Below are 57671 nucleotides of genomic sequence, written 5' to 3'. Positions count from 1 at the left end.
TAAAATGCTTTTATCAACAGGCATATTGGTTTATTGAATAATGTATATATAGAAATATAATGTTTGAGTTAATTTTTTTCATTCCTATGCGGTATGATTTTTTAATTTTCTATACTTTTTCCAGCTGATGAATATCATTTTTATTGGCGAAAACCCCTGCTATATTTGAATACGGAATAAATACATGTATATGGGGAAAACCAAAACCATTTTAGATAATTCAAAAGATTTCTTTGCTGAAGTTGGTGACATGTCTTATTTCACGGCCCGTTTCTTTCGGGAGGTATTTAAGCCACCATTTGAGTTTAAGGAATTAATGCGTCAATGTTTTAATATGGGTAATAGATCCTTATTACTTGTCGTGGTAACAGGATTTATTTTAGGCTTGGTATTTACTTTACAATCCAGACCTACCCTTATGGAATTTGGAGCAGAATCTTGGATGCCTTCTATGGTGGGGATTTCTATAGTACGTGAAATAGGCCCGGTGATCATTGCTCTTATTTGTGCAGGTAGAATTGGTTCTGGAATTGGAGCAGAATTAGGCTCTATGCGGGTAACAGAACAAATAGATGCTATGGAAGTGTCGGGTACCAATCCATTCAAATATTTGGTGGTTACAAGAATAGCTGCTACCACATTAATGTTGCCTTTACTTATAGTTACTGGAGATACTGTAGCCCTACTGGGATCGGCACTCATAGAGAATTTAAAAGGAGATGTTTCTTATCTTTTATATTTCAATCAGGTTTTTGATGCTATTACATATGCAGATATTGTTCCTGCAACCATAAAATCTTTTTTCTTCGGATTTGCTATTGGCTTGGTCGGTTGCTATAAAGGATATTATTGTTCTAAAGGAACTGTAGGAGTAGGAGAGGCCTCAAATGCAGCTGTGGTTTACACTTCTATGCTATTATTTATTATAGATTTTATCGCAGTATTTATAACCGATATATTTTTTTAAATCTAATGGAATCTAATAATAAAACAGCACCGGTTTTAGAACTCAAAGATTTACAAAAAAGCTTTGGTGAAAACCACGTATTAAATGGTTTTAATTTGAAACTATATAAAGGTGAAAATTTAGTGGTGATGGGGAAATCTGGCTCCGGCAAATCTGTAATGATAAAATGCTTAGTTGGTTTAATTGAAGCAGATAGTGGTAGCATTAGAATTAAAGATCATGATATTACCAAGTTGGGCCAAAATGAATTAGATATTTTAAGAACTGAGATCGGTTTCTTATTCCAAGGAAGTGCATTATATGATTCTATGACCGTTAGAGAAAATTTAGAATTTCCACTAAGGCGCCATAAAAAAATGCTCGAGTTAAAAGGAAATACAGAAAGCTTAGTAGTAGAGGCATTAACAAATGTGGGATTGGCAGATGCCATAGATCTTATGCCAGCTGAACTTTCTGGCGGAATGCAAAGACGTGTGGCTTTAGCCAGAGCACTTATTTTAAAACCTAAAATTATTTTGTATGACGAGCCAACAACGGGCTTGGACCCCATAACGGCCAAGGAAATAATTCAACTTATGAGAACCATCCAAGACACTTATAATACATCTTCATTAATTATAACTCATGATGTAGATTGCGCACGAGTTATATCTAATAGGATGATATTGCTTGTAGATGGGATCAATTATGCAGAAGGCACTTATCAAGAATTAATAGCTTCACAAGATCCAAAAGTTCAAGCATTCTTTAAAAATTAATAAGTATGAACAAGTCAGCTTCACAAAAAATAAAATTAGGAATATTTGTAGTGGTAGGTTCACTTCTTCTAATATTCGCACTCTATTTTATAGGAAATAGACAACATTTATTCAGTAAAAATATTCAGATTTATGCAGAGTTTACTAATGTTAATGGCTTGCAATTAGGAAATAATGTGCGCTATTCTGGAATTAATGTTGGAACCGTAGGCAAAATTGAAATGCTAGGGGAATCTCAAATTATCATCGAGATGATGATAGAAGAAAAAACAGCGAAATTTATTAGGAAGAATGCTATTGCCACTATTGGTTCTGATGGTTTAGTAGGAAGTATGGTTGTTAATATTATCCCTGGAAAAGGAGAATCTCCATTTGTGAGCTCGAATGATACAATTATTTCCTTCAGTAAAATTGGAACAGATGATATGTTATCTACCTTAAACGTAACCAATGAAAATGCAGCCTTGTTAACAGCAGATCTTTTAAAGATCACCAATAAGATTTTAGAAGGTAAAGGAACCCTTGGAGTTCTAATTGCAGACACTACAATGGCCGGGAATATCAAAGAAACCATAGATAAGCTTAAAGCAACTTCAATAAGCACCTCTAACACCATGTATAAATTAAATAAAGTGATCGCCAGAATAGATATGGAGGAAAGTGTGGCTGGTGTCTTATTTAATGATTCCCTTGCTGGACAACAATTAAAATCGGTGATCAATAATTTAGAGAGATCGAGTGAGGATATTAGTAGTATCACTAAAAACTTGGAAGAGATTATCACAGAGATAAAAAATGGAGATGGGGCTCTAAATCATTTAACCACAGATGAGAATTTGGTGAAAGATATAGACTCTACAATGCTTTATATAAAGGAATCTACTTTTAAATTGAATCAAAATATGGAAGCTTTAAAGCATAATTTTTTCTTTAGAGGATATTTTAGAAAGTTGGAAAGACAGAAAAAAAGAGAAATTAAAAACAATTAACTCAATGATCATGAAAATAGAACATTTAGAAGAACGTATTATAGACTATATAGAATCTATTAAAACTGTAGTAGATAAAAAAGTGCACTGGAACGATCTAACAAAACCACTTTTACATAAAACTTTAAAAGGGATCACAACTCAGTATGAGATGGGGTGGAGAGTACAGGAACTCAATTGGATCCATAATAATGAAGCAATAAATATCTCTTTTGATTCTTTTCCAAAGGACCTTATAGATTGTACAAACCAGATACCTGCATTTCAATTTATTCCTGGAGGTGCTTTGGTATTTTCACAGACCTATAGTGGCGATGTATTTATTTTCATTCTTTTTCCTGAAATTGATTCCTTGCCTTTAGAAAATAATATTACAGAGATTGGACTATTTAATCCAACAGACATAAATGAAAAATTCATCATAGAAAAAGTAGATGAATTCTTGAAGGAGATGATAAAATGGGAACTTCCAAATAAACCTAAAAAATTAGGCTTTCAGCAAACAACTGTAAAACAGGAATTATAACAAATGTTCTTGTATTTCTAATTCTTTAATAGCTTCACGATAACCAATTTCAAAAATAGCATCTAAGGTTTTCAAATCGAAGATCCCAAACTTAGTGAGTCCCGCAGGAGATATAACAAAATCACAGTGTTTAAATTTATAAAGGGATTGGTTTCCTAAACTTATTTGTAGAGATCTATTTAGAATTTGATAAGAATGGTTTAGATCTTCAATTTGTATGGTCTCTAAAGGATTTACGAAGACTCCAATTATTTTATTACATATTGGAATTAGAGGTTCAATAGGAAAATTATTCAGGACCCCGCCATCTATATAAACTCCTTTTTCAATTGAAATTGGGGTAAATACTCCCGGGAAAGAAGCCGAAGCTAGGACGGGTTTTATCAATTCTCCAGAACTAAAGATCTTAATTTTTCCATCTATTAAATTTGTAGCGGTAACAAACAGTTTTTTTTCCAAAGATGCAAAATCATCTTTTTTAAAGAAACCCTCAAGGTCTTTATAAAATTTTAAAGTGTCTATAAATCCCGGTTTGTTTATCGCATAGCGCCTATAATTGAAAATAGGAATTTCCTTAAAGAATTTAAAAATATCCTGCCAGGGATTTCCTGCAGCGTACATGGCTCCCACGATTGCTCCGGCACTAGTGCCAGAAATGTGGGTAATTTGCACTCCTCGCTCTTCAAAAGCCTTAAGAGCTCCTATATGTGCCACTCCTCGTGCGCCTCCACCCGATAGAACCAAACCAATTCCCATATTTCAATAAATTATATATTCATTTCTAAACTCCCTTCAAATTATAAGCAATTTGACAGCTTATTTATTTTTTATCACTTTTTCTCCAAGCCACCACTTTCTTCTTATTGGAGTTTTCTTCAACTTATATTTTTTAATTGTTGAGGTATCTAATTTAGTAACTATATCATCTACGGAATCTGTCACGAAAATATATTGGAGATCTTTTTCAGAGATAGTCCCATTTAACTTCATGATCTCCAAATGTTCCAATAACTCTGAATGATATTCTTTTCCGAAGAGTACTATTGTGAATTCATCTATTTTTTGGGTTTGTATAAGAGTAAGGGATTCAAAAAGTTCATCCATAGTTCCAAATCCACCAGGCATAACAATGAAGGCATAAGAATATTTTACCAACATAACCTTGCGCACAAAAAAGTAGGGAATATTAATCCATTTATGCAAATAGGGATTTGGGCTTTGTTCTATAGGTAATACAATATTACAGCCAACAGAGAAACCACCCGCTTCAAAAGCTCCTTTATTGGCAGCTTCCATTATTCCAGGTCCTCCTCCAGTCATTACTGTAAATCCCATTTTTGCCAAAGCTCTGCCTAATTCTTCGGTTTGCTTATAAAAAGGGCTGTTTGGGCCTATCCTTGCAGATCCAAATACGGTAACACAAGGTCCTAAAAAGTGCATTTTTCGGAAAGATTGTATGAAATACCATGCAACTTTTGCCGTAAAATACAATTCAGATAGCCTAGATCTTGGACCTTGAAGAAACGAACGTTCCTCGGTTAAAACAGGTAATTTATTATTGGTTTTTCTCATGATCTTGAATAATAAATTTTTTCTGATCTAAACCTTGGGATCGGGATTGGTAGTTCATCCAAAAGTGATAGATCTCCACCTGGCTAGTTTTTAGGTATAAGTTAAATGTATCGTTAGAATCCAAGATATTCGAAGATAAAGCCATGCGTGGATATTTAGATTTTGTCTCTAAATTAATTATATAGGAAACTTATTGGAATGATAATTATCACCTTATGCTGAACTTCTGGTTTAGCTAATAATGCTTCCATCCCCCATTTCTATAATACGATCTGTTTTATCGGCAAAATCTTTATCATGAGTAACTACAAGAAGGGATAAACCTTGCTCTTCACTTAACTGCTTGAAAATGTTGAATACATTTTCTGAATTATAGCTATCTAAATTCCCGGTAGGTTCATCTCCCATTATTATAGATGGATTATTTATTAATGCTCTGGCTATTGCCACGCGCTGTTTCTCACCTCCAGAAATTCTCGAAGCTTTTTTATTTGCTAGATTCTCTATTCCTAGAATTCGAAGTTTTTCTACAGCATCATGTTTGATCTCTGTATTGGATTTTTCTGCTAATTTTTTAGCTGGAAGCATCACGTTTTCTAGTACCGAAAATTCTGCCAATAGATAGTGGAACTGAAAAACAAAACCAATATGTTTATTTCGAATATAGGAAAGCTCATCCCGAGGTTGCCCAGTAATCAATTTATCATTTAAATACAATTCTCCCTTGTAGCCCGTATCCATTGTAGATAATATATATAATAAAGTAGATTTTCCGCAACCAGATTTCCCCATGATAGATACAAATTCACTCTGTTGCACTTTAAAATTGATATCTTTAAGTACATGAAATAGCACAGGCTTTTCAAAGTATTTATTAAGGTTTCTAGCTTCAAGTACTGTTTTCATCTTAACTTTTTATTGCCCTCTTATAATATTTACAGGATCTATTTTTCTTGCTTTTAAGGATGGTAAATAACCGGCTAGAAAAGTTGAGATCATTGCAAAACTTATCCCTATTACATAAAACCATGGATTGTAATTTATGGGATATGTAGCAATGGTTGGCAGTGCTTCTGTCTGGAAAGGAATTTGATCTATTACAGAAGATAAAATATATCCAATAATTAAACCTAAGATCCCTCCAACCAATCCAATAATTATAGCTTGTGTCATAAAGATCATCTGTACATCTTTTCCAGAAAAACCTGTTGCTTTTAAGATCGCTATATCATTCATTTTTTCATAAATAAGCATATTTAAAATATTATAAATACCAAAACCCGCAACAATTAGTAAGGTTAGGGAAACAGCATAGGTAATAAGGTTTCTAATCGTTGTGCCTGTTTCAAATTGTGCATTTGCTGTATTAATATCTATTGCGGTTAGATTGAATTGTTGCTCAATCTTTTTGGCCAGAGGAAGCGCATTTTCTATATCGTATAATTTCACATTTATATCTGTGATGTAATTTTCCGGCTCCCCTAAAATGCGTTGTACAGTTTTTAAATTCGCAAAACTTTGAATATTATCTAGATCTGCAATTCCGCTTTGATAAATGCCTACTATTTTAAGCGGAAAAATATCTCCTGTAATGGTACTTATTTGTACTCTGTCTCCAAGTTTTAAAGACATTTTTTCTGCAATTCCAGCTCCTAATAAAATTCCGTTATCACTAATATGTAAACTCTCTGCAGTACCTTGAGTGATATAATCCTCAAAATTAAATAAGGAGGCTTCTTTAAGAACTTCTATCCCAGTAAGATTTCCTCCTAATTCTATAGATCCTGCTATATAAAAAATTTGAGTTTTAATTTGTGGTAACGCCCCTCGTACCAGTTTATCCTTATTTAAATGCTGAATTATAGGAAGCGCATTATGAATTTTTCTCTGAGTTTGTTTCGGCTTTACAGAATGAACTATATTAAAAGCATTTTCAAATTCCTTATAAATAGCTACTGGCTGTTTTTCTGAAGGTTCTATTTCATTAAAAATATGAACATGAGGAGTCTGATTAAGGATTAGATCGTCCAACATTCCATTAAGACCAGTCATAAAACCCACTAAAGTGATATAAGATCCAATTCCAAATGTTACTCCCAAAGCAGCAATAGAGGTTTGCTTAATCTTAGTGATCAAGTGTGTTTTCGCAATACTTAATATAAGCTTCCAATTTATCATTTTTCGGGTTTGTAGATCCATGTGTCTTCTGTGATCCCAGAAAGGATTTCCACAACATCCATACTTTGAAGTCCAAGTACTATTTCTTTAATTCCATCTTCAGTTCTAACTTTAGTGCCTTCAATTAAATATTCCTTAGGAATTGTAAGTGTGTTTTTCTTGATAGCAATTATGATATTTGCTTCTCCAGATAGTCCTGGATATAGTATTTCAGGAGCTTTAACAAAATTTGCTTCCACTAGAAAAGTCTGATTTCGTTCATTCTTTTCAGGATAAATTTTGCTTACTAAAGCCTTAAAAGTTTTATCTGGGTAAGCATCCAAAATAATGATCACTTCCTGTCCTTTCTTAATTTTCACAATGTCTACTTCATCTACCAGCATTTCAATTATAAAGGTATTTGCGCTACCAATAGAGGCTAGAGGCTGTGTTGTATTAATGATCTCGCCAGGATTTTTATTTAAAGCATAAACTTTTCCATTGATTTTGCTGGTTACCTTAAAATCTTCTGTAGTAGTAACAGAGTTTTTGTAATTATTCTCTGCCTGTTTTAATTGAATTTGAAGTTCATTCTTTGTCCTTCCAAATTCACTTTTTAAGAGATTTAATGAATTTTTAGAAAGTTGATAGCTAAGTTCTTTAGTATCATATTCGGCCTTGGAACCAATGTATTGATCCCATAAATTTTTTTGTCTAAAATAATTTATAGAATCATTTATAAGCTTGAGCTTTTGTGCTTTAATCTTCTCTTCTAAACTTTTTAAAATTGCATTGCTGCCGGAATAATTTTTTTGAGCCAGATTATAGGAGAGCAGGGCATTTTCAGCATTTAACTTTGGGTTGGTGTTAATTATTTGGGCAAGAGCAGCTCCTTTACTTACCAAATCACCTTCTTCTACCAGATTTCTTTCCAAGATGCCATTAACTATAGCGTATACTTGATATAAACTGTCTGGTTGTATAATTACTGAAGAATAAACAGATTCTGTTATGGTTGTTAAATTTGGCTGTATTTTTTCATCCTTTTTTGAACAGAACGTCAATAGTATAAGAAGCATGCTGTATACAACTGATTTAAACATTTTAATAATTTTAACCAAATTTCACTGAAATCCAGTTATTTATGAATGATAAATATCATATTTAGAACTCTTCAATGCATTTAAATTAGAGCATATAATTATTCTAATATTACTATTATGGATGTCTCTCTTTTTCTGGCCAAATTTTGGGGTTGGTACTTATTGATATTTTTCTTCATTTTAAGTTATAATCCCAGAAGGATCAAACAAATATTTGAAGATCTACGTGATCAAAAGTTCGCGATTTTGGCAGCTTTTTTAGCTGTAATTATCGGACTCTTAAATATACTTTTTCATAATATATGGGAGGCAGATTGGAGATTTATTATTACAGCTCTAGGTTGGTTAGCATTGCTTTTAGGATTATCATTATTCACATTTCCAAATCTGTTCATTAAAGCAATGGCTGTACTTAATGTTAAACTTGTGCAGGTGGTATATATATTATTATTCCTAGTTGGCTTATACTTATTAAATGTAGCGTATCAGTTAGTGCCTTATTGATCTTATTGTAGTTGTATAATTTATAAAACATAAAATTTATACACTTAAACTATATAGCCCCTCATTTTAATTATTAAATAAAAGGAGATGAAAAAATTAATAGTAACTTTTAGTGAATTAGGCTTAAAGGATTTGTCGATAGTAGGCGGGAAGAATGCCTCTTTAGGAGAAATGTATAACCAATTAAGTGACCAAGGAATTCTAATTCCTAATGGTTTTGCAACTACTTCTTCGGCTTTCTGGCAATTTTTGCATGAAAATAATATTGAAGATAAACTGCAAGTTCTTCTGAAAGGCCTAAATAGAGAAACCTTTGCTAATCTTCATGAAATAGGGGAGAAGGCACGAAAATTTATATTAGACAGTAAGTTCTCCGAAGCATTTTCAGAAGAAATTTTTAAAGCATATCAAAACTTAACAAATAATGAACTTTCTGAAGTTGCAGTGAGAAGTAGTGCCACGGCAGAAGATCTTCCTCAAGCCAGTTTTGCAGGCCAACATGAAACCTATTTGAATATTAAAGGGAAAGATGCATTGCTGGTTGCAGTTAAAAATTGTTGTGCATCGCTATACACAGATAGAGCTATAAAATATAGAGAAGATAATGGCTTTTTGCATAGTGATGTGGCATTATCTGTTGGAGTTCAAAAAATGGTGAGATCAGATAAAGCTTGTTCTGGAGTAGGTTTTACTCTAGAGCCGGAGTCTGGTTTCCAACAAATCATCCATCTTTCGGGGGTTTGGGGATTGGGTGAGAATATTGTTCAAGGCACGGTAAATCCAGATGAATTTTATGTTTTTAAACCCACTTTGGAGCTGGGAAAAAATGCAATTATACAAAAGAAATTAGGAGACAAAATGGAGACTTTGATCTATGCAGAGTCTAATGGACATTCTTCTACTGTAAACATTCCTACGGAAATAGAAAAACAACAAGAATTTGTACTCACAGATCTAGAAGTGCTAAAATTAGCAAACTGGGCCTTGACTATTGAAAAGCATTATAATAAAGCTATGGATATAGAATGGGCGAAAGATGGTATTACCAATGAGTTATTTATTACTCAAGCACGGCCAGAAACAGTACATCATTCTAATGTCCAAACAGGTTATAAAATTTATAATCTAACAAAAAGGGGTGAGATTCTAGCAACTGGAAATGCCATAGGTACTAAAATTAGTGTAGGTACGGCTCGGCTGTTACAATCCCCAAGGGATTCTCATAAACTTAAAGAAGGGGATATAATTGTTACCAATACCACAAGTCCAGATTGGGATCCTCTTTTAAAGAAAGCTGGTGGAATAGTTACGAACACAGGTGGAAGAACAAGTCATGCTGCTATTGTAGCGAGAGAATTAGGCGTCCCAGCTGTAGTAGGATCAAAAAATGCTACCGAGGTCATACAAGATGGCGAAATAATCACAGTTTCTTGTGCAGAGGGAAAAACGGGATTTATTTATAAAGGTAAATTAGATTTTGAAGAGCATCTTATTGATCTAAAGAATATAAAACTACCCGAAACGGAGGCGAAACTTATTTTATCTGATCCAGAAAAGGCTTTTCAACTTTCCTTATATCCAAATTCTGGGGTAGGATTATTAAGAATGGAATTTATAATTACTCATAAAATTCAAATTCATCCTATGGCATTGGTGAAATTTAATGAGATCCAAGACGAATTAGTAAAAGGTGAGATTGCAAAATTAACCGCTGGATATCCTAGTAAAACAGCATACTTTATAGATCGGTTAAGTCAAGGTATAGCTACTATTGCTGCAGCTTTTTATCCTAAGGAAGTAATAGTGAGAATGAGTGATTTTAAGACAAATGAGTATGCGAATTTAATAGGAGGAAAACAATTTGAACCAAAAGAGGAAAACCCGATGTTGGGCTTTAGAGGTGCGTCCCGATATTATCATGAGCTTTATAAAGACGGATTTAGTTTAGAATGTGAAGCCATAAAAAAGGTGAGAGATGAAATGGGCCTCACTAATGTAATAGTAATGATCCCATTTTGCAGAACCCTAGAAGAAGGTAGGAAAGTAATTAATGTAATGGCTGAAAATGGCTTAATACAGGGAGAGAATAATTTGGAGATATATATGATGGTAGAAATACCCAGCAATGTGATCTTAGCGACAGAATTCGCGGAAATATTTGACGGATTTTCCATTGGCTCCAATGATCTTACACAACTCACATTAGGAGTAGACAGGGATTCTGAAATAATGTCCACGATTTTTAATGAGAATGATCTGGCTACAAAGAAAATGATTGAAATTGCTATTAAAAAAGCAAATAAGTCGGGTATAAAAATAGGTTTATGTGGACAAGCTCCGAGTGATTTCCCAGAATATGCTTCTTTTCTAGTAAATACAGGGATAGATAGTATTTCCTTTAATCCAGATGCGCTTTTAAAAGGCATAGAAAACATGAATAACGCTGAAGTAAAAAGGCATTCTCAATTAACTTCAGATTAAAAATTCAAAGTATTTATAAAACATGATAAATGTCATGTTTTAAATTGTAAAGCTCTTGTATCTTAGTGTTCTAGTTAAAAGTAAAAGTTCTTTGATACTTATAAAAGCATTGATTCTTATTGCAGAAATGCAGTAAAAATCATTAGAAGTCAAGTTTGTTCTTGTAGAAGTGATGAAACATTTTCGAAAAGGAATGTTTAACATACTCTCTGTATATAGAACATTTTTAGTCTTCTATAAATCGGGGAGGTCTTTAGGGGTTTCCCCGATTTAAAATTTTGTCTTAAATTTTATATTGTTAAAAGATCTTGAAGTGTCTGTATTGATTTAAATTGCTTGTTTTCTAGATTAATTTGTAGACTTTGCCAAGATATTTAATCAATTGCAGTACATTTTCAAAGAAACAGGGATCTTAGTTGAGATCCCTGTTTTTTATTTAACAAGTATAGAATTTTTTATTTAATTTTAAGTTCCTTTCTAGCTAAATAGAAATCTACCTTCTCACAAGTATCATCTTTAATTCTCTTTTCCATTTCCTTTAAAGTTTTAGGTGGTGGAACAATTACCTTATCACCTTTCTTCCAATTCAATGGCAAAGCCACACTATATTCATCGGAGACTTGTAGAGCCAATAAGGCTCTTAGTATTTCATCCATATTTCGTCCAACGTTCAAAGGATAATACATGATCAATCTGATCTTAAAATAAGGATCAATAAAAAAGACAGCTCTTACTGCAGCTGTTTCACTTTCATTAGGTTGCAGCATTCCATATAACTTTGCTACTTTCATATCTATATCTGCAATAATTGGAAAGTCCAGATACACTCCGGTTTTTTCTTTTACATTGTTAACCCAGGCTAAATGGGAGTGAATACTATCTATACTTAAACCTATTAATTTGGTGTTAAGGGAATCAAATTCGTTTTTTCTTTCTGCAAAACCACTTAATTCTGTTGTGCATACTGGAGTGAAATCTGCTGGATGTGAAAACAAGATCACCCATTTTCCATCTGCATAATCTGAGAATTGTAATCTTCCTAGTGTTGTTATTGCTTCAAAATCTTCAGCATTATCCCCAATCCTGGGCATGTAATAGATTTTATTTTCTTCAGTTTCCATAATATAATAATTTAACAAGTTGAATAAAATATGTTCTTGGAAAAAAACTGGAAATCCAGTTTTAGGAATGACAAATGTTAGCAGTGAATTTTTTATTAAAGCATGATTTATTTCTAATTGGATTATTTTATAATACCTAAAAAGTTTAAACAATCGTCATTCCGCCATCTACTATCATTTTGGTTCCAGTGATATATTTGCTTTTATCGGAGGCTAAAAACAAAACCATTTCTCCAATTTCTTTGGATTCGGCATACCTTTTAAAAGGAACCGTTTTTTCGAAATTTTCTTGAGCAATTTTAGAGTCTTCTGGAGAGATTTGCTCTTCTATAGAGCGCATCATCCTGTTATTTACTGGACCAGGATGTACAGTATTCACACGTATTTTTCTATCTGCAAATTCTAAAGCAGCTACTCTCATAATTCCTATTACAGCATGTTTAGTTGCAACATAAGCTCCTAAACCTGCAAAGCCCTTTAAGCCTGCAACTGACGAGGTGATAATCACGCTGCCCTCATTTTCCATTTTAGGTATCACTTTTTGACAACCTAACCAGACTCCTTTTAAGTTAACAGCTATTATTTTATCAAATACAGCTTCAGGATAATCTGCAATAGGTTTAAACACGCCCTCTATTCCTGCATTGTTAAAAAAAATATCAATCTTTTGAAACTCTTTTAAGGTTTCGGAAACATATCTACTAACGTCTAATTCTTTAGAAACATCGGCAACACAATACCTAATATTAGGACCACCAATTTTCTTTATCTCAGCTTTTAGTAAATCCTCATCTAGATCTACCAGCATTACTTTTGCCCCTTCTTGTATAAATAATTTTGCTGTCTCTATTCCTATTCCACCAGCACCGCCAGTGATTATAGCTACTTTATTTTTTAAACTTTCCATGATTAGTTATTTAAGTGTTTATCTTTTTAATTCTCATTAAATATAATTTTCATGTATCTCTATTCATATGACTTTTATCATATGTGATTTGTGAGAAAGCAAGTAGTTTTAGGTTTGTATTTACAGGTTAATTAATTAGTTGCTAGTTTCTAAGGAATTAGAAGTGTAGCATTAGTAAATTGATTTTATCTAACAGGCATCACTGTTATTATGGGAGAAATAGCCACATCTAAAAGACAGATCACCTTATTCTACAACCCTAATTCTATTCGGGCAAAAAAGACCATTGCTTTTGCTAAAGCTGAAGGATTTCCAATACAAGAAATAAACCTACTTAAAGTTCCACTTACAGGAACTCAAATTGCAGAATTAGCCGAGAAATTGAATTTAGAGATTAAGGATCTAGTAAACCAAGAGCACCCAGCATATAGTTCGCATTTTAAAGCACATGATCTTTCTGAGAATGATTGGATCAAGATGATTAGGCATCAACCAGAAATTATGAAACAACCAATTGCATTAAGGGGAGACATTGCTATACTTATTGAAACTCCTACAGATATTATAAAAATTTAATTGTAGTTATTATGAAAAAGATCCTAATACTTTTGAATATTTTATTACTTACTTCCTGTTCTTCCACGCAATTTATTGATAGTTGGAAAAATGAGGAAATTATAGGTTTTCAACCGAAAAAAACTCTAATAATAGGAGTTACACAAAATTTAACAGCACGTAAGATCTTTGAAGAAAATTTAAAGAAAGAATTAGAAAAAAGGGGATTGCCAGCTGTAGAGAGTTTATCTGTTTTTGAATCTTCTTTTATTAATTCAGAAAAAACAGAAGAAGAAATAGATAGGATGATAGAAGGACTTTCAGAAGAAGGTTTCGACGCGGTTATAATTACTGCGGTTAAAGGAGTGGATGAAAAGAAAAATTATTATCCCGATAGGTATATTACCAGTTATAGATGGACAAGATTTGGAAGGTATTATTATAGATATCAAAATATATATTATAATCCAACTTACTATAATGAATATAAGGTTTTTCATTTAGAAACTACTATTTATAAACTACAACAGACAGAGGATAAATCTTTAGTTTGGGTTGGGGCATTTAATGTTGTAGACCCTCAAACCATCACTTCTACAGTTAAGGATTATATAAATAGGATCGTAAACAAACTAGAAAAAGATAAGATCCTCCCGATCTCACAATGATGATATGTTTTTTAAATACAATATGGCTTTAGGACTATAGATACTTAAGAAAACACCACTACTAAATTTTAAATGATGAATAAAATTCTTGTACCAATAGATTTTTCTGAACACTCAGAATTTGCATTGCGAGTGGCTGCGGCGATTGCAAAAAAAAATGATAGTGAATTAGTTGCATTACATATGTTAGGGATCTCCGATGAAGGCTTAACTAGAATGGAAACTCAAGAGCTGCAGGAAGCAATTTTAAATTTAAAATTCTCTGATGCTAAGTTTACAGATTTTTTGGACCGTGTGTATTTAAATGGAGTTAAAATTCAGAATGTTGTTCAGCGAAATAAAGATTTTTTTGAAATAGATAGCATTGCAAATAAATATGAAGCTGGCTTAATAGTGATGGGTTCTCATGGAAGCAAAGGACTAAACGAGGTTCTTGTTGGCTCCAATACAGAGAAAGTAGTGCGTACTTCTACTTTACCCGTTTTAGTTATTAAAAGTCCTGTGGTTAATTTCAAGTTTAAAAAAGTTGTTTTTGTTTGCGATTTTAAGGAAGATTATACAGAGCCATTTCGTAATGCCTGGAACTTTTTTAAACCTTTTAAAAGTAAATTTAAAATGCTTTATATAAATCTCCCAGAAAACTTTTTGAATAATCAGGAGATGGAGGAAAAGGCTATGGAATTTATTAAACGAGCTGGGGTAGAAGAATTTAATTTTTATAAAGATATGGTCTTTTATAATGACTATAATTTAGAAAATGGAATCTACCGTTATGCCAATAAATTTAATGCAGATGTTGTTGCAGTTCCAACACGTGGGAGAAGGGGTATAGCCCATTTCTTTTCCTCGAATAAAGGAGAATCTTTGGTAAATCATTCTAACATACCAATAATAACCTTCAAAAAATAAAGCGAATACAAGCAATTTTTTTGCTTTAACTAGTTATAATTAATAGTTATAAAATCAAAGGATTGGAATAATGCTGTTTTAATACAGGTTTCAATAACTCTAAAGGAATACTAACAGAGAAAGTACCGGTATAAGAAGGGCATATAACACAATCGTCAAAGAAATATTCAACACTCAGATTGTTAATTACAAAATTATCTTTACTTCTATAAAAATCTTCTGCTGAAATTGCCCAACAATCATAATAGATCTCTCCAGATCTTATTTTTTTAGTAAGTACTTCATTTAATATTTCTCTTAGTTCTTCTTCAGACCCAGTGTTAAAAAAATCTTCATATTTCATGAATGTAGAACGGGAAAGATCATAATTAAGGCAATAGAAAGAATACGATGGGTGCGGAGTTCCATAATAGTAATTCTCATTGTAAAAGAGCACGCTAATTAATTTATCATCCAAACTAAAAATTTTATAATCTACCTCCCTCTTAGATCTATTCTCTAGAGTTTGTGTAGAATCACAAATCATTTCCCCCTCTTCTAAAATAGCAGTCTCTACTCCTTTTAGATTTAAATAATCCTCCTCCAAATAGCTATTGAAATTTACATAAGAAGCTTTGATCTTTTCATTTAAGCTGGGATACTTAAAGCTTATTATATAACATTCTTCATCTTTTAAAAATGATTTAGATAAAACTAGCTCTTTTAATTCTGCTTGGTCATCTGGTTTTTTAAGAATAGTTTCTCTTTTTATCTTTATAGATTGTTCTTTCTTAAATTCAATCTCATTCTCTTCATTTGTAGTTATGGAATCACCTAAAGTAGTTTCAAATTCTTCTTCAACCATTATGCTGTCATCTTCTAATTGATTATTTGTCTCTTTTTTACAGGACATGAAACTTATAATACATAGTAGTGTTATCAGGATCTTCATAAGAAATGGATTTAATCGGGAAGTGTAATGGAAATGCATTTTGCTATTTTGAATTATAAAGAATTTTAAGTGTATTTACTTATACTAGCAAAACTAAAGACTGTCTCTTTTTAAAAGTATGATTATTATCAAGTTATCTACCTTCTTCTAGTAACAATTTGAGTTTAGAGAGCATCATGAGTTCTGCTTTGTTTTTTTTAGAAAAAGAATTAGCAATTGCATTTGCAGTTTTTAAAATGAGTTGTTTTCGTTGATTAGTAAATAATTCTGGATGAGCTTCATAATAATCTCTAAACCCCTCATAACATTCTTGTGCATTTGCTTGCTCATGGTCCAACCACTCGAAAATTATTTCTATTTTGTGGGCTTCTTTAGTGCCAAATTCATTTTCTGAACTTTCTAAGTTTTTCCAATGAGAAACTACCAGCTTACGTAAGCTTTCATATTCCTCTTCTCTAACAATTTTGTCTGCAGCTGCAATTGCGAAAAAGAGTTCCCCTACTTTTTGATAGAACATTAATTCTGGTTCTTCGTTTTCCTGCATGATTAAGTGTTTTAATATTAAATTTAACAGGTTCATTTACAGCTAACTATGATAAATATCATTATCAGTTATATCGATGCAGTATTATTTTAATTTTGGCTAATTTTAGAATATGGAGGGTTTCAAAAGAGATAGTATTATTTTCAGGATTCTTTCTGAAGCAATATCAGAAGGTATTATTGTAGTTAATAAATCTCAGGAAATTGTTGCTACTAATAATGCTGCCAATACTCTTTTCGGCTATGAAAAAGGAGAACTTATTGGAAGTTCTTTGGATACTTTAATCCCTGTGAAATATCATCACGTACATATGCATCATGTAGAAGCCTTTTTAGAAAATAGTGGTAAAAGGAAAATGGGGCATGGTAGAGATTTGTATGGATTAAGAAAGGATGGTTCCCAATTCCCTGTAGAAGCAGGATTAAATCCTTTTAATATTTATGATAGTACCTACGTAATGGCATTAGTAATAGATATTAGCATCCGTAAGAAGGCAGAGCAAGAAATAATAGATTTAAATGCAGATCTTGAGAAAAAGGTTGAAGAAAGAACCCATCAATTAAAAGAAGCCCTTCGAAAAGAAAAGTATTTAAATGAGTTGAAAACCAAATTTCTCTCCTTGGTATCTCATGAATTTAAAACCCCATTAGGAGGAATTCTCACTTCATCTATTCTTATTGGTAAATATCCTAATACAGAACAACAGGAGAAGCGCGATAAGCATATAAAAACCATTCAGAATAAAGTGAAATTCCTGAATAATATAATTAATGATTTCTTATCTATTGAACGTTTAGAAAGCGGAAATGTGAATTATAAGTTCACGACTTTTCCTTTAAGTAAGATCATAAATGAAGTGGTCTATTATGCCAATATGTTGCTTAAGGATGGACAAAAAATTAATTACCCCGAAAATATTGATAGTATTTTTTTAGAATTTGATGAGAAGATATTACATCTCATTATTACAAATCTTATAAATAATGCCATTAAATATTCATCAGATAATTCTACTATAGATATTGAAGTTTTACTGGATGATAAGGTATTGACCATTCATATAAAAGATGAGGGAATTGGAATTCCAGAGCAGGAGCAAAAGCATATATTTAATAGGTATTTTAGAGCAGAGAATGCTCTTATAAATCAAGGTACAGGGATCGGACTTAATATAGTAAAAAGCCATTTGGAAAATTTAGGAGGTACAATTAACTTTATAAGTGAAGAAAATGTGGGGAGTACTTTTTCTATTAGGGTTCCAATTTCATCAAATTAAGAGCTATGAAAACAATCTTGATAATAGAGGATGATGCAGCTTTAAGAGATAATACAGCAGAGCTTTTGGAATTATATAACTTCCACGTGATTACAGCTGCAAATGGTAAAATTGGAATAGATAAAGCGAATGCTCATATTCCAGATCTTATAATTTGCGATATTATGATGCCAGAATTAGATGGTTATGGCGTTTTAGATAAGGTTTCTAAGGACTCTACAACCTCTCATATTCCTTTTATTTTTCTTTCAGCTAAAACCGAACATAAAGAGGTGCGAAAGGGAATGGATCTTGGCGCAGACGATTATATTACCAAACCTTTTGAAGAAGAAGAATTAATAAGCGCAGTAGAAAGTAGGTTGGCCAAAGCAGAGATCTTAAATCACACTTTAGTAAAAAATAGTTCGCCCACAGGGCAAATTGAAAATAGCTCACTTAGAAATCTAAATGAGCTTAAGAATTTTTTTGATGACAATGGGGTTATATCAAGTTATAACAAAGGGGATCTAATTTATAAGGAAGGAGAGCGCTCTAACAATATTTATCTCATTTTGGAAGGTGTGGTTAAAAGTTATAAAATGAATGGGAATGGTAAAGAATTAATTACTGCGCTTCATAAAGCAGATGATTTTTTAGGCTTCACCTCGTTTGCAGAAAGTATTATATATCAAGAATCTGTAATGGCTGTAGAAAATGTACAGGTAGCAGGTATTTCTAAGAATGAGCTCAAGGAAATTCTAGGGAGCAATAAAGAGGTTTCTGTAGAAATTTTAAACCTTCTAACAGAAAACATATGTGATATCAAGGAGCAACTATTACAGATGGCTTATAGTTCGGTAAGAAAAAAAACTGCTAATACAATTCTGCAGTTTGCTAAAATTCTCGATAAAAAACCTGAAGATGCTATAAAAATTTCTCGATATGATCTAGCAAGTGTTGCAGGTATTGCTACCGAGAGTTTAATACGAACTCTTTCGGGCTTTAAGAAAAAGGGCTTGATAGAAATAGAAGGTAGAAATATTAGAATTTTGGATCTAGAAAAATTAAACTCAATAGAATAGACTTTGCTTAACTGATATTTATCATTCTTTTCAACAGCAAACTAAAATAATTTTGCTTTAGATACTTACTAAAGTGAAGAATATATTAATACCAACAGATTTTTCTGAAAATTCTTGGAATGCCATTTTCTACGCCTTGTCCTTTTTTCAAAAAGAAGAGATCTATTATCATCTCATCCATTTTGTACCTCCAGAAATTAATTCTAGTATACCTGATTTAAATTTAGTTGAAACCTTTCCTAAGAATTATACTTCTAATAAAGAGATAGAGGATTTTGAAAAGTTGAAAAGCAGAATATTTCAAAACTTTCCTGAAAGTCAAAATAAGATCGCCACTCAAATAATGAGATCTAAAATTATAGATGGAATTAGACAATATGTATTAACCCATGATATAGATCTAATAATAATGGGCACCAAAGGGGCTTCTAATTATAATGAGTTACCACTTGGGAGTCTTACTAATGAAGTAATTACCAAGGTGAAATGCCCAATTCTTGTAATTCCCGAAAAAGCTACTTTTAAGGTACCCATAAGTCTAGCATTTCCTACAGACTTTAATATAATTTACAAGAGTAAAATAATTAATTCTCTTATAGATATTGTAAAAATTCATAATGCTTCTTTAAAGATCTTGCGAGTTGCTCAACATCAAAAAGTATTAAATGAGACTCAGGTGGAGAACAGGGAGTATTTAAAGAAAAATCTAACGAATGTCCCCTATAGTTTTCATGTAATAGACAGCCCAAATTTAGAAAATGGACTTCAGTATTTCGTGAATACTATGAAAGTGGACATGATTGCCATGATAGCAAAAAACATTAACTTTTTTCAAAGGATCTTATTTAATCCAAGGGTAGCAAAGTTTAATTATCATAGAGAAATTCCGTTTTTGGTTTTGCATGAGTAAGCACGCACCTTACTAGCTTAACACAATTAATTGTTAGTAATATGCAATTAACTTCAGCTTTTGTTCATCTAATTATAGATTTTAATAAATTGAATAGCTGATTCTTGTCATTTTTTTAAAGATATCTCTAGCGTAGTTTTAAGTATTATTTTAAAACCACACTCATGCGAAAGATATTAATTCCAACAGATTTTTCTCAAAATGCTTTAAACGCTATAAAGTATGGATTAGAATTATTTAAATATGATCGTTGTGAAATATATGTACTGCATGCTTATTCAGATGAAGTATATAATACCAAGGGACTTTTAGTTCGCGCAGAGTTTGATGCATTAAAGCAGCAAGTTTTTTTAAATTCTGAAGCCAACTTAAAAAAGCTAAAAAAGGAAATCCTTACATTTTCTCCAAATCCGAAACATGAGATAATTATCAGGTCTGAATTTGAAACCCTAGTAGATTCTGTAAACGATCTTGCCGATAAGGAGAATATAGATGTAATTATTATGGGTACTAGAGGTAAAACTAACGATAAGAAGTTAAGTTTTGGAAGCAATACTCTAAACGTAGTTAAATATGTTAAATGCCCTGTTTTAGCAGTTCCTAATTCTTTTAAGAAGGGTACACCTTCTAAAATTCTATTTCCAACAGATTATTTACTTCCCTTTAAAAGAAGAGAAATAAAGTTATTAAGTACCATGGCAGCAAATTTTGTTGCTGGAATCACATTTCTTCATATTTCTAAATTCGACCAATTATCCTATAGACAGTTGGATAATAAAGCATTCTTAAAGAGTAATATTGAAAATAACAAGGCAGATTTTGTAACTATTATGGGAGAAGGGCTTACTTCTACTATTAATAATTACATAAAATCTAACGGGATAGATATGTTGGTTATGGTAAATGCAAGGCATTCTTATTTAGAGAATATTTTATACACTTCTACTATAGATAAGATTGGCCTTAGCTTAGAACTCCCTTTTTTGATACTCCAAAACTTACAACGTTATTAATACACTAAATATGAAACGTATCTTACTACCAACAGATTTTTCAGATAATGCCTTCAACGCATTGTGTTATGCAGTTCAACTTTTCGAGAAAGAGAAGTGTGAGTTTACATTATTACATACCTATACGCCTGTAACCTATAATGTAGGTACACCTGCAGATAGTTACTCTACTTTCGAATTATTGGAAATTTTAAAGGTTACAGTAGCCCAAAATCTTGATAAAACTGAAAAATTATTGAAAGAGAAATTTAAAAATCCAAATCACATTTTTGAAAAAGTAAGTTCCTTTAATATCCTCATTAATGAAATGCAAGATCAAATAAAAGAGAAGAATATAGATCTTATTGTAATGGGTACTTCTGGCGCAACTGGAGCCAAAGAAATATTTCTAGGCACTAATACCATGTACACTATAAAAAAGATTAAATGTGCGGTAATTGCAGTGCCTGCAAACTTTGTTTATGAACAACCAAAAGAGATCTTGTTTCCTACAGATTTTAATTTTTCATATAAAAATAGGTATTTATCATTTGTTAGAGATTTATGTAAAATAAATAACTCTAAGCTTCATATTTTCAATGTTATTCATGAAGAAGATAAAGCAACTGATCATGAAATGATGATGGATTTTCTGGATAAATATTTCGAACATAATTCTCATAGATTTCATATCGCCGAGCATAAAGACATTCAAGAAGCGATCGTAGAATTCGAATTAAAAAACAAGATCAATTTATTAATTATGATTCATACCAAGCATTCTTTTTTTGAAAATATATTGTTTAAGCCTGTTATAAATAAAATAGTATTTCATACTAAGGTTCCTTTCTTGGTAATTCCTTCAGAAGAAAGAATGTTGAATTAAAAAGCTTATAAAAATGAAACAAATCCTTGTACCCACAGATTTCTCGAAGAACGCATATAGTGCTTTGCATTATGCTACTCAATTATTTAAAAATGAAAAGGTCACATTTCATTTGGTAAATTCTTTTGAAGCAGATGTAATTGCCCAAACTAAAGGAATTTTAACCAGAAAAAATGAAGAGATCATAGAGAGATTAACTAATGAATCTCATGATAAGTGCAAACAGCTAATGCACAAAATAATTCTGGATACAGAAAACAAACTTCATAAGTTTGAAACCATTGCGACTTTTTTAGATCTGCAAAAGATTATAAATACGCTTATTAAGTCTAAGGTAATAGATTATGTGGTAATGGGTACCAAAGGTATATCTGGTGCTAAAGATGTGTTATTTGGGAGCAATACAGTTAGAGTCATCAAAAAACTAAAAGGAGCACCACTTTTAATGATACCTGGTGAAATGGAATTTGTAGAGATTAAGAGAATTGGATTTGCTACAGATTTTACAAGAAAAATAAGACCAAAAGAAATAGCGCCTCTTATACAATTTGCAAAAAGTTATAATGCAGTATTAAGAATACTATTTCTTGGTAAGCAGGAGATAATTACAGAAGTACAAAGAGAAAATATTCATGAGCTAAAGGAGATGTTGTATGAGATAGATTATAAGCTTTTTGAAGAGGAGATCCTATCTAATAAAACCGATAGCCTATTACAATATGTGATGTTTTATGACTTTAATATATTGGCGATGATTCACTATAAACATAGCTTTTTAGAAGATCTTCTAAGAGAATCATTGGTTAAAAAAATGGGCTTGTATTCCAATCGTCCCTATTTAGTGATTCCTGAAGTTAAATCATAACAATAAGGTGAAAACCGCCAATTGTCCCGTATATTTATCGTTAAAATAATAAAGATAAAGCAATGAAAAAGAAAATTTTATTACCAACAGATTTTTCCCAAAATTCTTGGAACACAATAATGTACGCTAGTGAATTATATAAAAATGATGAATGTGATTTTTATTTGTTAAACGCATTTACCTATGAGGTAGTAAACTTAGGGATCAATACTCCAGCCAACGCAGGGGAACGAATTTTTAATAAAGCCAAATCTAAATCTGAAGCTCAGCTAGAAAAAGTCTTGCAAATGATCGCTTTAAGAAACCTAGATTATAAGCATACCTATTCTACATATGCAGTTAATAATAAACCTTTAGATGCAATAAAAGAATTTGTTGAAACAAAAGATATAGAACTTATAGTAATTGGAAATAAGGGAGACACAGATGCTCGAAATATTATTTATGGTAGTAATGCTATTTCTATAATGGAAAAAATTAGAAATTGCCCAGTCCTTGTAGTGCCAAATAACCTTGTTTATAAAGATCCTAAAGAGATCGTTTTTCCTACTAGTTTTAAAACTCATTTTAAAAGAAGAGAATTAAAATTCATTTTCCAAATTTCTAAATTAACCAATTCTCCGGTTAGAGTTTTACATGTAAATAAATCTAATGTTCTAGATGAAGAACAAAAAGAGAAAAAAGCCTTATTAGAAGAGTGTTTAGACGGTTTAGTTTATACATTTCACTGGTTAGAATATGATAATGTACAAACAGGTTTACATTTATTTGTGCAAAGTAGGGGTAGTGAAATGATCGTTTTTATAAACAAGAAGCATGCTTTTTTTGATGTGCTTTTCTCTAAGCCTATGGTAAAAGAACTTGGCCAACATGCAAAAGTCCCAGTTTTGGTATTACACGATTTACGTAACTAAAATCATGAATTATGAAAAAAGCAGGTATTTGGATAGATCGAAAAAAGGCAGTTATTATTAGGTTAGATATAGAAGACACTCAAGTAGAAACTCATATCTCTAAAATTGAAAATACAGACAGTGATTTTAGTGGATCGAAAGATTTTGAAAGAAGCGGGGCACAAGAAATTGTGAAAGATCGAAGAGTTTTGGAGATTAAAAAACATTCAATTAAAAATTACTTTAAGCAGGTAAGCTCTAATTTAGAAGATCTGGATAGTATTGTTATTTATGGCCCGGCAGATATCCCTTTAATCTTTAATAAGGAATTAGAATCAAATTATCCCAATCTACATAAAAAGGTTGTAGATGTCTTGAAGGCAGATAGTATGACCGATAATCAAATTAAAGCAATGGTTAGTAATTATTATAAAGTATAAAAATATATAGGTAAGTAAAAGGAACTAAATGAGTACTGAGGAAGTTTTTATAGAAAAATCGTCAGGAGAAGGCGAGAAATTTTCAATTTCAAAGCTGCATAATTCATTAAAGAGAAGTGGGGCAGATAAGGCCACAATTAATAAAATTATAGATGTGGTTAGGGATGAGTTGTATCAAGGAATCTCTACAAAAGAAATTTATAACCGCGCCTTCGCATTACTTAAAAAGAACCAACCTATATATGCTTCAAAATACAAACTAAAAAAGGCAATCTATGAGTTTGGTCCAACCGGCTTTCCATTTGAAAAATTTATAGGGGCTTTACTTGAGTTCTCTGGATATTCTATAAAGACGGGTGCTTTTTTACAGGGAAAATGTGTTACTCATGAGGTAGATGTAATTGCTAAAAAGAACGATGAATATATTGTTGCAGAATGCAAATTTCATAGCGATCGTAGTAAAAAGTGTGATGTAAAGATCCCTCTCTATATACATTCCAGATACCAGGATATTTTATTGAATTATAAAGATTCTAAAAACTGTCCTAATGAAGGCTGGGTTGTAACTAATACTCAATTCACTAAGGACGCTTTAATCTATGGGAAATGTAGTGGCTTACATTTATTAAGTTGGGATTTCCCGGTAGATAATGGCTTAAAAGATAGAATAGATAGGCTAAGATTATACCCTGTAACTGTTTCTACACTTCTAACCAATAGGGAAAAACAATTCTTAATTAGCAGAGATGTGGTTTTGTTGAGACAGCTTTTAAAGGATAAATTTTATTTAGACCATTTAGGGATCTCTGAAAAAAGAAAGGAGAAGATTTTTAAGGAAATAAATATGCTTTGTAATTACGTAAGAATAAAATCATGAAAACTGTAAAAATTCATTTTTTAGGAGCGTCTTGTACTGTTACAGGCTCTAAATTTTTATTAGAATTAGAAGAGGCTACAATCTTAATTGACTGTGGTATGTTTCAAGGTCTTAAAGAATTGCGAGAAAAGAATTGGGAGCCATTCCCTGTAGATGCCTCTACTATAGATTATGTAATTCTTACCCATGGTCATTTAGATCATACTGGTTATTTACCAAGATTAGTAAAGCAAGGTTTTCGTGGTAAAATAATAGGGACAGAGCCTACCTTAGCCATTACCGAAATAATCTTAAGAGATAGTGCCAAAATTCATGAAGAGGATGCAGAAAGAGCAAATAATGAAGGTTTTACCAAACACCAACCAGCAAAACCTTTCTATACCGTTAAAGAAGCAGAGACTACCCTTAATTTTTTTCAATCTGAAAAAAAAGATCAATGGATACTTTTAACAGAAAACATTAAATATAGGTTTCAATATAATGGGCACATTATAGGAGCCACATTTATCGAGTTGGATATTTTTGGAAAGATATTTGTTTTTTCTGGAGATATTGGCAGGGAAGAGGATTTACTGTTGTTCGCTCCTAAAAAACCAGAGTGGGCAGATTATCTTTTTATTGAAAGTACTTATGGTAATAAATTACATCCTGTAGAGAGTGTATCAGAAAAACTTATCGATTTAATTAATGAAACCATACATAATAGAGGTACACTTATAATTCCATCTTTTGCGGTAGAAAGACTGCAAACCTTAATGTTTATTTTATGGAAACTCTACAATGAAAATCGGATACCTAATATTCCAATTTTTATAGATAGTCCAATGGGAAATAATGTACTATCTGTATTCCAAAGTTTTCCAGCATGGCATAAGCTTCCTTCAAAAGAATTTGTCGCCATGCAAAAGCGAATGAATATTATTACTTCCTATAAAGAGACTTGGGAGACAATAGATAATCCAAGGCCTAAAATCGTTATTGCGGGAAGTGGGATGGTTACCGGCGGCCGTGTGTTAACTTATTTGCAACAGTTAATAGATAGAACAAGCACCTCTGTACTACTTGTTGGTTATCAGGCAGAAGGAACCCGTGGAAGACAATTATTTGAAGGTGCTCATGAAATTAAATTCTTCGGAAAATATTATCCTGTAAAGGCCAAAATCCATCATATAGAAAGTTTATCTGCGCATGCAGATCAGCAAGGACTATTAGATTGGATGACTGAGATCAAGAACATCCCAGAAGAGGTCTTTCTAATTCATGGAGAACCAACAGCTTTAGATGCTTTTAGAGTGAAAATTAAAGACACTTATAATTGGAAGGCAACTATTCCAAAACTTAATGAAATAAGAGAATTCAAGATTTAATTTTAAAAATAGCTAAAGATACTAACTGACAATTGTCATTTCATTTAGCTTTTTTGAGGTGTACTTTTAATTAAAATTAATTATTAACCTTAAATATTTTAATTATGTCTTTAGTAAAATTTAAAAACAATGGTTTCCCTTGGTTGGACAGTGATATTTTTTTTGACAACGATTTTTTCTCTTCATCCAGAAACCTTCCAGCAATGAATGTGAAAGATCATTCTAAAAGCATTGAAATTGAAATGGCCGTTCCAGGATTTTCTAAAAAGGAAATGCACGTATCTTTAGAGAATGGTATTCTTCATGTTTCTGCAGAAAAGAATAAAGAAGAAAAGATAGAAGATGAAGATTTTACTCGAAAAGAATTCGAGTATAGCTCCTTCGACAGGAAACTACAAATCCCACCTACCGTAGATCAAAATAAGGAGGTTATAGCTAGTTATAAAGATGGAATTTTAAAACTTAAACTAACTAAAAAGAATTCGGCTATAGAGAATCCAAAAAAGGTCATTAAAATCGCATAATTCTATCTGGAAAACGCAGTGCGAATATTTATATCCCCCCATTTTAAAATAATCAAAATGGAAAATAATATATAAAAAATGAAATATAAAGAATGGCGTAATCCGAGTAGCCTACACAATGAAACACTAAGATGTATCTCGGATCTTGAATTTGTTAGAGATGAAATCCAATTTCTAAGCGATCTTATTAAAGAGTTTACTCTAGAACTTATTTCCAGCAAACACTTAGAAGAGAGCAAAAGCATTGTAAGTGATCTAAGCACTTATGAAAAAACTTTGGAGTCTCTCTTAAAGGATACTGAAAATCATAAAAATAATCTTCAAACTTTACTGGACGATATAGATATTCCGGATGAAGAGGATGAATACCAAGTTGAACACAATAAAATTATGTCTGAAGCTATTGCTTTCAATCTTAAGGTTAGAAAGTTAAAAGCCAAGATTTTTGATCTTATTAAGGAGATCATGAAAGTTGGTAAGCAAAAAAGGTTATTGAAATAATGGAGTCTTGTATATATGAAAACAAGCTTAATTTTTAAGAATATAAGATACATATATTGCTTTCTTTTGCTAGGTTGCTCTTCGAGTAATTTGGTTGAGGAATACACTAATCCCGTTGCACAAAACTTAGAAATAAAGAAAGTACTAATAATTGGAATGACGCCTAATAACGATATTCGGCGAATTTTTGAAACAAAGGTAGCAGATGAATTTTCTAAACGAAATGTAATCGCAGTAGAAAGTATAGACTTTTTTGAAAGTTCATTTACAGAAAAGCAAAAAACGGAGGAACAACTTAATAAAATTCGAGAACAATTATTGGATGCCAATTTTGATGCGGTTTTATTGGCTAAAGTTACAGGTCAAGAAGAAAAAGTTACGGTTGGAAAAGCCTACCAGAATTTCTCTAGGAATCTGGATTCATTTACAGATTATTATTATCACAATCAAGAAATTTATGGAAGTACAGAATCGGAAAGTTATGTGCTTTACCATACAGAAACCTCGCTTTATTGTTTATGTCCTCCAACCGAAAGGCGAATACTTTGGAAAGCTTCAATAGATCTGGTGGATACAGAACGAATAAATAAGAATATTAATAATTATTTAAAAGTTGTTTTTAGAAGTTTAAAGGATAACCAAGTCATCTTAAAATAATTTTTTAACATGGATACTGGATTCAATAATTATATTAAATAAGACTTTTTAATAATTCTATAGGTGCTATTTATGGAGGATTAAAAGTGGAACACTAGTGGCATAACTCATTTTCGTTCTTTCTGAACCAAAGATAAATCGTTCCAAGAAATTTTCTTCTTCATCAAGGAACATTGCATGAAGATCTATATTTAAAAATTGTGTCACTGTACTAATAGCCATCGCGGCAGGGATTCTATTAACAATAGAGAACTTATAATTAATATCCTTTAATAGCCTTTTAACTCTAGCATCATCTTTTTTGTGGGTAGAGGTAATAGGATTGTTATTAAGTTCTATTACACTTACTTCGGGTTGATACCTTTTAATTATTTCCTTTAATATTTTAATTCCAGCGCTACTAAAATCTTCGCTTCTAAAAGTCGAAAAAAGAACATTTTCAATTTGTGAGAATTTATAGTCTTCTGGAATAACCAGTAGTGGACATTTTATATTTCTTATTACCCGAATAGTGTTACTTCCAAATAAAATTTCTCTTGCGTTTGTGGCGCCGTTTGTGCCCATTATAATTAGATCTACTTTATGTGCAGCTAAAGTCTCATTAATAGCATTCACAAGATTATCATAATCAAAAATGGGTTTCAAGCTATAGTTTTCATGTGCAAATTGTAATTTATAGGTTCTTATTAAATCCATCAATTGCTTTTTATTATCACTAGCTATAGCTTCATAAACCGAAGCCTCAGGTGCAGCTGTAACCAAATCTGCAGTTAGAAAATCTGAGGATTTTTGAACATTCAAAATGTAGAAATTACAACTAGTTCCTTTAAAAAATTCAAGAGCATAGTCTATAGCATTCAAGGAATTTTCTGAGAAATCTGTAGGTAATAGAATATTTTTCATCGTATTGGATTATAAAAATAAAATTAACAGGAATGTTGTGGTAAAAGAATGATAAAAATCATGTTCTACTTAGAAAGTACATGAATAAGAATTATTAGTAAAAAAGAGTTCTATGTTTCCAGATAACTCTAAAAATCAAGGAAGTTGAATTTAGGGATGTATTCTTAGCTAAAAGTGAGAAATGTCATTTTAATGTTCCTATGCTGCAGTTAACTTTATGATAATAAAACAAGTACATTATGAGAACCACACTAATTACTTTCGGATTAATTATTTTAAGCGGTCTTGGTTTTGCTCAAGACATAAAAGATTTAGATTTCATATCTCCATTTAAAGATGGTCTCGCGGCTGTACAAAGAGATGGAAATTGGGGTTTTGTAGATGAGTCTGGAACCTTAGTAATAAATTTCAGAAATGATGTTGCAATATTGCCAGGAGAAGATAAAGATAAATCTAAATATCCCTATTTTAAAGAGGATAGATGCTTGATTCAGAAAATTGAAAAGGGCATTCCCTTTTATGGTTTTATAGATAAGTCAGGAAAAATAGTAATAGAACCTGTTTATATTAATGCTACAAATTTTAAAGATGGAATGGCAGTAGTAAGTGAGCTTACTAAAGAGAGTCTTGGAACCAATGACCTCTTAGATAAAAGGGTTGTAAACTACAGTTTTACTGAAATTGCTATAGATAAATCTGGTAAGCTATTATATTTTCTTACCGATCCTCAGCATGTAACCTTAGACAAAAAATATTTACGAAAACTTCCCAAGATCAAATCTACAGTACTAAGTGAAAGCTTAATCGCTATCCCAAGTAAAACCACAAAAAACTGGACGATTATGAAGCTACAAAAATAAACTATAGACTACTATGGTTTTTGCAGTTTCGTTCTAATTCAGCATCGCGATTTAAAAATATTTCTACTAATATTTATGCTTTCAATACATTTTTAAAATAATGGGAAATGCTTATACCCTTTCTATTGAAACACTTTTAAAACAATTGGAAGTAGATCCATTAATTGGATTAAGCGAGCAAGAAGTTAATAAAAGAGCGAAGAAATATGGTTTCAATATTTTAGAAGTTAAGAAAGCTAAAAGTTGGGCTCTCATACTTTTAAACCAATTTTTAAATCCTATAATTTATATTCTGGTTGCAGCTACGATTTTAGCTTTTTCGTTTCAGGAATGGCTAGAAGGAATAGCTGTTATAATAGTGATCTTGTTAAATTCAGGAATTGGATTTGCAATGGAGCTAAAAGCAACTCGCATGATAGAGTCTTTGCAAAACAGTGCTCAGTTGTTATCTACTGTACTAAGAGAAGGTAAGATTGTAAGTATTACAGCTGCGAGCTTGGTTCCCGGAGATGTATTAATTCTCTCCCCCGGAACTATAATTGGCGCAGATGCTCGTATTATTCATCAGGAAGGGATTGCCGTTACAGAGTCTGCGCTTACTGGGGAAAGTAATCAGGTTGCTAAGTCTAAGAAAGCATTAAACCTCGATACGCCAGTATACAAGAGAAGTAATATGCTGTATAAAGGCACTATAGTAAATAAAGGGAATGCCAAGGCAATTGTAACCGCAACCGGAGCTCATACCGAGTTAGGTTCTATCAATAAACTAGTACAAGAAGCTGTTAAGGAGGATACCCCATTAGGTAAACGATTAAATAGCTTAAGTCACTGGCTTATTATACTTACAATATTCTTGACCCTGGTTATAATTGTAATTGGCTATTTAGAAGGTAGAGAATGGGAAATATTAATTAAAACGAGCATAGCACTCGCCGTTGCTGCTATACCTGAAGGTTTACCAATAGTTGCTACTATTACTCTTGCTCATGGGATGGTTAAATTATCTAAACAAAAAGTGATCATAAAACGTTTAGAAGCTGTACAAACACTCGGAGAGATCACAATGATGTGTACAGACAAAACTGGAACACTTACTCTTAATGAAATGAAAGTGTCGCAAGTAAAATTGCAGGATGAGGTGATCATGGCATCTTCCTTAAATCTCAATGAAAATGGAGAAGCTTATAAAAACTCAGAACCATCTTTTCTGAAATTTATTGAAGTAAGTATTCTTTGCAATAATGCATTCATTCAAAAAGAAAATTCTAATGGAGACTCATTAGAGATTGCCTTATTAGCTTTTGCTGAAGAATTAGGACATAACATCCAAGATGTAAAGCTAAAATACCCGGAAGTCAATGAAATTCCTTTTGATGAAAACACTAAATTCATGGCGACTTTAAATAAGTATGGAGATTCCTTCCAGATTTGTGTCAAAGGAGCATTAGAAACTTTGTTAACTAAATGCAGTTATAGACTAGACGAAAATGGGAATAAAATTGAGCTGGATAGAAATAGATGGCTTCAATCTTCAGAAGAAATTGCAAGTCAAGGATTACGAGTTTTAGGTTTTGCATATAAGGAAACCGAAGAAGCTATTTTAGAAGGGCAACTTCATGATCTCATTTTTATTGGAATAGTTGGATTTCTGGATCCTCCAAGAGTAGATGTGGGGCAGGCTATAGAGATTTATAGAAAAGCTGGTATAAAAGTAGTCATGATCACAGGAGATCATTTGGCAACTGCTCAAAAGATTGCAGAAGAGATTAATCTATTAGTGCCAGGTGAGGATAATGAAAAGAAGGTTATTCACGGCAGCATGATAAAGGACTTAAAAAATGCAGATTCCGCTTTTAAAAGCATGCTATTACACGCAAATGTTTTTGCACGAATAATTCCAGAGCAGAAACTACAACTAGTAGAATTCTTTCAGAAAAACAATCAAGTGGTAGGAATGATGGGCGATGGTATTAACGATACTCCAGCGCTTCGAAAAGCAGATATAGGGATCGCTATGGGAATTCGAGGCACAGATGCCGCAAAAGATGTTGCAGATGTTATTTTATTGGACGATAAATTTGCTTCAACAGAATTAACGATAAGACAGGGAAGAACAATATTTAGAAATATTAGGCAATTTGTTGTATATCTTTTATCCTGTAATCTTGCAGAAATACTTTCTGTAGTGATTGCTTCCATAATAAATATTCCATTACCGCTCTTACCTTTACAGATCCTTTTTCTCAATTTGGTAACAGATACTTTTCCGGCATTAGCTCTTGGAATGGGAAAAGGCAAAAAAGTGATTATGGAGCGACCTCCCCGGGATCCTAAAGAACAAATTATCACTCCCTTACTCTGGCGCTCAATAATTGTATACGGGCTGTGTGTAACCTTTATTGTTACTGGTGTGACCTTATATACTCACTTCATATTAAAACTTCCAAGTAGCGTAGTAAATAATATTTCTTTTTATACGCTGGTGTGGGTACAGTTACTACACGTATTTAATATTCCGTCCCGTATACATTCTTTTTTCAATAATGAAGTGATGCATAATAAATGGGTGTGGGGAGCTATTTTACTATCATTATTCCTAGTATTTATAGCCTATTTGATCCCTGTTATTCGCACAGCATTATCTCTTTTACCATTAACTATTGGCCAATATCTAATTGTATTTTTTGCGGGGCTGGCCGCTATCGTATTAATTCAAATACTTAAGAGAATAGGAATTACAGAATAAATTTGAATCTTCAAAAAAAATAATTAATGATGAGTCAATTAAAAATAGTAACAGTAGAGGAGGCGGTATCTATAGTAAAATCTAACGATCGCGTATTTTTTCAAGGAGCTGCGATGACTCCAAATCTTTTGATAGATGCACTAAGTGAGAGGTATTTGGAATTGAATAATGTGCAAATAATTCAAATACATACTCATGGAATAGCAAAATATACTCATTACCCATATTGCGAATCCTTTAGATTGAATAGTTGTTTTGTTGGTGAAAATGTGAGAGCAGGAGTAGATACAAATACAGGAGATTATATTCCGATATTTCTTAGTGAAATACATTGGCTTTTCAGAAGAAATATATTTCCTCTGGATGTTGCATTTATTCAAGTTTCACCTCCAGATGTACATGGTTATTGCTCTTTAGGAGTTTCGGTAGATATCACATTGCCAGCGGTACAGAATGCTAAGACTGTAATTGCGTTAATAAATCCTCAGGTACCAAGGACCCATGGAGACGGGATCATACATGTAAGTCATATTAATTATATGGTTGAAGTAAATACCCCAATTCATATATCCAAATTAGAAAAGCCCACCATAATTGAAACTACAATTGGAAGGCATGTTGCGGAATTAGTAGAAGATGGTGCGACTTTGCAAATGGGTATAGGAAATATACCCAATGCTGTGCTTAATAATCTTAACAATCATAGAAGGCTAGGTATTCATACCGAAATGTTTAGTGATGGTATTTTGCCTTTAGTAGAACAAGGAGTTATAACTGGGGAAGAAAAAGAAATTAAGAGAGGGAAGATCGTGGCTTGTTTTGCAATGGGAACTCAAAAACTGTATGATTTTATAGATGATAATCCCATAGTACATTTTAAAGAAGCTAGTTATACCAATGACACAGCGATAATTAGACAGAACCCTAAAGTTACGGCAATTAACAGCGCTATAGAAATTGATCTTACAGGTCAAGTTTGTGCAGATTCTATTGGGCCCTATCAATATTCTGGCGTAGGTGGGCAAATGGATTTTATTCGAGGAGCTTCACTTTCTAAAAATGGCAAACCAATTATAGCCATGCCATCTATCACGACTAAGGGAATTTCAAAAATAACTCCTTTTCTCAAGCAAGGTGCGAGTGTTACCACTACAAGAGCTCATGTCCATTATGTAGTTACAGAGTATGGCGTTGTAAATTTATTTGGAAAAAGTTTGGAAGCGCGAGCTAAAGCTTTAATCGCTATTGCTCATCCAGAGCATCGGGAATCCTTGGAAAGATCTGCGAAAGAAAGATTTAATATTTAAACAGATATTAATAGAATTGGCCTTCGCTATTTTTATTATACTACTCCTAAACTACTCTTAGAAACAGTAAGTTCTTGAATTTCTTGAAGGATCGCCTCTCCTTTATTGAGGTTGTACCAGACTTGAAGCTCTGTTTTTAATTGATCGTCTATTTGTCCGAATTCTTGAATATAGTTATTTACAACTTTAGTCGCTGCTTTAGAGCGTGGACCCCAATGATTAATTAGTTGCAAGTTTTTATCTAGAATAATTAGCTTTGGGATAGAACGTGAACCATTCGTTAAATAAGCATCCATAAGTTCTGGATTCTCATCTCGCAAGACAATTTTTAGATCTATATTTTCTGCAATCTCAGCGAATTTATTTAAAAACGGAAGACTTTGGGCAGCATCTCCACACCAAGGTTCTGTAATTACAAGCCAGGTTTGCTCTTCATTTAAATCTTTAAAATGCCTGCTTTGTTCTTCTGAAAGCTTCGCAGTTTTATTTAAACGTTTTGTTCTGCTCCAATTAAGTTTAGTATAATTTATTTTCTCAGGGCTTGGTTCCCCAGTTGTTTTTCCTTCAGCAACTAATTGTTTAAAAAGGATCATATATTCTTCATGATCCATTGCTTTTTCTAAACTTTTCGATATTAATTCTTTCATCATCTTTTTATTTTACAACTTATAATTATTTTTCTAAGTTACCAGCAGTGATTTCTTAGAGAATAGGGAAGGAGGAATTCAGGAAATGTGCACCTAATTATTCATCCTTCTTTTTGTCACTATTAATCATATTAATTACAAGAACAACCAGAGCTACACAAACAATCCCAAAAACAATAATTAGCGCAGTTCCCATACCCCAGTTAACTAAGGGAATAATAGTTTGTAGAATCATAATTTAATTTTTTAAAGGTTAATTAATTGTATTTGGTTGACATTCATAATTGGCCCCTACGTTCTTAGTCATCACTTTCGGTGAAACATAAGGTATTCCAAGTCCAAGGCCTCTAAGAATAAATAGTATGGCTATAATGCTTAAGAACACGGGTATAGATCTTCTTACATGTTGACGAAGCTTACCAGATAGAAAATTTCCAACCCATATGGCTGTTGTCATTAATGGAATAGTACCCAAACCAAACAGCAGCATATAAAGGCTTCCTTGAATTGCGCTACCACCAGCTATTGCGCCAAATACAGCCATATAAACCAAGCCGCAAGGCAAAAACCCATTTAAAAATCCTACTGTGAAAAACGTGTCTGGATTTTTCTTTTTAAGTTCTTTCCCTAGGCTATTTTTAACTTTACCTATCAATTTATAAAGAGGTTTCGAGAAATTATATTTATTAAAGATCTTAGTTGGTAGAAATATAACAACCAACATAAGCACTCCAATAAATATTGAAAGCTGCTGTTGCATTCCAAAAAGGGAAAGACTTTTTCCAACTAGCCCAAATGCAAGACCAATAATACTATATGCGAACAGCCTCCCAGAGTGATAGAGAAAGATTTGAAAGAGTTTACGTAAATTATTTTCTCTATCCACTGGCAATAAAAATGCAATAGGACCGCACATGCCTACGCAATGCAAACTTCCTAATAGACCAAATATGAAGGCAGATAAAAGCATGTTTTAGTAATTGATCTCTTTTTTGAATAAATATTCGACATTTTCATAAGTCCAGTTAACCATGATATTCCAACGCCCACTTATCATTTTTTCCTTCGGAATTGTAATCTCATGTGAATCTAAATTTGATAAGGGAATCTCAAAATCTAAGATCTTATTAGAAGGTCGATATAAATGAATAGCACCTTCAATTTCCTCTAGATTAAATGCTTTTGGAAGTATCACTTTCCAGCTTCCATTTTCATTTAAAATGTAAACATTTTTTTTAAGGGCCAATGCATTTTCTTCGGCATCTATATCTTCTTGATAGTGTAACTCTGCTTTATAATAATCTTCTACAACCAAATCTTGATCGTAATCTTTGTTTGTTAGCATGGTCACTACAAAATACATGATGAAGCTTATAAAGGCAAGCAACACCAGTACCATCCCTGTTCCCCAATTTATTTTCATAATCCTTATTTTTTATAAATTTTCAAAAGTCCTCTTTGAGGATTATTACTAACTACAAACCACAAATTCCTAACTCCTCATTACTTACACCTCAGATCTAAAATCTATCTATAACTTCTTGGACCCAGAAAATTAGTTTTAGTGGTTTCAATTAATACATCTCCACTATACACCTCTATCTTTATTTTATCCTTTTCATTCTTAAGTGCACTTTGGTCTATCTCTATAAATAAAGTGCCTTCTGCCATCCCTCTTGCAGGAACTATAAAATCACTTTTCACCGTTTCGATACTTCCTTTATGAGAAACCAGTTCAAAATGTATTTTATCAAAAGCTTTAGAGGTTTTGTTAAGCAACTTATAGGTGTAAACATTGCTAATTATGTTTCCTTCTTTGTGTTCATATAATTGTCCTGGTAACCTAAAAATATTGGCTTCTATATCGCTTCTTAAAAACAACATTCCCGTTAATAAGGAAACGAGTATGAAAAGAACTGCAGTGTAACCTTTAAGGCGAGGAGTAAATTTAAATTTTGTCTTTTTTTCTATATTTTCCTCACTTGCAAAACGTATTAATCCTTTAGGTAAGTCTACAGCGAGCATCATATCATCGCAAACATCTATGCATGCGGTACAATTCACACATTCCAACTGGGTTCCGTTTCTAATATCTATTCCTGTAGGACATACATTTACACACTGAAAGCAGTCTATACAATCCCCTTTCCCGCTGATTTCTCTATCTTCGCTTTTCTTGAATTTTGCACGCCCTTCTTCTTTTTCTCCACGTTTATGATCGTATGCAACAACAATAGATTTAGTGTCTAATAGCACCCCTTGTAACCTACCATAGGGACAAGCGATAATACATACCTGTTCTCTAAACCAAGCAAAAACAAAATAGAATACACCAGTAAAGATCACCAAGGATATAAGGGTGCTAAGATGTGCTTCTGGACCGTCAAGTATATATAGAACTAAGCGATCGCTACCAATTATATAGGCTAGAAATACATTGGCTATTAAAAAAGAGATTATAATAAAAACGGTCCATTTTAGACCTTTTTTTCTGATCTTCTCTGCATTCCATTCTTGTTTATCTAACCTAATTTGTTTCCCACGATCCCCTTCAATCCAATATTCTATCCTACGGAAAACCATTTCCATAAATATGGTCTGGGGACAGATCCATCCGCAGAAAATTCTTCCAAATGCTACTGTAAATAAGGCGATAAATATCACTCCTATCAACATGATGATCACGAACAGGTAGAAATCTTGTGGCCAGAATGGGAAACCAAATATATTAAAGCGTCGTTCTAGTACATTAAACATTAAAAACTGGTTCCCATTTATCTTAATAAAGGGTGCAGCCATAAGAAAGACAAGCAATAAATAGCTTACCACTTTCCGGTATTCATAAAGAGGGCCTGAGGGTTTCTTAGGATACACCCATGAACGTTTCCCTTCTTTAGTTAAAGTTCCAATGCTATCCCTAAATCTTTCGTGCTCCTGCTTTTCCAAACTAGTATTCTTAAATTAATTCCCTCTTTGAGGGCTTGATTGTATGAGGTTAACCTCAAGATTTTTGAAGTATTTTTTCTCCCGATTATTATTGAGACATACTGGTGGACATGCCTCGAGCTTTACAATTTATTAATGCTATTAGCCTTTTAGTTTTAAGGAACTTCTATACGATTCTATTTTGTCTCAATTTCTCCTGCCTCAATAGCAGCTTCATATAATTCTCCCTCAGGTTCCTTGGGATCTGTAGGAGTAGTACCGTTTAAACTTAAAACGTAGCTAGAAACTTGAGCAATTTCCTCAGGTTTTAAATCAGATTTCCAAGAGATCATCCCTTTACCTGGACGACCACCTTCAGTAATTGTATTGAATACATTTTTTATTCCTCCTCCTAAAATCCAGTATTGATCTGTTAGGTTAGGGCCAATTCCTCCTCCACCATCTGCTTTATGACAAGCAATACAATTGGATAAAAAAATTGATTTCCCTGTAGCAAGATCAACTTCTTCAGTTAATAATTCTACAGTATTTATAGTAAGTAAGCCTTTAGCATTTTTCTTATATTCTGCTATTTCTCGTTCCGCATCTGCCACCTCAATTAGATATTCTTCTTTTTGGGTAGTTCCTCCAAAGACATGATATTTGAACATATAAATAAAGGCAAAAATGATACTGGCATAAAATCCATAAAGCCACCATGGCGGAAGGTTATTATCCAATTCCCTGATGCCATCATAATCGTGATCAAGTATTATTTCACTTTCATTTTCTACTGGTTTCTTATCTAATAACTTTTTATAGGCTTTTCGCCACCATTCCAGTTTCGCCTCTTTTTTAGATTGTTCTAAAAGATCAAATTGTTCTCTAGCTTCTGGTTTTAAACTTTTATACAACACACTGTAGAGTGCGCCTACAGATATTTCTATAGCAATAGCAGAAAGGAGGACCACTCCTAATATCAACCAAAGAAAAGGATAGGCTTCAAACGCATTTTTATCGCTATTTTCAATGCTGATCTCTGCCAAAATTATTGCTAATGCCACAAGGCCAACTACTCGTAATATGGAATATACTTGTTTCATTATATGATGGGTTTTTGGTCTGAAGTATTCTTATTGTCAGCTTCAATTTCCAATGGGAGATTACTCACCTTATTTATATATTCTTTTTTTGCGGTCATTACCCACCAAAATAGAACTACAAAAAAGATGAAGAATATCAGTAAAGAAATAAGAGGATAGATCCCTACACCATCTATACTTTCCAAATGGCCTTTTACGAATTTAAACATTGCCTTATATTTTTAATTAGTAGATAATTCCTGTAAATCTTTCGCTTTTATATCGGTGCCTAAACGTTGTAGGTATGCGATAAGAGCAACAATTTCTCGATTGCGCATTTCGGTAAATTCCAGTTCATTTTCTGCAGCATACTTTTTATCTGCCTCGTAGGTAGAAGCAAAATCTGGATCGGAATAGAGGTTCTTTTCTATTTTTGTTCCTTGCTTCAGCATCCATTCTCCTGCACTGGCTACTTCTTCATCTGTATAAGGCACACCAAGCGTTTGCATAGCTCTCATTTTAGTTTTGGTGTCGCTCTTATCTAACTTATCTTTAATTATCCATTGATATGATGGCATAATAGAACCTGCCGAGGTACTTTGTGGATCGTACATATGATTTAGATGCCAGTTGTCTGAGTATTTCTGGCCAATTCTATGTAAATCTGGTCCGGTACGTTTACTTCCCCATAAGAAAGGAAAATCGTAACGGTATTCTCCAGCTTTAGAATATTCTCCGTAACGTTCTACTTCGCTTCTAAAAGGCCTAACCATTTGTGAATGACAACTAACACAGCCTTCCCTAATATAAATATCGCGACCTTCCAGTTCTAATGGAGTATAAGGTTTTACGCTAGAGATCACCGGTACATAATCATCTACCAATAAGGAAGGGATAATTTGAGCTGCCCCTCCAATAAGAATTGCAATAGTGGCGAAAATGGTTAGTTTCACCGGTCTTCTTTCTAACCAACTGTGATAAGCTTCACCTTTTGTCCGCTTACTGGTTACGCGAGTAAGAGCTGCAGCTTCTGCTAATTCATCTTCTACAGCACTACCTTGTCTTGCTGTTTTAATAATGTTATAAAGCATTACGATAGCTCCCACGATGTAAAGGCTACCTCCAATGGCACGCATCCAGTACATCGGAATGATTTCTGTAACTGTTTCTAAAAAGTTACCATAAGTTAATGTACCATCAGGATTAAATTGTTTCCACATTGAAGCTTGAACGAATCCAGCGACGTACATTGGTAAGGCATACATTATTATACCCAAAGTTCCAATCCAGAAATGCACATTGGCTAATTTTACAGACCATAATTGAGTTTTAAATAACCTTGGCACCATCCAATATAACATTCCAAAGGTTAAAAATCCATTCCAGGCTAATGCGCCAACATGAACATGTGCTATAATCCAATCGCTAAAATGAGCAATTGCATTTACATTTTTAAGCGAAAGCATTGGTCCTTCAAAAGTTGCCATCCCATAACCGGTAATTGCAACCACCATAAATTTTAAAACCGGATCTACTCGTACTTTATCCCAAGCTCCTCGTAAGGTTAACAATCCATTGATCATCCCTCCCCAAGAAGGAAAAAGTAACATTATTGAAAAGGCAACCCCAAGGTTTTGAGCCCAGTCTGGTAAAGATGTATATAGTAAGTGATGTGGTCCTGCCCATATATAAATGAAGATAAGCGACCAAAAATGGATGATCGAAAGCCTATAGGAATAAACAGGCCTATTCGCAGCTTTTGGCACGAAATAATACATCAATCCAAGGAAAGGAGTAGTAAGGAAGAAAGCTACTGCATTATGCCCATACCACCATTGTACTAGCGCATCTTGAACTCCAGAATACACAGAATAACTTTTGAAAGCACTAACAGGGATCTCAATATTATTAATTATATGAAGTACGGCTACAGTTACAAATGTTGCGAGGTAAAACCAAATAGCTACATATAAGTGTCGTTGTCGCCTTTTAATCATGGTTCCAATAAGGTTAGCTCCAAATGCAACCCAGACAAGGGTTATAGCAATATCTATAGGCCATTCCAATTCGGCATATTCCTTAGAAGAAGTGAAACCCATTGGAAGTGTGATCGCAGCTGCAATAATTATGGCTTGCCAACCCCAGAAGTTAAAATTACTTAGGGCATCGCTCCACATCCTTGCTTTTAATAATCGCTGACTAGAATAATAGACTCCTGCAAAAATGGCATTTCCTACAAATGCAAATATCACCGCATTAGTGTGTAAAGGCCTTAAACGTCCAAAACTCAACCAAGGAATACCATCTGTAATGTTTGGAAATAAGAACATAGTGGCTAGTAATAAACCTACGCTCATACCTATTAATCCCCAGAACATGGTGGCGATAATAAACTTCTTTACGATCTTATTATCGTAATAAAACTGCTGTAATTCCATAGTTAGTTGGATTTCTCTTTTGGGTCGGATGAATTTTTAGCTTGGTTAGTTTTAACTAGTTCGTCATCAAAAAGCATGCGAACAGAGGGGGTATAGACATCGTCGTACTGCCCTTTTTTTACCGAAATAATAAACGCAGCGAAGAAAATTATAGCAACTACAACGCTTATACCTAACAACATGTAAATAATATTCATAGTTCTTTAAATCTTGGCGTAAAAGTATTTGTGAAGAGCAGTATAAAAAATGATGAAAATCAGGTTTTGAGATATAACTCTAAAAATTTTAAAAGCATTATACCTCCAAATACAGCCCTATCACAGCTATTTCTTGTCTCATTTGTTGCAACTTCCTCAACTTATAATTAATCCCATTTTTATATTTTGCGATCGTATTATTAATTATTTTTTCTAAATAGGAAACTGCTGCAGAAAGTTGATTTGTTAGTGTCTTAAAATGCATTCCGGCTTCTTTCTCCAATTCAACTTTCACCATGTATATCTCAGTTTTAAGTCTATTGACAAATACTTCTAAAATTTCTATAACAGCTTGAGATTTGTTTTTAGGCTCGTCTATTTGTAAATCCCGATATAAGAAATTCACAATTTCTATTGCTGAAAAATCCTTTTCCACGAATTGCTTATAAGTGTAGTTATGATGCTTCATTTTTATAATTTTTAAATTATGGATAATTTTCTGCTGAATAAATGAGTGGCAACACTTGTAAAAACTACAATACTTATACTGCTTAAAGGCATTAATATAGCTGCAACCACTGGCCTTAGATGCCCTGTAACGGCAAAGGAAAGACCAATTATATTGTAGGATAGTGAAAGCAAAAAGGCCCATTTAATGATCTTGATCCCATTTTGAGACAGCTCTATATATGCTCCCAATTTTCTAAATACTGAAGCATCCAAAATGCCATCGCAAGCAGGGGAGAAGACATTAATATCCTCTGAAATAACAATTCCAACATCGCTTTGTGCTAATGCTCCGGCATCATTAAGGCCATCGCCAACCATCATTACCGTCTTGCCGCTTTGTTGCAGTTTTTTGATAAATTCAAGTTTATGCCCTGGTTGCTGATTGAAAAGCATCTTGGTCTCTCTTGGTAGCATCAGCTCTAAATTCTTACGCTCTCCATCATTATCTCCTGAAAGTATGATGAGGTCTTTTTTAGCTCTTAGCTCTTCGAATAATTTAGAAACCCCTTCTCGATAGGCATTGCTAAAAGTGAAACAACCTTTGTAAATATTGTTACTACTAATATGTACTGAAGTTTTTTCAGGTTTTTTCACCATAGCTGAAGAAGTGAAAGTAGATTTCGTTTTCACAAAATCTGCAGATCCTATTTTAAAACTAGTATTCATATAAGTGGATGCTATACCTTTTCCAGTGTGTTCCAGAAATTCATCGGGGGTAACAATATTGTTCTTTTTAAGAAGCTGGTATAGGGAACGACTTAATGGATGGTTGGAAGCCCGGAGACTACCGCTTAATATTTCTTCTTCAGAATTTGTAAGTTCTATACCCTCATAGGAAATGCTGTTTTTTTTGTTGGTAGTTATAGTTCCAGTCTTATCGAAGACGATCGTATCTATTTTCGCTATTTGCTCTATTACCGATGCTTCTTTCAAGTAAAATTTCTCTCTGCCAAAAATGCGGAGAAGGTTTCCCAGAGTAAAGGGTGCGGCTAGTGCAATTGCACATGGACAGGCAATAATAAGTACTGCAGTAAAAACATTCAGGGCTTTAGAAGGATCGTAAATAAGCCAAAATAATCCAGAAAGTATTGCAATACTTAAAACGGCAATTGTAAATCGTTTGCTTATTTTATTAGTAAGACTTTGAAAGCTACTCTGCTTATTTTTACTAAATACCTCATTACTCCAAAGCTGTGTGAGATAACTTTGCTGCACAGGTTTAAGCGCTTCAATTTCTATAAGACCACCCTGTTGTCTACCTCCTGCAAAAAGTTTATCTCCGCTTTTTTTCATTACAGGATCTGCTTCTCCTGTTACAAAACTATAATCTATAGAAGCCTTGCCTTTTATAAGGATAGCATCCATAGGGAGTAACTCTTCATTTCTTATAAGTATTCGGTCCCCTTTTTTAATTTTATAAACCTGTATTTGCTCTTCTACTGAATTTTTTAAACGAGTGACTGCAATGGGGAAATAGGATTTATAATCTCGATCGAAAGAAAGGAAAGAATAGGTTTTCTGTTGAAAATATCTTCCGAGAAGTAAAAAGAAAACCAATCCACTAAGGCTATCGAAAAACCCTGTACCCAAATTCAGAATGATTTCAGCAGAACTTCTAGTAAATAATACAGCGATCCCTAAGGCAATGGGAACATCTATGTTCAATATTTTGGCGCGTATTCCTTTATATGCTGAAATAAAATAATCTGAACCTGAATAAAATACTACCGGAAGTGAGAAACCAAACATAAGCCAGCGGAACAGACCTTTAAATTGGTCTAACCAAAATTCCTGTACTTCAAAATATTCAGGAAAAGACAAAAACATAATATTACCAAATGCAAAACCTGCAATGCCGAGTTTGTAAATAAGGCTTCGATCTACTTCTGCAATCTTCTTATTGTAATTCTCCAAGGAGATAGAAGGTTCGTAGCCAATTCTATTTAATAATATTACTAATTCTTTTAAGGATAGCTCCTCACAATTATAACTTATACGAATGGACCTTTTTGGAAAATCTACCTGTGAACTTTTAATCGCCTTATTTAATTTATTGAGGTTTTCTAGGATCCAAATACAAGAACTACAATGTATGCTAGGGATCACCAAGGAAATGATCTGGGTATTTAAATCATTAAATTCTAATAACTTCTCTACGATATCTGCATTATCCAAATAGTCGTATTTCCCTTCTTGATCTTTTGGACTGTTACCAGGAGCTCTTTCTAGATCGTAATAATAGCTAAGATCATTATCGTTTAAAATATCATAGACCGTTTTACAGCCCGAACAACAAAATGACTTTTCATCATATTGTATGATCTCATCTATACAGTTTTCTCCACAATGATAACAAGTCACCATATTCTCTATAAGTTAGGAACGCGAATTTTAAAGATTTTTAGACTTTAAAAAATGACAGCAGTCATGTTATGTTGCATAACTATAGCAAATGGGCTTCTTACCAAATCACCTAAATACTGACATCCATCATTATTTAGAAAGCACTTCCTCTCCAACTTTGTATCAAATAAATAAACCAAAAGAAATGAAAACTCCAACATTAAAATTATCGATGCTTCTAATAGTGTTCCTCATATCTACAGTGAGTGTTAGCGCGCAGAATTATAGATTAGATAACAATAAATCTAAAATTATAGTAGAAGGTACTTCCAACATCCATGACTGGGAAATAGAGGTAGAGCAAATGTCTGGTGGTATTCAAGCTGTTTTTGAAGATGGGAAATTAGTGAAATTGGAAAATCTTAAAATCACGATCCCGGCTACTTCATTAAAAAGCGGTAAAAGTGGAATGGATAAGAATACCTATAAAGCACTGGACACCGATAAACATCCAAATATCGTTTATCAGTTGGAAAAAGTAGATAAGATAGATCACGGCACAGATAAATGTTTTATTACTACCCAAGGAAAGTTAAATATTTCAGGGACTAGCAGAACGGTAAGTATTGTATTTGAAGCTAAAGTCTCTGGGAACTCCATAGTACTTGAAGGAAAAAACGAACTTAAAATGACCAATTATAATGTAGATCCTCCAACTGCTATGTTTGGTACAATTACTACTGGGGACACCGTAATCGTAAAATTTCAAACTGTTTTTAATAAATAAATCAATCTTAAAAATCAATAAAATGAAAAACTCTATTAAATATTTCGTATTACTGCTTCTAGCTGTCTTCGGTTTACAAATGCAGGCTCAAGAAAAAAGCTTTTTTAAAAGTTCTCTTTTTGATCGTGACTTTGACAACTATAGAAATCCGGACCAAAGAGGCTTAAATGATTTTGAACCTATAAAGGATACGCTTACTAGTTTTGATGGTATTAATGTAAGAGTTGGTGGTGCATTTGCACTTCAGTTTCAAGATATAGATCAAGAAAATTCTGGAAACGAAGCGACTCCCGTTTTACAAGATGTAGGTGGTAACTTTAACCTTGCTACTGCAAATCTAGATTTTGATGTGATGTTATATGATGGAGTGCAACTACATCTAAGAACTTATCTTTCTTCACAGCACCATACCGAAACCTATGTTAAAGGTGGATACCTTCAAATAGACAAGTTGGACTTTATTAGCGAAGGTTTTGCTAAAGGCCTAATGGACCATATGAGAATTAAAATTGGACATATGGAAAACAACTATGGTGATGCTCACTTCAGAAGATCTGATAATGCTATGGCCCTTTATAACCCATTTGTAGGTAACTATTTAATGGATAGTTTTACCACAGAAGTTGGTGCAGAGGTTTACTATTTTAATAATGGATTTTTAGCAATGGTGGGTGCGACCAATGGTAAATTAAATCAGGCTGTTACAAACCCGGAAACTACCAGTCCATCTTTATTAGCTAAAGTTGGGTATGATGATTATGTAACTGAAGATCTAAGATTTAGACTAACAGGATCTGTTTATCACACTGCTCAAACAGCCAGCGCATATTTATACAGTGGTGACCGTGCAGGATCACGTTACTACAATTTAATGACGACTGCAGAAGGTGCCGGTGATGGCTTTAGATCTGCTCGAGTAAATCCAGGTCTAAGAAACGAATTAACTTCTATAATGATTAACCCTTTCTTAAAATATGGTGGATTAGAATTCTTCGGAATCTACGAAAGAGCTTCTGGAAAAAATGCTAATGAAACAGATGAAAGAGTTTGGAATCAATATGCGGGAGAACTTCTATATAGATTTGGAACAGATGAAAAGCTATATGTTGGTGGAAGATACAATTATGTAGATGGGGAGTTGGCTAGTGGTGAAGATGTTAGCATAGACAGATTTAATGTAGGTGCTGGTTGGTTTATGACCAGAAACATCTTGGCAAAAGTAGAATATGTAACACAAAATTATTATGACTATCCAGTAACCGATATCCATAATGATGGACAATTTAATGGATTTGTTTTTGAAGCTGTAATTAGCTTCTAAGGAATATTTAAAGATTTTCGGGTAGACTTTTAGGTTTTCAAACTTAAATAGCTTTGCCCGAAATTTTTTCTAAAAATCTCAAATTTCTGAATTATGAAACGTACTCTCTTATGCTTCGGTTTTTTACTTTCTGTGATGTTGTTAGAGGCTCAGGAAGATTTTGGAACAAAGAAAATTATAATTCTCCCAGAGAGTGATCTAATAATAGTAGGAAGTACTAATGTAAATAAGTTTGATTGTGATTTTAAGATAGATCTTATTAGTAAACCCATGATCGTTAAGTTTACGCAACGAGAAGAACATCTCATTTTCAACGATCTTAAACTTCAACTAGAAATAACAGGTTTCGATTGTGGTAATAAAAGGATGAATTCAGATTTTCAGAATTTACTTCTTGGAGAAGAACACCCCGAAATTATAATAGAATTAGACCGAATAGAGTCCATTTCCTCCGAATATATCAAGGCCAATATTACAGTTAATTTAGCAGGGATAACCAAGGCGTATCATTTGCCAGTTATAATAAAAGAAGATCATTTTATAGGTAAATTTAAAATGAATATTCGCGATTTTGGGCTGGAACCACCAACTAAGGCACTGGGTCTTATAGAGGTTGATGAGGAGATAGAGGTACAGTTCGACTTGAAGGTGTCACGTTAAGAAAAATTTCTCCGATATTTTCTGAATTTCAATTTTAAAATAAAAAATCAATGAAAAGTTTAAATATAGTATCAGCCCAGGAAGCTGTAAAGGAAGTGAAATCTAATCAACGGGTTTTTGTACAAGGCGCAGCAATGACACCAAATGTATTGATTGATACTCTTTGTGAAAGATATAACGAATTACAGAATATCGAGGTCTTACATATGCATACGGAGGGTGAAGCTCTATATACTAAAGCGCCATATAACAATACTTTTAAAACCAACTCTTGTTTTGTGGGTAGCAATGTAAGGGGAGCCGTGAATTCACATTTCGGATCTTATATTCCTATTTTTTTAAGTGAGATTCATTTGCTTTTTAAAAGAAATATTTTACCATTAGATGTAGCATTTATACAGGTTTCTCCACCAGATACTCATGGATATTGTTCGTTAGGAGTTTCAGTAGATATAACATTAGCTGCCATTCAAACTGCAAAAAAAGTGATCGCGCAAGTAAATCGATATGTGCCAAGAACTCACGGGGATGGTATTATCCATATAAACCAGATAGATATTGCCATAGAACTTGATCAACCTATACATACGTCCCAGTTCTTAACAGCATCTAATATAGAGTTGAAAATTGGTAAATATGTGGCAGATTTAGTAGAAGATGGCGCTACATTACAAATGGGAATTGGCGCAATACCTAATGTTGTTCTAAACAATCTTACTAATCATAAAAGACTAGGTATTCATACTGAAATGTTTTCTGATGGTATTCTTCCTTTAATTGAAAACGGTGTTATTACCGGAGAAGAAAAGATTATTAAACAGGGTAAATTGGTTACTTGTTTTGCTGTAGGATCTCAAAAGCTTTATGATTTTATAGATGATAATCCTATAGTTCATTTTAAAGAAGCTTCTTATACAAATGACACTGCTATTATAAGAAGAAATCCCAAAGTAACAGCGATCAATTCGGCGATAGAAATAGATCTAACCGGGCAAGTATGTGCAGATACTATTGGGAAATATCAATTTTCTGGAGTTGGTGGCCAAATGGATTTTATAAGAGGTGCTTCCCTGTCTGAAGGTGGAAAAGCCATTATTGCCATGCCATCTATTACCAATAAAGGATTCAGTAAAATTGTGCCTTACTTAAAAGAAGGAGCAGGAGTTACAACCACAAGAGCCCATGTACATTATATTGTTACAGAATATGGCGTAGTAGATCTCTTCGGAAAAAATTTAAAACAACGAGCTAAGGCCTTGGTAAGCATAGCTCATCCAGACTTTAGGGAAGAACTAGAACAAACTTCATTTGAAGCATTAAAATATTAAGAGTTAGCCGCTTTAGATTTAATAAAAAGCTGAATTTTCTATAACAGGAAAATTCAGCTTTTTTATTTCAGACTTAACTGATGTACGTCATATTTTAAAAACGCTCTAGAATTTAAATTTACATATAATTTAAAAGCTATAATCATGACAATTTATCAAAGACAATTATCAGAATTTAAAAAGGATTATTTTGCAGGGGCAACAACGGGCATTCTTGTATCTAGTTGTTTAGGTTCTATAGCAGCAATGCTTATTTTAATGAATGGACATAATGTTGTAGACATGATACAGTTAGGTTTAATCGTAGTAGCTTGTATGTGGTACAATGCATCTGTCCTGGCTCAATTAAAACCTAAGTTCGTTTTTAATTCCTTAATAATAAGTATCCTAGCAAGCAGTACGTTCATCCTAATAAATATATTATAACAGATGAAAGAGGATCTAAAGAACCGTTCAGATGTAAATAAACTAGTTTTAAGTTTTTATAACAAAGTCCGAAAAAATGAAGAAATAGGTTATTTTTTTGAAAACAGTATTCAAGACTGGGATGCGCATTTGGAAAAGCTAACCGATTTTTGGGAAACTAACTTATTTTTTACCGGTGGTTTTCATGGAAATCCCGCAATGGCTCATGCTAAGGTTGATAGAGAAAATAATAATAGTATCACAGAATATCATTTTGGGATCTGGATGAACCTTTGGTTTCAAACTATAGATGAGCTTTTTGAAGGTGAAATGGCTCAGCGGCTTAAGGATAATGCCAGGAAAATGTCTACACACTTATTTTTAAGGATCTACCAGAGCAGGTCTGCTCAAAAACCTCAATCCTGAGACTAATTTGCCTTTTTAAATTGAACTATATAATTGAAAGATGGTTTTCAATTATTCATGCAGGATCATAATAGGTAATTTATTACTTATTTTGGTACATAAGCCGTAACGGCTATTTAATAGCTTATCTGAAATACTCAGGTTCTTCCCAAGAATAACAATAACATCATATTTTTCCTGAATATCATGCAAAAAATCTGTGTTGAAAAATGTGTCTTTATTTAAAGAAGTGAAGTTCATATTTTCTTTAGCATCACTTTCCCATAATTCTTGGATCATTTTTCTATTTAAAGAATTATTGTCGTTCTCATTAACATTCATCACCGTTAGACTCTCACTTTTCACATAATTTGGATCTCTTAATATTTGAAATGATTTTCTTTCTGATAGTACAGAGTAATCTATTGGCAAGATCATACGTTTAGGAGTAACAAACTTCGCCTTATCTGGCACAGCTATAATATTACACTTAACTTTTTGAATTATCTCGTACGCATGATTTCCAAGTAGAGGATGCTTTCTTTCTTGTTGACTAGCTGCACCAATAAAGATCAAATCTATTTTATTCTCATCTACGCAACCTCTAACCGCCGTAATTAAATTATCTAGGGAAAGGCTAAGATGAAATTTATGTTTAGAATTGGTATTATAAGTTTTCAAACTCTCCATACCAGTATGCATCTTTTCAGATATCAACTGCATTTTCTCGCCCAATTTTTCACTGGACGCCCCATTCAATTTTATATCCTGAATATTAAGTAGAAAAATTGTAGATGGGGTATCTTTTAGGAAGTCTAATGCATACCTACTGGCATTTTTGGATACTTCCGAAAAATCTGTCAGAATTAAGACATTCATTGGTGCTAGTTCTAATTATTATATTCAAAATTAGAATAAGCCTTCCCTTTTAAAAATGATGAAAATCAGTTACTGCACTATTAAATAAAGAGACGATTAATCTATATTTCTTAAAGCTTGAGAATTGAGTAATTTAATATTTCTACCTTCGATCTCTATTAAACCTTCCTTCTTAAATTCAGACAATGTTCTTATTAAACTTTCTGCTGCCATACCAGCAACGCTAGCTAGATCTGAACGGGATATCCGAATAGATTGTAGAGGATGTTTTTCAATTTTTTCAGCAAAAAGCAAGATGGTATTCGCTGTTTTTTTTCTAACAGAACCATAAGCCATATTCATTAATTGTTTTTTAAGCCCTGCTAGATTATTATTTAAGATCTCCACTAGTTTGATGCTAATATGTGGATTTTGGAGCAAAATCTCATAAAAATCTTCCCTTGAGATGGAGTAAAGCTCTGTATCTTCCATTGCCGTAGCATACTCAGAATTTGAAGCATGAGGATCTTCACTTGCATTTCCGAAGAAATCGTCGGTCTTATATAAATAGGTTATAAGTTCCTTTCCTTTATCATCATTATGGTGTGTTTTTACAACTCCACGCTTTACGAGATAGAAAAAATTAGAGTGTTTTCCTTGCTCGTATATAAATTCTCCTTTTTTAAAATATAAGATAGGATAAGATCCAAATTGCTCACGAAGCTCAGATAGATTTTTTAGTTTGCCATTCTCTACCGCTGGAACTTGATCCTTTGGGATAGAGTTTAAAATTGCAACTTTCGCTAGCCTGCTCTCTATTGCACTTAATAGATCTACTTCTTCAAATGGTTTGGTAAGATAATCATCGGCTCCCAGATCCATTCCCCGGCGAATGTCCTTATGTTCTGTTTTAGCTGAAAGGAAAATAAAAGGAATATTGGCCGTTTTAATATTCCCACTAAGTTCTTGAAGCACTCCATACCCATCCATTTCTGGCATCATGATATCACATATAATAATGTCGGGTATTTCTGATTGCGCCTTTACACAACCCTTACGGCCATCATTGGCAGTAATAACTTCATACTCTGAAAGTTCCAATAGTTCTGCTGTGTTTTCACGAACAGTTACATCATCTTCTATCAGTAATATTTTTTTCATCTAGTTGCTTTTTTCGGGGGTTAAAATTGGAACTTCTATTTTAAACTGTGTTCCTTTATGTTCTTCACTTAAAAAACTTATTTGTCCGCCCATATTTTCTAAATGGGTTTTAGAGATATTTAAACCAATACCGGTTCCTTGATCTAGCAATGCATTTTCGGCTCGAAAATATCTCTCAAATATATGTTTTTGATCTTTTTTGGGAATTCCTCTTCCCTTATCCTTAATTTTAAACAATATCTTGTCTTCCGTTAACAGCACTTCAAGTTTAATGCTGGTGTTTTCTGGAGAGTATTTAATGGCATTCCCTAAAATATTGGATAGTATTAACTCAAGTATTTTTTCATCCTGATAGATGATTATATCTTCTATGTCTTTTGGATAATTTATTTCTTGTCCATCTTTTAAAGTAACGTTTGCATTGTAGATCACTTCATTAATTAAACGCTTTAAACTGAAATCGGCATATTTATACTGGCCTTTCCCGCTGTCTAATCGTTCTATAGATAAGAAATCGTTAAGAATATTATTAAGATAATGTACTTTATTTCTAATAGTTCCTAGATGTTTCTCCCGCTTATCTTGTTGCTCATTTTCTGTATACTTTTCGGTGAGCGTTGCCGAGGTAAGTATCCCACTTAAAGGAGTTTTAAATTCATGAGAAACTAAGGAGAGAAATTTTGTTTTTAACTCATTAAGTTCTACTTCTTTTTGCAAGGCATCTTTAATTTTTTCTTCAGCAGCTTTCCTCTTAGAGACTTCAGCTTGAAGATTATTATTTAGTTCCTTTAATTTATTAATGCTTTCACTTAGCTCCCCAGTTCTCGTTTTAATTTTCTCTTCAAGATGTGAGTTGAGTTCATTTATCTGGAGTTCGGTTTCCATACGTACGCTAATATCTATAATTAGCGACATAACATATTCTTGCCCGTCCTTTTTAAATGGGTTTAGGCCTGCTTCCACAGGAAATAAAGAACCATCTTTTTTAATACCATGAAGAACTCTCCCATGGCCCATTTGCCTTTTCTCACTATTATCTATAAAATTCTCAAAATGATGATGATGATTGGAATGATATTTCTTTGGAATCAATAAATTCAATGGTTGCTGAATTAATTCTCCTGTTTTATATCCAAACATATTTTCCGCAGCCACATTTACCGCAACTATATGTTGAGTACTATCTACTACAATAATTCCTTCTGAAGCAGCCTCGAACAAGAGATTGAAAATTTCACCTTTATCCTGAAATGTATTTTGCAATTATTTAAATATTATAATTAATACTAAATGTAAAATTTTTAAGCTGAAAAATAAAAAACCAATTCTAGTAATTTTGGAAGATTACATAGAAAACTGAAAAAAAATAGAAGTGTTTTTCACTAAAATCTTTAAAACCTCTAAGCTACTTAAAAGAGATTAGTATCTATTATTTTTTAATGTCTACTTCATAATTTTATAAGGTAACTGTAATATTTTAGAATATTCATTCTTTAGACTCTCCAGTAACATTTTCATAGAATTCTTCAAATGTACTACTGGGTTTATAATCTTCTCTAAGAACCTTATATACGGTGATTAACAATAATATTTTTCCAAGGAGAACTAGATAAAAAATAAGAGGAAATGGAAAATTAAGAACAGAAAACACTGCTACCAATACCAAAATTGTAGTTGTGAGTATTAGGTAAATAATAATGGAAGTTTTCATTTTTATATTAATCTAAGAAATTCTTAGATAATTCAATCTTAAGAATTCGCTAAAAAATTTCTGGTTCTCAGGTATTGATTCAAAACTATAAATCTGTACATATTTAATAAAAATAGGTGCTAAAATGATGAGCGTCATACTTTGTAAGTCTTTTGTATGCTAGCTTCGTGTAACACGAATTAAAGTATTAGTCATAAATGTCCAATTAAATAGGAGTGCAGAATTTATGTGTGTCCTGGAATTCAAGCAGATTTAAAATCAGCGAATATTGGAATTCTAAAAGTATAATTCAGAATCTGTTTTAAACAGGTTGGAGACATGGAAGTACACCTAGAATTAAAAAGTAGAAAGCTCACGATCATAATAATTTAAAAGCAATAACATGAAAACAATATTAGTACCTGTAGATTTTTCCGAATATTCTGAATATGCTCTTGAAGTAGCCGCCAGTCTTGCTAAAAAAAACGATGCTAAGATAATTGTAGTTCACCTGCTAGGACTGTCTAATGCCTTTCTTAGTAAAGATGAGGCAGAAGAAGTATTTAATGGCATGTATTATATGAAATTAGCTAAAAAGAGGTTTGATGAATTTTTAGATAAACCTTACCTAAAGGATATAGAAGTTATAGATGCAATTAGAAACTATAAAGTTTTTAGTGAGATCAATGAAATTGCCAAAGAGTTTCAGGCAGAGCTTATAGTAATGGGTTCTCAAGGTGCAACCGGTTTTGCTGAAATGTTTATTGGTTCTAACACAGAAAAAGTGATTAGGACTTCAGAAATACCAGTTCTTGTAGTAAAAGAGAGCATGAAAAATTTTAGTATTAAGAAGGCTATTTTTGTGAGTGATCTGGAATTGGAATCTGTAAACGTTTATATTAAAGCCCGAAATTTCTTGCTTAATCTAGATAGTGAAATGGAAATACTCTTTATAAATCAACCAGAGAAATTCCACAGCAGCAGTGAGATGTATGAAAAATTCTATAAATTTCTAGATGCTACAAAGCTTAATGAGTTGGAACCTCCTACAATTAAATTTTATGATGATTATAGTTTAGAAAGTGGAGTGTACAATTATTGTAAATCTAATGAAGCCGATATAGTTATAATGCCTACGCACGGACGCAAAGGTTTAAGTCATTTTTTCTACGGAAGTTATGGGGAAGATGTTGCTAATCATGCTACGATGCCGGTGCTAACCATGAAAATATAAAATAGATGCTTCGCAAAAAAAAAGGGTCGGAATTTCCGACCTTTTTTTATACTATAGTAAACCTACTAAACAGTCATAGAAAACAACTGAGTCTCGGGCTTGTTCTTTTGTAATCTACGATCAAAGGCCATACATACATTTCTTACAAATGGTTTGCCGCGTTCTGTGAGCTTAATATAATTACTATTTAATTCTACCAATCCATCATTAGCCATTTCTTCTAAAGCATGAAGAGCCTGCGGCAGTTCCTCAAAGAAATCATTTTGTGTTAACCAAGTTGTTTTGAAGTTACACATTAGGTTAAGAATGTGTTTTCTAATTATTAGATCTTCCTTTGTAAGTATATGTCCTCTATAGACAGGAGAAATATTATTTTCAATTAAATTCTGATATTCTTCTACTCCTTTTACATTCTGAGCAAAGCCATACCAGCTGTCACTTATTGCTGATACTCCAAGTCCTATCATTACTCGAGTTTTAGAGGTGGTATAGCCCATGAAATTTCTGTGTAATGTGTTGTTTTCGACAGCTTGGTAAAGACTATCTGTGCTAAGTGCAAAATGATCCATCCCAATTTCAAAATAGCCAGCTTCCAAAAGCATCTTTTTGCCAATTTCGTATTGTTCCCGCTTTTCTTCTGCCGTTGGAAGATCTTCATCCTTAAAGCCTCTTTGGCCGTTCCCTTTTATCCATGGAACATGAGCATAACTATAAAAGGCGATCCTGTCTGGCATTAATTCCTTTGTGCGCTCTATGGTATAAATAATATGTTCCTTAGTTTGAAAGGGTAAGCCAAAAATAATATCATGTCCAACAGAAGTAAAACCAATCTCCCGTGCATCTTGGGTAACTTTCTTTACATTTTCGAAAGACTGAATTCTATGAATAGATTTTTGAACTTTTTCATTATAATCTTGAACACCATAACTAACCCTCTGAAAACCTAATTCAGAAAATAAAGATAAATGCTCTTTTGTAGTGTTATTGGGATGACCTTCAAAACTTAATTCTGTGTTTTCTGCTTTTGTTGCTACTCTAAAAATGCCATCTAAGAGTAAGTTTAAGCTTTCTATAGAAAAGAAGGTCGGAGTTCCACCGCCAAGGTGAAGCTCTTTAATTATTGGCCTTTCCTCTAAAAGATCGCAATACATTTCCCATTCTTTTATCACAGATCTTAGATAAGGAATCTCTACAGAATGATTTTTAGTGATTCGTTTGCTACACCCACAAAAGGTGCAGAGACTTTCGCAAAAGGGGAGATGTATATAAATACTGATTCCTTCAGAAGTATTACTTTCTTTAAAACCTTTTTTTATAGTTTCTTTCCAAGATCTTAATGAAAACTTTTTATCATCCCAGTAAGGAACAGTTGGATAACTAGTATATCTAGGACCCGCAACATTGTATTTTGAAATTAAACTTGAACTCATAGTTATTTCTATTTATGATGTTCAAAAATAAAAAGCTAAAGGCTTAGAGAATATGAGGATTGTCAGGTATGGTTAAGATGCTAAATACAAAAAAAGATTTCAGGTTGCTTTTAATGCATTTCGAAGAAAAACGACCCGAAAGATCTATAAGTTAAAAGGTAGAAACGAGTTGGAAGATGCTTTTGTGTATGAGATTTATAGCATTATGAAAGTTTTACCTATTTTTTTTCTAATACATTTAAGGCCGTATGGTAAAACAGAAAAATAATTATAATACACCCGAACCCTGAGTTTGTTAGCAAAGATAGTTATAGGGAGGCTTTTACTTTATGTTTAGAGTTGGGGTAGGACTTTATGAACGATAATAGAGTCGGCTTAGTTATTTTTTACTTGATGACTAAAATAACACTTTTCACCAGAATGCCAGCTATTTGCGCTTAACCGATGTTAGCTGTAGTACCTTAGATATTCAATTCTTCTTTAGTTACAATTTTAATATTCTCACCAAATTTATCAATAAATTTTTCATTTGTTATTGTTTCGGGAAATGCCATTGCTAAGACGTTTCTAGGTCTCGACATAGCAACGTAAATTAGCCTTTTCTTTTCATCCGGGAAACTGTTGTCAGAATTTGAAATATCTTCGAAAAGAATGTTGTTTGTATGCTTTCTATCGTTGAAAAATATTAATACTGAATCCAAAGTTTTTCCTTTGACTTGGTGAATAGTAGTAATCGGTATGTTGGATTCTGAATATGATTTTTTAAAATGAATTTTTACTGATTCACTTAATGTTTTTTCTTTGTTGAAAAATTTTGATTTTCTATTTCTCAGCTCAAAATCAACATTATAATCTAAGTTCAATTTTTCTTTCATAAAAATTTGAGTTTGATTTGTCCAATCTGCAACTGATAGCTCAAAACTTGGTAACTCGTTTAGAATTTGAAATAGAAGTGAATTAAAAAAATGGTCTTCTTTTGAATCTCTTTCGATCTCCTTTAACTCATGATAGTCACTTTTAGAATTTTGTAATTTTATAGAAATAGTGCGCATTTCATTTATAGAATTTTTAATATCCTTGCCCAAAAAACGATTCTTTGCTGTAATAATTTCCTTTGGTAGGTCAATTCCCCAAGGTCTTTCTTCTGTTGTTTTTCCCAATAATTGATTCTTTAAAGAATTTCCTCTAACTACAATATTGTTTTTTTTGAAATTTTTATCCGAGCATAGTTCTTCATAATGTTTGATGATTGATTGAAGATTATTCTTAGAATATTTATAAATAATAATTGAATTGTCAAAAGTAGGGTTGTCAACACAGTTTATTTTTGAATCATCTGCTTTTCTTAGAATGGAAAAAACGTCAATAATATTTTGTGGAGACCTTCTATTATCGGTTAAATCAAACGAATTCCAACTTTCGTCTTCATTATATTTTTTTAAAAATTCATTTGGATTTGCATCTCTCCACTCATATAGACTTTGATAAGGATCGCCAATAAGTTCAATATTCTTCAAGCCTTGTTTAGACAATTCTTCAAAAATTGCGTGTTGAATCAAAGAGTTATCTTGAGCTTCATCAATAATTATAAAAGGAAACCTTAAAGCTAACCATTGACAAATTTTAGGATTTGTTTTTAATATGTGAAGAGCAATATAGGCTGAATCACCTGTTGATATTAAACCTTTGGTAAACTGTTTATTCTTAATTAATTTACAATAATTTATAAACTTTTCTTTTTCAACTTTGTCTTGTGATGGCTGATTTCCATTAATTGAATAACTACCATCAGGTTCAATTCTAATTTCGCTTGGAGGATATAGGTGGTATATACTTCTGTTATTTTTTGCTTTGTATTTAGCAAAGTTTAAAGGTGGTATCAATCCTTCTTTTAATTTACCATCCTTTCCAATATATTCTGTTTTCCACATCTCATCAAGAATATTAGTGTGGTCAAGAATTTTAGGTCTATTGAAATCTCGATTTAAGATATTGTAAAAAGGGAGTGTTATAAATTTATTTATAAAACTATCTATAGTAGAAACGTGATTAGGAAACCTTAAAATTTTTCCACTTAGTTTAGAATAAGATTCGTTTATTTCATCTTTTGCAGAGTTAGTAAATGAAAGACAAGCAATACCCGAATAGGAACCAATTTCTTTTGATTGCTCTAACTCTATAATTTTTTGAGCTATTGTAGTTGTTTTACCGCTTCCAGGACAGGCATTTAATATGATTTTACCTCTTGCTTGAAGATATGCACTCCTTTCATCATTTAATTCAAAAATCATATTCCTTGCCTTAAATGAGTTAGTCCGTCTTGAATATATGGAGGAATTACGAAAGAATCTTTGGCACTTTCTAAATTTTCAAGAATATGTATTGAAAAATCTTGTGCGAGGTCTGCTTTAGATGGTAAAGCTTTCCATAATAAAATACCTACTTTTCGCTTTTCAACCTCTGACATAATATCATTTTCGAATGTTCGAGTGT

The 57671-nt window shown here is 32.7% G+C and carries 61 protein-coding genes (1 of these 61 cut by a window edge); 32 read left to right on the top strand and 29 right to left on the bottom strand.

Going from position 1 to position 57671, the window contains the following annotated elements; all coding sequences use genetic code 11:
- Positions 1-190: 190 nt before the first annotated feature.
- Genes BC962_RS09695 through BC962_RS09680 form a run of 4 tightly spaced genes read left to right on the top strand, consistent with a single transcriptional unit; the run spans position 191 to position 3240 of the window.
- The gene (locus BC962_RS09695) at positions 191-967 is read left to right on the top strand and encodes an MlaE family ABC transporter permease (protein ID WP_394337510.1); all 777 of its coding nucleotides are present in this window, start codon (positions 191-193) and stop codon (positions 965-967) included.
- A gap of 5 nt (positions 968-972) precedes the next feature.
- Positions 973-1725, top strand: coding sequence for an ABC transporter ATP-binding protein (locus BC962_RS09690; RefSeq protein WP_121345800.1), 753 nt, complete (start codon positions 973-975; stop codon positions 1723-1725).
- A 5-nt stretch (positions 1726-1730) separates the two neighbouring features.
- Complete coding sequence (locus BC962_RS09685; RefSeq protein WP_121345799.1) at positions 1731-2714, top strand: MlaD family protein; 984 nt, start codon at positions 1731-1733, stop codon at positions 2712-2714.
- A 10-nt stretch (positions 2715-2724) separates the two neighbouring features.
- Positions 2725-3240 carry a hypothetical protein gene (locus tag BC962_RS09680; RefSeq protein WP_121345798.1) on the top strand — a complete coding sequence of 172 codons (516 nt, stop codon included), beginning with the start codon at positions 2725-2727 and terminating at the stop codon, positions 3238-3240.
- On the opposite strand, the gene BC962_RS09675 is transcribed toward BC962_RS09680, so the two are convergent.
- From BC962_RS09675 to BC962_RS09655, 6 genes are all read right to left on the bottom strand, one after another.
- A complete protein-coding gene (locus BC962_RS09675) occupies positions 3235-3996 on the bottom strand; it encodes a patatin-like phospholipase family protein (protein WP_121345797.1) in 762 nt (253 codons plus the stop codon). The genes BC962_RS09680 and BC962_RS09675 overlap by 6 nt on opposite strands.
- 60 nt (positions 3997-4056) lie before the next feature.
- Positions 4057-4812, bottom strand: coding sequence for an LOG family protein (locus tag BC962_RS09670; RefSeq protein WP_121345796.1), 756 nt, complete (start codon positions 4810-4812; stop codon positions 4057-4059).
- Positions 4796-4957 (bottom strand): hypothetical protein, encoded by a 162-nt coding sequence (locus tag BC962_RS16370; RefSeq protein WP_183075486.1) that lies wholly within the window; start codon positions 4955-4957, stop codon positions 4796-4798. Before BC962_RS16370 ends, BC962_RS09670 begins: the two co-directional genes overlap by 17 nt.
- 86 nt (positions 4958-5043) lie before the next feature.
- A complete protein-coding gene (locus BC962_RS09665; RefSeq protein WP_121345795.1) occupies positions 5044-5718 on the bottom strand; it encodes an ABC transporter ATP-binding protein in 675 nt (224 codons plus the stop codon).
- Between the two features lie 9 nt (positions 5719-5727).
- Positions 5728-6990 carry an ABC transporter permease gene (locus BC962_RS09660; protein ID WP_121346057.1) on the bottom strand — a complete coding sequence of 421 codons (1263 nt, stop codon included), beginning with the start codon at positions 6988-6990 and terminating at the stop codon, positions 5728-5730.
- A complete protein-coding gene (locus BC962_RS09655) occupies positions 6987-8072 on the bottom strand; it encodes an efflux RND transporter periplasmic adaptor subunit (protein WP_121345794.1) in 1086 nt (361 codons plus the stop codon). The genes BC962_RS09660 and BC962_RS09655 overlap by 4 nt, the downstream gene beginning before the upstream one ends.
- A gap of 117 nt (positions 8073-8189) precedes the next feature.
- Between BC962_RS09655 and BC962_RS09650 the strand changes: the two genes are divergently transcribed.
- Together BC962_RS09650 and ppsA are read left to right on the top strand one after the other, a co-directional pair.
- Positions 8190-8576: a hypothetical protein gene (locus BC962_RS09650; protein ID WP_121345793.1), complete on the top strand. Its 387-nt coding sequence runs from the start codon at positions 8190-8192 to the stop codon at positions 8574-8576.
- Positions 8577-8663: 87 nt separating this feature from the next.
- Positions 8664-11057, top strand: a complete 2394-nt coding sequence (gene ppsA / locus BC962_RS09645; protein WP_121345792.1) for a phosphoenolpyruvate synthase — start codon at positions 8664-8666, stop codon at positions 11055-11057.
- A gap of 455 nt (positions 11058-11512) precedes the next feature.
- Here the strand turns inward: ppsA and BC962_RS09640 are convergent, their stop codons facing one another.
- Both BC962_RS09640 and BC962_RS09635 read right to left on the bottom strand, forming a co-directional pair.
- On the bottom strand, positions 11513-12178 hold the full coding sequence (locus tag BC962_RS09640; RefSeq protein WP_121345791.1) for a peroxiredoxin: 666 nt from the start codon (positions 12176-12178) through the stop codon (positions 11513-11515).
- Between the two features lie 145 nt (positions 12179-12323).
- Complete coding sequence (locus tag BC962_RS09635; RefSeq protein ID WP_121345790.1) at positions 12324-13085, bottom strand: SDR family NAD(P)-dependent oxidoreductase; 762 nt, start codon at positions 13083-13085, stop codon at positions 12324-12326.
- Positions 13086-13295: 210 nt separating this feature from the next.
- Between BC962_RS09635 and BC962_RS09630 the strand changes: the two genes are divergently transcribed.
- The 3 genes from BC962_RS09630 to BC962_RS09620 all read left to right on the top strand — a co-directional run bounded on the left by BC962_RS09630 (position 13296) and on the right by BC962_RS09620 (position 15217).
- Entirely contained in the window at positions 13296-13661 is a 366-nt protein-coding gene (locus tag BC962_RS09630) for an arsenate reductase family protein (protein WP_121345789.1), read from the top strand.
- Positions 13662-13672: 11 nt separating this feature from the next.
- A complete protein-coding gene (locus BC962_RS09625; protein ID WP_121345788.1) occupies positions 13673-14308 on the top strand; it encodes a hypothetical protein in 636 nt (211 codons plus the stop codon).
- A 75-nt stretch (positions 14309-14383) separates the two neighbouring features.
- Positions 14384-15217 carry a universal stress protein gene (locus tag BC962_RS09620; protein WP_183075485.1) on the top strand — a complete coding sequence of 278 codons (834 nt, stop codon included), beginning with the start codon at positions 14384-14386 and terminating at the stop codon, positions 15215-15217.
- Positions 15218-15263: 46 nt separating this feature from the next.
- On the opposite strand, the gene BC962_RS09615 is transcribed toward BC962_RS09620, so the two are convergent.
- Both BC962_RS09615 and BC962_RS09610 read right to left on the bottom strand, forming a co-directional pair.
- A complete protein-coding gene (locus BC962_RS09615; protein WP_183075484.1) occupies positions 15264-16148 on the bottom strand; it encodes an RsiV family protein in 885 nt (294 codons plus the stop codon).
- 133 nt (positions 16149-16281) lie between these two features.
- Positions 16282-16692, bottom strand: coding sequence for a hypothetical protein (locus BC962_RS09610; RefSeq protein ID WP_121345785.1), 411 nt, complete (start codon positions 16690-16692; stop codon positions 16282-16284).
- A 112-nt stretch (positions 16693-16804) separates the two neighbouring features.
- On the opposite strand from BC962_RS09610, the gene BC962_RS09605 reads away from it, so the two are divergent.
- From BC962_RS09605 to BC962_RS09545, 13 genes are all read left to right on the top strand, one after another.
- Positions 16805-17968, top strand: coding sequence for a PAS domain-containing sensor histidine kinase (locus BC962_RS09605; RefSeq protein ID WP_121345784.1), 1164 nt, complete (start codon positions 16805-16807; stop codon positions 17966-17968).
- Positions 17969-17973: 5 nt separating this feature from the next.
- A complete protein-coding gene (locus BC962_RS09600; protein ID WP_121345783.1) occupies positions 17974-19029 on the top strand; it encodes a response regulator in 1056 nt (351 codons plus the stop codon).
- A 73-nt stretch (positions 19030-19102) separates the two neighbouring features.
- On the top strand, positions 19103-19939 hold the full coding sequence (locus BC962_RS09595; protein WP_183075483.1) for a universal stress protein: 837 nt from the start codon (positions 19103-19105) through the stop codon (positions 19937-19939).
- Positions 19940-20103: 164 nt separating this feature from the next.
- Positions 20104-20952 carry a universal stress protein gene (locus BC962_RS09590; RefSeq protein ID WP_121345781.1) on the top strand — a complete coding sequence of 283 codons (849 nt, stop codon included), beginning with the start codon at positions 20104-20106 and terminating at the stop codon, positions 20950-20952.
- A 10-nt stretch (positions 20953-20962) separates the two neighbouring features.
- Positions 20963-21817: a universal stress protein gene (locus tag BC962_RS09585; protein WP_121345780.1), complete on the top strand. Its 855-nt coding sequence runs from the start codon at positions 20963-20965 to the stop codon at positions 21815-21817.
- Positions 21818-21830: 13 nt separating this feature from the next.
- Complete coding sequence (locus tag BC962_RS09580) at positions 21831-22682, top strand: universal stress protein (RefSeq protein ID WP_121345779.1); 852 nt, start codon at positions 21831-21833, stop codon at positions 22680-22682.
- Between the two features lie 62 nt (positions 22683-22744).
- Entirely contained in the window at positions 22745-23596 is an 852-nt protein-coding gene (locus BC962_RS09575) for a universal stress protein (protein ID WP_121345778.1), read from the top strand.
- 11 nt (positions 23597-23607) lie between these two features.
- The gene (locus BC962_RS09570) at positions 23608-24015 is read left to right on the top strand and encodes a hypothetical protein (RefSeq protein WP_121345777.1); all 408 of its coding nucleotides are present in this window, start codon (positions 23608-23610) and stop codon (positions 24013-24015) included.
- Between the two features lie 28 nt (positions 24016-24043).
- The gene (locus BC962_RS09565) at positions 24044-24892 is read left to right on the top strand and encodes a PDDEXK family nuclease (RefSeq protein ID WP_121345776.1); all 849 of its coding nucleotides are present in this window, start codon (positions 24044-24046) and stop codon (positions 24890-24892) included.
- A complete protein-coding gene (locus BC962_RS09560; RefSeq protein ID WP_121345775.1) occupies positions 24889-26259 on the top strand; it encodes an MBL fold metallo-hydrolase RNA specificity domain-containing protein in 1371 nt (456 codons plus the stop codon). The genes BC962_RS09565 and BC962_RS09560 overlap by 4 nt, the downstream gene beginning before the upstream one ends.
- A 104-nt stretch (positions 26260-26363) precedes the next feature.
- Positions 26364-26783, top strand: coding sequence for an Hsp20/alpha crystallin family protein (locus BC962_RS09555; RefSeq protein WP_121345774.1), 420 nt, complete (start codon positions 26364-26366; stop codon positions 26781-26783).
- A 78-nt stretch (positions 26784-26861) separates the two neighbouring features.
- Entirely contained in the window at positions 26862-27284 is a 423-nt protein-coding gene (locus tag BC962_RS09550; RefSeq protein WP_121345773.1) for a hypothetical protein, read from the top strand.
- A 15-nt stretch (positions 27285-27299) separates the two neighbouring features.
- Positions 27300-27941, top strand: coding sequence for a hypothetical protein (locus BC962_RS09545; protein WP_147405643.1), 642 nt, complete (start codon positions 27300-27302; stop codon positions 27939-27941).
- A 66-nt stretch (positions 27942-28007) separates the two neighbouring features.
- Here the strand turns inward: BC962_RS09545 and BC962_RS09540 are convergent, their stop codons facing one another.
- A complete protein-coding gene (locus BC962_RS09540) occupies positions 28008-28844 on the bottom strand; it encodes a universal stress protein (protein WP_121345771.1) in 837 nt (278 codons plus the stop codon).
- A gap of 239 nt (positions 28845-29083) precedes the next feature.
- Between BC962_RS09540 and BC962_RS09535 the strand changes: the two genes are divergently transcribed.
- The 3 genes from BC962_RS09535 to BC962_RS09525 all read left to right on the top strand — a co-directional run bounded on the left by BC962_RS09535 (position 29084) and on the right by BC962_RS09525 (position 33757).
- Complete coding sequence (locus tag BC962_RS09535; protein ID WP_121345770.1) at positions 29084-29704, top strand: WG repeat-containing protein; 621 nt, start codon at positions 29084-29086, stop codon at positions 29702-29704.
- Between the two features lie 100 nt (positions 29705-29804).
- Entirely contained in the window at positions 29805-32450 is a 2646-nt protein-coding gene (locus BC962_RS09530) for a cation-translocating P-type ATPase (RefSeq protein ID WP_121345769.1), read from the top strand.
- Between the two features lie 26 nt (positions 32451-32476).
- Positions 32477-33757: an acetyl-CoA hydrolase/transferase family protein gene (locus tag BC962_RS09525; protein ID WP_121345768.1), complete on the top strand. Its 1281-nt coding sequence runs from the start codon at positions 32477-32479 to the stop codon at positions 33755-33757.
- A 35-nt stretch (positions 33758-33792) separates the two neighbouring features.
- Here BC962_RS09525 and BC962_RS09520 read toward each other — a convergent pair whose 3' ends face one another.
- The 11 genes from BC962_RS09520 to BC962_RS09475 form a co-directional block, all read right to left on the bottom strand.
- Positions 33793-34407 carry a thioredoxin family protein gene (locus BC962_RS09520; protein ID WP_317127953.1) on the bottom strand — a complete coding sequence of 205 codons (615 nt, stop codon included), beginning with the start codon at positions 34405-34407 and terminating at the stop codon, positions 33793-33795.
- 94 nt (positions 34408-34501) lie between these two features.
- Complete coding sequence (locus BC962_RS16365) at positions 34502-34639, bottom strand: hypothetical protein (protein WP_183075482.1); 138 nt, start codon at positions 34637-34639, stop codon at positions 34502-34504.
- An 18-nt stretch (positions 34640-34657) separates the two neighbouring features.
- Complete coding sequence (locus BC962_RS09515; protein WP_121345767.1) at positions 34658-35374, bottom strand: sulfite exporter TauE/SafE family protein; 717 nt, start codon at positions 35372-35374, stop codon at positions 34658-34660.
- A 3-nt stretch (positions 35375-35377) separates the two neighbouring features.
- Entirely contained in the window at positions 35378-35827 is a 450-nt protein-coding gene (locus tag BC962_RS09510) for a FixH family protein (protein ID WP_121345766.1), read from the bottom strand.
- A gap of 104 nt (positions 35828-35931) precedes the next feature.
- Positions 35932-37350, bottom strand: a complete 1419-nt coding sequence (gene ccoG, locus BC962_RS09505; RefSeq protein WP_121345765.1) for a cytochrome c oxidase accessory protein CcoG — start codon at positions 37348-37350, stop codon at positions 35932-35934.
- Between the two features lie 176 nt (positions 37351-37526).
- Positions 37527-38432, bottom strand: coding sequence for a cbb3-type cytochrome c oxidase N-terminal domain-containing protein (locus BC962_RS09500; protein ID WP_121345764.1), 906 nt, complete (start codon positions 38430-38432; stop codon positions 37527-37529).
- A complete protein-coding gene (locus tag BC962_RS09495) occupies positions 38432-38641 on the bottom strand; it encodes a CcoQ/FixQ family Cbb3-type cytochrome c oxidase assembly chaperone (protein ID WP_121345763.1) in 210 nt (69 codons plus the stop codon). The genes BC962_RS09500 and BC962_RS09495 overlap by 1 nt, the downstream gene beginning before the upstream one ends.
- A gap of 12 nt (positions 38642-38653) precedes the next feature.
- Positions 38654-40849 (bottom strand): cytochrome-c oxidase, cbb3-type subunit I, encoded by a 2196-nt coding sequence (gene ccoN / locus BC962_RS09490; RefSeq protein ID WP_121345762.1) that lies wholly within the window; start codon positions 40847-40849, stop codon positions 38654-38656.
- Positions 40850-40851: 2 nt separating this feature from the next.
- Positions 40852-41046: a cbb3-type cytochrome oxidase assembly protein CcoS gene (gene ccoS / locus BC962_RS09485; RefSeq protein WP_121345761.1), complete on the bottom strand. Its 195-nt coding sequence runs from the start codon at positions 41044-41046 to the stop codon at positions 40852-40854.
- 97 nt (positions 41047-41143) lie between these two features.
- Positions 41144-41515 (bottom strand): hypothetical protein, encoded by a 372-nt coding sequence (locus tag BC962_RS09480; protein ID WP_121345760.1) that lies wholly within the window; start codon positions 41513-41515, stop codon positions 41144-41146.
- Positions 41516-41526: 11 nt separating this feature from the next.
- Complete coding sequence (locus BC962_RS09475) at positions 41527-43920, bottom strand: heavy metal translocating P-type ATPase (RefSeq protein ID WP_121345759.1); 2394 nt, start codon at positions 43918-43920, stop codon at positions 41527-41529.
- An 88-nt stretch (positions 43921-44008) separates the two neighbouring features.
- Here BC962_RS09475 and BC962_RS09470 point away from each other — a divergent pair, with 88 nt between their 5' ends.
- From BC962_RS09470 to BC962_RS09445, 6 genes are all read left to right on the top strand, one after another.
- Positions 44009-44686, top strand: a complete 678-nt coding sequence (locus BC962_RS09470; protein WP_245984132.1) for a YceI family protein — start codon at positions 44009-44011, stop codon at positions 44684-44686.
- A gap of 22 nt (positions 44687-44708) precedes the next feature.
- A complete protein-coding gene (locus tag BC962_RS09465) occupies positions 44709-46007 on the top strand; it encodes a hypothetical protein (protein WP_121345758.1) in 1299 nt (432 codons plus the stop codon).
- Between the two features lie 93 nt (positions 46008-46100).
- Positions 46101-46667, top strand: coding sequence for a YceI family protein (locus BC962_RS09460; RefSeq protein WP_121345757.1), 567 nt, complete (start codon positions 46101-46103; stop codon positions 46665-46667).
- Positions 46668-46717: 50 nt separating this feature from the next.
- A complete protein-coding gene (locus tag BC962_RS09455) occupies positions 46718-47995 on the top strand; it encodes an acetyl-CoA hydrolase/transferase family protein (RefSeq protein WP_121345756.1) in 1278 nt (425 codons plus the stop codon).
- A 144-nt stretch (positions 47996-48139) separates the two neighbouring features.
- Positions 48140-48421, top strand: coding sequence for a hypothetical protein (locus tag BC962_RS09450; protein WP_121345755.1), 282 nt, complete (start codon positions 48140-48142; stop codon positions 48419-48421).
- A gap of 3 nt (positions 48422-48424) precedes the next feature.
- Positions 48425-48826 (top strand): group III truncated hemoglobin, encoded by a 402-nt coding sequence (locus tag BC962_RS09445; RefSeq protein WP_121345754.1) that lies wholly within the window; start codon positions 48425-48427, stop codon positions 48824-48826.
- Positions 48827-48877: 51 nt separating this feature from the next.
- Here the strand turns inward: BC962_RS09445 and BC962_RS09440 are convergent, their stop codons facing one another.
- From BC962_RS09440 to BC962_RS09425, 4 genes are all read right to left on the bottom strand, one after another.
- A complete protein-coding gene (locus BC962_RS09440) occupies positions 48878-49684 on the bottom strand; it encodes a universal stress protein (protein ID WP_121345753.1) in 807 nt (268 codons plus the stop codon).
- A 96-nt stretch (positions 49685-49780) separates the two neighbouring features.
- Entirely contained in the window at positions 49781-50824 is a 1044-nt protein-coding gene (locus tag BC962_RS09435) for a response regulator (RefSeq protein WP_121345752.1), read from the bottom strand.
- Positions 50825-52087 carry a PAS domain-containing sensor histidine kinase gene (locus BC962_RS09430; protein WP_121345751.1) on the bottom strand — a complete coding sequence of 421 codons (1263 nt, stop codon included), beginning with the start codon at positions 52085-52087 and terminating at the stop codon, positions 50825-50827.
- A gap of 223 nt (positions 52088-52310) precedes the next feature.
- The gene (locus BC962_RS09425; protein ID WP_121345750.1) at positions 52311-52535 is read right to left on the bottom strand and encodes a hypothetical protein; all 225 of its coding nucleotides are present in this window, start codon (positions 52533-52535) and stop codon (positions 52311-52313) included.
- 382 nt (positions 52536-52917) lie between these two features.
- Between BC962_RS09425 and BC962_RS09420 the strand changes: the two genes are divergently transcribed.
- Entirely contained in the window at positions 52918-53748 is an 831-nt protein-coding gene (locus BC962_RS09420; protein ID WP_121345749.1) for a universal stress protein, read from the top strand.
- A gap of 65 nt (positions 53749-53813) precedes the next feature.
- On the opposite strand, the gene hemN is transcribed toward BC962_RS09420, so the two are convergent.
- The 3 genes from hemN to BC962_RS09405 all read right to left on the bottom strand — a co-directional run.
- Entirely contained in the window at positions 53814-55178 is a 1365-nt protein-coding gene (gene hemN, locus BC962_RS09415) for an oxygen-independent coproporphyrinogen III oxidase (RefSeq protein ID WP_121345748.1), read from the bottom strand.
- A gap of 461 nt (positions 55179-55639) precedes the next feature.
- Positions 55640-57469 (bottom strand): ATP-dependent helicase, encoded by a 1830-nt coding sequence (locus tag BC962_RS09410; protein ID WP_121345747.1) that lies wholly within the window; start codon positions 57467-57469, stop codon positions 55640-55642.
- Positions 57466-57671, bottom strand: the 3' end of a protein-coding gene (locus tag BC962_RS09405; protein WP_121345746.1) for an ATP-dependent nuclease. Its footprint extends 1726 nt past the window's final position; 206 of the gene's 1932 nt are visible here — the last part of the coding sequence; its start codon lies beyond the right edge, outside the window — the gene reads right to left on this strand; the stop codon is at positions 57466-57468. Before BC962_RS09405 ends, BC962_RS09410 begins: the two co-directional genes overlap by 4 nt.

Source organism: Gillisia mitskevichiae, assembly GCF_003634585.1.
Lineage (GTDB): Bacteria > Bacteroidota > Bacteroidia > Flavobacteriales > Flavobacteriaceae > Gillisia > Gillisia mitskevichiae.
This window is presented reverse-complemented; position numbering and strand designations above follow the sequence as displayed.

Bases quoted from the DNA above. Each gene is read 5' to 3' on its own strand.
- BC962_RS09695 (WP_394337510.1), top strand. From the start codon at position 191: ATGGGGAAAACCAAAACCATTTTAGATAATTCAAAAGATTTCTTTGCT.
- BC962_RS09690 (WP_121345800.1), top strand. From the start codon at position 973: ATGGAATCTAATAATAAAACAGCACCGGTTTTAGAACTCAAAGATTTA.
- BC962_RS09685 (WP_121345799.1), top strand. From the start codon at position 1,731: ATGAACAAGTCAGCTTCACAAAAAATAAAATTAGGAATATTTGTAGTG.
- BC962_RS09680 (WP_121345798.1), top strand. From the start codon at position 2,725: ATGAAAATAGAACATTTAGAAGAACGTATTATAGACTATATAGAATCT.
- BC962_RS09675 (WP_121345797.1), bottom strand. From the start codon at position 3,996: ATGGGAATTGGTTTGGTTCTATCGGGTGGAGGCGCACGAGGAGTGGCA.
- BC962_RS09670 (WP_121345796.1), bottom strand. From the start codon at position 4,812: ATGAGAAAAACCAATAATAAATTACCTGTTTTAACCGAGGAACGTTCG.
- BC962_RS16370 (WP_183075486.1), bottom strand. From the start codon at position 4,957: ATGGCTTTATCTTCGAATATCTTGGATTCTAACGATACATTTAACTTA.
- BC962_RS09665 (WP_121345795.1), bottom strand. From the start codon at position 5,718: ATGAAAACAGTACTTGAAGCTAGAAACCTTAATAAATACTTTGAAAAG.
- BC962_RS09660 (WP_121346057.1), bottom strand. From the start codon at position 6,990: ATGATAAATTGGAAGCTTATATTAAGTATTGCGAAAACACACTTGATC.
- BC962_RS09655 (WP_121345794.1), bottom strand. From the start codon at position 8,072: ATGTTTAAATCAGTTGTATACAGCATGCTTCTTATACTATTGACGTTC.
- BC962_RS09650 (WP_121345793.1), top strand. From the start codon at position 8,190: ATGGATGTCTCTCTTTTTCTGGCCAAATTTTGGGGTTGGTACTTATTG.
- ppsA (WP_121345792.1), top strand. From the start codon at position 8,664: ATGAAAAAATTAATAGTAACTTTTAGTGAATTAGGCTTAAAGGATTTG.
- BC962_RS09640 (WP_121345791.1), bottom strand. From the start codon at position 12,178: ATGGAAACTGAAGAAAATAAAATCTATTACATGCCCAGGATTGGGGAT.
- BC962_RS09635 (WP_121345790.1), bottom strand. From the start codon at position 13,085: ATGGAAAGTTTAAAAAATAAAGTAGCTATAATCACTGGCGGTGCTGGT.
- BC962_RS09630 (WP_121345789.1), top strand. From the start codon at position 13,296: ATGGGAGAAATAGCCACATCTAAAAGACAGATCACCTTATTCTACAAC.
- BC962_RS09625 (WP_121345788.1), top strand. From the start codon at position 13,673: ATGAAAAAGATCCTAATACTTTTGAATATTTTATTACTTACTTCCTGT.
- BC962_RS09620 (WP_183075485.1), top strand. From the start codon at position 14,384: ATGAATAAAATTCTTGTACCAATAGATTTTTCTGAACACTCAGAATTT.
- BC962_RS09615 (WP_183075484.1), bottom strand. From the start codon at position 16,148: ATGAAGATCCTGATAACACTACTATGTATTATAAGTTTCATGTCCTGT.
- BC962_RS09610 (WP_121345785.1), bottom strand. From the start codon at position 16,692: ATGCAGGAAAACGAAGAACCAGAATTAATGTTCTATCAAAAAGTAGGG.
- BC962_RS09605 (WP_121345784.1), top strand. From the start codon at position 16,805: ATGGAGGGTTTCAAAAGAGATAGTATTATTTTCAGGATTCTTTCTGAA.
- BC962_RS09600 (WP_121345783.1), top strand. From the start codon at position 17,974: ATGAAAACAATCTTGATAATAGAGGATGATGCAGCTTTAAGAGATAAT.
- BC962_RS09590 (WP_121345781.1), top strand. From the start codon at position 20,104: ATGCGAAAGATATTAATTCCAACAGATTTTTCTCAAAATGCTTTAAAC.
- BC962_RS09585 (WP_121345780.1), top strand. From the start codon at position 20,963: ATGAAACGTATCTTACTACCAACAGATTTTTCAGATAATGCCTTCAAC.
- BC962_RS09580 (WP_121345779.1), top strand. From the start codon at position 21,831: ATGAAACAAATCCTTGTACCCACAGATTTCTCGAAGAACGCATATAGT.
- BC962_RS09575 (WP_121345778.1), top strand. From the start codon at position 22,745: ATGAAAAAGAAAATTTTATTACCAACAGATTTTTCCCAAAATTCTTGG.
- BC962_RS09570 (WP_121345777.1), top strand. From the start codon at position 23,608: ATGAAAAAAGCAGGTATTTGGATAGATCGAAAAAAGGCAGTTATTATT.
- BC962_RS09565 (WP_121345776.1), top strand. From the start codon at position 24,044: ATGAGTACTGAGGAAGTTTTTATAGAAAAATCGTCAGGAGAAGGCGAG.
- BC962_RS09560 (WP_121345775.1), top strand. From the start codon at position 24,889: ATGAAAACTGTAAAAATTCATTTTTTAGGAGCGTCTTGTACTGTTACA.
- BC962_RS09555 (WP_121345774.1), top strand. From the start codon at position 26,364: ATGTCTTTAGTAAAATTTAAAAACAATGGTTTCCCTTGGTTGGACAGT.
- BC962_RS09550 (WP_121345773.1), top strand. From the start codon at position 26,862: ATGAAATATAAAGAATGGCGTAATCCGAGTAGCCTACACAATGAAACA.
- BC962_RS09545 (WP_147405643.1), top strand. From the start codon at position 27,300: ATGAAAACAAGCTTAATTTTTAAGAATATAAGATACATATATTGCTTT.
- BC962_RS09540 (WP_121345771.1), bottom strand. From the start codon at position 28,844: ATGAAAAATATTCTATTACCTACAGATTTCTCAGAAAATTCCTTGAAT.
- BC962_RS09535 (WP_121345770.1), top strand. From the start codon at position 29,084: ATGAGAACCACACTAATTACTTTCGGATTAATTATTTTAAGCGGTCTT.
- BC962_RS09530 (WP_121345769.1), top strand. From the start codon at position 29,805: ATGGGAAATGCTTATACCCTTTCTATTGAAACACTTTTAAAACAATTG.
- BC962_RS09525 (WP_121345768.1), top strand. From the start codon at position 32,477: ATGATGAGTCAATTAAAAATAGTAACAGTAGAGGAGGCGGTATCTATA.
- BC962_RS09520 (WP_317127953.1), bottom strand. From the start codon at position 34,407: ATGATGAAAGAATTAATATCGAAAAGTTTAGAAAAAGCAATGGATCAT.
- BC962_RS16365 (WP_183075482.1), bottom strand. From the start codon at position 34,639: ATGATTCTACAAACTATTATTCCCTTAGTTAACTGGGGTATGGGAACT.
- BC962_RS09515 (WP_121345767.1), bottom strand. From the start codon at position 35,374: ATGCTTTTATCTGCCTTCATATTTGGTCTATTAGGAAGTTTGCATTGC.
- BC962_RS09510 (WP_121345766.1), bottom strand. From the start codon at position 35,827: ATGAAAATAAATTGGGGAACAGGGATGGTACTGGTGTTGCTTGCCTTT.
- BC962_RS09500 (WP_121345764.1), bottom strand. From the start codon at position 38,432: ATGAAACAAGTATATTCCATATTACGAGTAGTTGGCCTTGTGGCATTA.
- BC962_RS09495 (WP_121345763.1), bottom strand. From the start codon at position 38,641: ATGTTTAAATTCGTAAAAGGCCATTTGGAAAGTATAGATGGTGTAGGG.
- ccoN (WP_121345762.1), bottom strand. From the start codon at position 40,849: ATGGAATTACAGCAGTTTTATTACGATAATAAGATCGTAAAGAAGTTT.
- ccoS (WP_121345761.1), bottom strand. From the start codon at position 41,046: ATGAATATTATTTACATGTTGTTAGGTATAAGCGTTGTAGTTGCTATA.
- BC962_RS09480 (WP_121345760.1), bottom strand. From the start codon at position 41,515: ATGAAGCATCATAACTACACTTATAAGCAATTCGTGGAAAAGGATTTT.
- BC962_RS09475 (WP_121345759.1), bottom strand. From the start codon at position 43,920: ATGGTGACTTGTTATCATTGTGGAGAAAACTGTATAGATGAGATCATA.
- BC962_RS09470 (WP_245984132.1), top strand. From the start codon at position 44,009: ATGGGCTTCTTACCAAATCACCTAAATACTGACATCCATCATTATTTA.
- BC962_RS09465 (WP_121345758.1), top strand. From the start codon at position 44,709: ATGAAAAACTCTATTAAATATTTCGTATTACTGCTTCTAGCTGTCTTC.
- BC962_RS09460 (WP_121345757.1), top strand. From the start codon at position 46,101: ATGAAACGTACTCTCTTATGCTTCGGTTTTTTACTTTCTGTGATGTTG.
- BC962_RS09455 (WP_121345756.1), top strand. From the start codon at position 46,718: ATGAAAAGTTTAAATATAGTATCAGCCCAGGAAGCTGTAAAGGAAGTG.
- BC962_RS09450 (WP_121345755.1), top strand. From the start codon at position 48,140: ATGACAATTTATCAAAGACAATTATCAGAATTTAAAAAGGATTATTTT.
- BC962_RS09445 (WP_121345754.1), top strand. From the start codon at position 48,425: ATGAAAGAGGATCTAAAGAACCGTTCAGATGTAAATAAACTAGTTTTA.
- BC962_RS09440 (WP_121345753.1), bottom strand. From the start codon at position 49,684: ATGAATGTCTTAATTCTGACAGATTTTTCGGAAGTATCCAAAAATGCC.
- BC962_RS09435 (WP_121345752.1), bottom strand. From the start codon at position 50,824: ATGAAAAAAATATTACTGATAGAAGATGATGTAACTGTTCGTGAAAAC.
- BC962_RS09425 (WP_121345750.1), bottom strand. From the start codon at position 52,535: ATGAAAACTTCCATTATTATTTACCTAATACTCACAACTACAATTTTG.
- BC962_RS09420 (WP_121345749.1), top strand. From the start codon at position 52,918: ATGAAAACAATATTAGTACCTGTAGATTTTTCCGAATATTCTGAATAT.
- hemN (WP_121345748.1), bottom strand. From the start codon at position 55,178: ATGAGTTCAAGTTTAATTTCAAAATACAATGTTGCGGGTCCTAGATAT.
- BC962_RS09410 (WP_121345747.1), bottom strand. From the start codon at position 57,469: ATGATTTTTGAATTAAATGATGAAAGGAGTGCATATCTTCAAGCAAGA.